The sequence below is a fragment of the Bacteroidales bacterium genome (assembly GCA_035299085.1).
Classification (GTDB): domain Bacteria; phylum Bacteroidota; class Bacteroidia; order Bacteroidales; family UBA10428; genus UBA5072.
Window position 1 is genome coordinate 1 of record DATGXG010000025.1, and the last position, 57,671, is coordinate 57,671.

A 57,671-nucleotide genomic window follows, 5' to 3' on the forward strand; every position below is an offset into this window, starting at 1 on the left:
AAAGGCAGTAAGGATAACTATTGGGAAGGCAAAGCTTAAAATCACACGCCTGTATTTCCAGAACTCTTTCCAAGATACCTGCCAGGCGGCTTCGTAGAGCAGGGGAGGCAGGAAAATGAAAAAGATGAGTTGCGGATCAATGGTGATTTTTGAGAAACTGCTGATAAATCCAAGAGCAGTGCCTCCGAGAACCAGCATGATTGGCGACGGCACTTTCAGCCGGTTTGCAGCAATTACAAGTGCCAGGATGATGAGGATAAGAAGTATGTATTGAAAGAATGCCGCTTGCATTTTGCAGGTTTTATGAATAACAACTTTAACGAATTATTTGCGATCTTCCGGTCTTATATTATTAATAACTGCATGAAATTTAGTACATTTCGACTTTATTTTATCCCAAATCTTAAACCTTAAAACCAAAACTATGAAATCTTTCAGGCCGGCTCTGGCTCTTTTGGCTTTTTTGTCCATTCAGTTAAACAGTCACACACAACAAATTGATACCGTTATCCTGGTTAAAAGTCTTAATACCGGGGGTGAAGCTGTAATGTTTTTTGATGATTTCTTCGACTTAAATAACCAATATATTGCCTATAGCAAAACTTCTAATGACTTTGTATCGGATACCCTGGTATTATATGATTTGAAGCATGATGCTGTTAAATATAAGACAAAACGAAACCAACCTGATTATGATCTGAAGTTCATTAATGAAAACCGATTTATTTATTTCAATTCGGATGATACAATCCGTTCAATCAGTAATTTTAATTCACCGGCTGAACACATACTCTATGTTCAGCCAAAGTATACCGGACATCTCTGCGACTTTGCATTTTCAAAAGATAATAAGATGCTGGTAACGTTAAGCTATACAAGTGTGAATTTTAAAAGACTTATCAAATGGTTCGACTACAATGTTCTTTCAGATAGTATTGATGTTATTGACAGCACATACATTAATGATATTGACCTGGAAGCTGATATTGCTATTTCTGACGATAAAAAATACGTCGCCCTGAATGGAGTATATCATGGTGATTCAGTTACTATAGTCAACCTTGAAACGAAAGAGGTAAATGTAATTAATACTTCACCTAACGGAGGAACTTATTCGCCTGTGTTCTTCAGGCAGAATGATAAGCTGAAAGTTGCAGTCGGAGGTGCTTATTTAAGCGGCAGTATTGAAATAATCGATGTGGAAACATTATCGCTTGAAAAATCTGTGCCTTTATTTGATCATTATGTTTACTCAGTAGCCGTAGATTCTTCGGAACAATACCTTGCATGCGGAGGATATGACAGAACACTGGGAATTTATAGTATTAAGGATCTGGCATTTGATACTTTGTTTACAGCCGGAACCGGAATGATCGATCAGATTAAGTTCAGCTCCGACAATAAATTTGTTTTAGTATCCGAGGAAATGACTGGCTTATTAGATATTTATGAAATTATCGATAGTTCGCAATTTACAGCGATTGCAAATCCTGAACCGGATGATGTGATAATATATCCGGTTCCGGTGAAAGACAGGCTGATTCTTAAGAATTCAGCAGGAATAAATCGCTTTTTACTCTACTCGGTTAAAGGGGAATTAATTAAAAGCGAACCCGTAACGGATGGAGAAATCGATTTTACTGATGTGCCATCGGGCCTTTACCTGATAAGCTTCTATAACAACAACAGTGAAGTGTCACATAAGAAAATAATCAGGGAATAGATGGTTTACTTATACCTGGTAGTTTCTTCTGATTGGTCTTGCCCGGGATGAATATCAGATTAAAGGGACTTTCTCAGGAGAAGATCCGTTTGCACCTCATTTCCGAGCCTGAAGATATGTTTGGCGAATTCAAAAAAACCGTTCTTCAGATAAAATTTCTGTGCGCGGAAATTCTTTTCCCAAACGCCAAGCCACATGTAATCCAGCTTTTTCTTGCAGGCAATTTCAAAAGCTTTTTCATAAAGAAGCTGCCCCACATTTTTACCATGCAGTTCCTTTAAAACATAAATCCTTTCAATTTCAACAGCCCTGTCGTCATTGATTTCAGTCTGTGCCGGCCCGTAATTTATTTTTAAATAACCCACAACCTTTTCATCCTGAAAAGCGAACCAGAATTCCGAATTCTTATCCTGAAGTTCCGAAATCAGCTTTTCCGTTGCAAAACTTTCATCCAGGTATTTCTGCATATTTGCCGGAGTATTGAATTCCGAGAAAGTCTCAAAAAATGTTTTCCGCGCTATTTGCTGTAACGGTTCAATATCCGCTTTTGAAATTTTTCTTATATAAAAGCCAGGCATCCTGAAACTGTGTATGGGAATACTTTTCCCGCTAAGATACTATTTTGAACTTTTATTTTATGATATTCACTTTAGTAGTATAATTCCATTTATCGCTTTGTACATTAATCAAATAAATCCCTTCAGAAAGGAATCCAAGGTCAAATAAGTTACCATTGAATGTATGATTAACAATGCTTCGGCCCGAAATATCAATTACATGGATTATACAGGAAGTGAACTCTTCAAATTCTAAGAAATAAATGTCGCTGAATTTTTTTACTACCGGTAAATTACCGGCGGAATTTATTTCTGAATTGGAATTTTCAATAAGTCTTGTAATGGTTATCGAATCGACCACGGCTCTTGTTTCAGCACCAATATCGGCCGCACACGCATTCGCCTCCAATTGAATATTTACAGAATCTGAATTTTCGGAATCAATAACCTGTTTGTGTGAAGGACTATTCAGTAATTCATTATCACTAATTAAAATCGAATCAGGATTCAATGCGGTAGATATACTAATTGCCACGGTGTCGGAAATATGGAATTGAATAATTGGCTTTTTTATTGCCGGCAAATAGATATCATCAATTTTAAGATGAACGATTTTCGATTTTATTCCTAAATTAATGCGGAAATCATAGGAGCCCATGATGTCGAATGAATCGACAAACACTTTTACCATTATCAGGTCGTCATCATTAACCGGGTTAACTTTCGTTTTTAAAGTGGCAGTGGCTGAAGTGCAGTCCGTAAAACCCTGACCTGCGTCCAGTACCAATTTTTGATCTTCAAACAAAGCCGAGGCTGATCCGGCTTCAACAATAACGGGTGTTGACAGTTCCCAGGCTGTGGAATCACTGAAATCATCCCTAAAAATTATTTCCTGGGAACGGGATTTTAAACAGCAACAAACTGCGATTGCAAGAATTAGGAAGTTTTTCATCGGGTTTTATTTTAGGGTGTTTTTTGGGTACAAAACCGAATGATTATTCTTGAAATTTAATCAAAATACCTATAATGTATTATAAATTATAAGAATTTTTCCGCAGCAACAGCAATTAATACAATAGCTATAAGGAACAGGTATGAATACGGGCTGGCGAAATTGAGCGTCCATCCCATCATATTATTTCTTTTGGGAACCAATATGCGCGGATCGTATTTATTGAAATAGAATAATCCCCACTTGTAATTTTCCGGATCCTTTTTCATCCGGTCTTTCTGCTGGTCTTCGATAGTCATAGAGAATAATAAAAAAAACTGAGTGAAGATATAAATTTCTGGCACATGCTGTAATTCTGTTTGTCACATTGGTCCTATATGTCCCATAGGTCCCATTCAGAAAATTAAACAACCTACTGGCATGGGACCCATAGGACCTATGGGACGGATAGGACGAGATGATGGGAACTGAGTTAACTGTGGTTAAATGGCAGTTGTTTAGTCTTTGGACCGTAGAATTCGGTTTTTCCTGTATGAGTTCTTAATAGCAATCTTCCCATTCTCAAAGGTAAACAGATCACATCCGGTTACCTCAATGATTTTTCCGTCCTGACTGGTTCCTGAAAAAGTCCATTCAGTGAACCCCCGGTTACCGGATATGAAGTGATGAGGGTTGTCCCACCGTGCATCCGGGAAAGATGCAAACACAGTTTCAAAAGCTTTCCTGACGTTTTCCTGTCCTGTAAATTTCTCCCCATCAACGTCAGGCCCGGCAGAGGCTTCAAAAATACAGTCTTCAGTCATGTGCGACATGATAGCCTTGAGATCATGCGCATTGAATGCATCAGCAAAAGATTGAAGGAAATTTTCTGTAATCATAGTATCTGATTGGGCCATGACTTTAACAGGTACGAATAACAAACAAATCAGAAGCGTTTTCATTGCAATAGTTTAGCTAATAATCCAATCACGATTTATTTGTTCATTTTGTTTTAATACAACAATTATTTCAACCTTCCAACCACTAACACCGGGTTGTCGTCTTCTTTTAGTTGATCATTCAGCGTTGAAATCCGGTCTTTAAGTATTTTATCTGGCTCACTGTAAGTTAATGTACTGTCAATAAGTTTCTTCAGGTAAACAGGAGGATAACATACATAACCCATATTGTTTGAAGTAAAGAGGTAATTATCCCATGGATCCCGGTTCTCCTTTATGTTAAAATAGTCATTGTTAAAACCTGATATTTCAGCCACAGAATGATCTTTCCTGTCGATCCAGTATTTGGTCAGCTTATCTGCATTCATGCTGAAGGTTTCACCATCGTCATTCAAATCAATTCGCGCATGCACTTTATTGGCAATGATGAACGAGGAAGTCATGCCTGACAGGTACACAAAATTGCCCGTTTCATTATTGATGAAAGTGAACCGGTCTTCTACGTTAAACAGGCAATCCGGTTCAGTTTTCACATCCGTTACTTTATAAAGAGTGTCAAACTCTTTCGGCATATAATAAATGAAGTCAGGCAGTTTGAAAATGCTTGTTTCCAAACCAATTCCCTTTGCAGCCGGGGGCGCTATTCCATTCAGAATTATTCCTGAAGTCGACAGGTAATACATATTGTATTCCTTATTCATACGGGGAACAATGAGTAAGGTGGTATCATTAACCACATCAATCCGGGAAATGATATTTTCAATTCCTGTTAAAAATCGTGCAGATAATATTCCTGTGTTCAGATCGTAAGCGCTTATGTGCTTTTGATCGCCCCTGTGGTTGATATAAAGGATATTGTTTAAGTCATCCAGGGCAAATGCATCAACCCGAAGAAATTCCCCGGGGCCTTTCCCGGCTTTGGCCAGGATTCGCACAAATTTTCCGGAATCCGTGAACTGGACTATTTTATCATTGTCTATTGAAACAATGTAATGATCGCCTACAAGATATTGTATATTATTACCAAGTAATGTTTCATCCGTAGTTTCAAGTCTTACGGTGCGTATATCAGTAAGCATTTCGCTTAAATTGATAACCCGCGACTCAGTTGTCTTTTCAAGGTTATATTCAGGTATAGATTTCCTTTGAGTACAGGAGTATACCAATAACAGGGAACAAATAAGATAATTATTTATTTTCATATCAAATTAACTGATTATGCAGAAATGTAAGCAATAAATGCTAAAACTGATCATTCTCTTATTCAACTTTTTTAACATGCGGTTTCCGGGAAGTATGAAAACGAAGATCATCTTACAATATTTATTAAATTACAGTGCTTTAATTCATGCAATCCAAAATTTTGCCATAATGAAATTTCTTTGTTCATTAACCCTTTTACTATTCTTAAGCCTCTCTTGTAAACATCTTCCGAATACTGATGAGGAAAAATATCCTGTTGAAATTAAAGTCAATGTATCACAATTGAACCATGATTCACTGAATCTGTCAGAGATAGCAGATGAAATTGAATATATACCGTTGGAAACATCCGACAGTGCTCTGTTGCAGGATATAATAGTGGTGACATCCGTAAATAATTCTTTTTTTCTGGAACAGGCAAAATACAGGTTTGACAATAACGGGAATTTTATTAATCGTGTTTACCAGCTTGGGCATGGCCCAAAGGAATGTCTTCCAAAAAATTTTGCTGTTAATAAAGCAGATAGTTGTATCTATATTTATGGTTATGATGAAACCATTAAGGTATATAGTAATTCAGGTTCTTTAAGAAGAACTATAAACTGTCCTTTTGAAAAGTCGGGATCAAAACCACGCTATAGTCTTAGTTTCTTTAATAATTACCTGTTTATTCCAAGTCAACAATTTCCACAGGTTAAAAATATTTATTCATGTTATAATTTGAACAATGATTCGCTGATTGTATTGTGCAAAAATTATCGGAGTTATAATAAAAATCAGATGGATAGATATCCTTCCATCATTCTCATGGATGATCTTTACCAGGTAACAGATTCGACCCTTCTTTATAAAGAAAACTTTTCTGACACCATTTTTTCTGTTGATAAGCAGTTTAAGCAGCAGGCAAAATACAAAATAAATCTTGGTAATGAGAAGCTTGAATGGGAAGCCTGGCGAGATACAAGAATGTTTATTGTAAGTGATAATCCTCCGACCGGATATTTGGTACAGGCATTTTTTGAAACAAAAACCTTTTTGATATTTGAAATCACTTCCCTGACTGATACCGGCATTCTTGTTGTTTATAACAAAGAAAACAACTCAACTAAGCTGTATCCGTGCAATGGAGAAAGAAATATCCACACTCAACGAATGATGGTGGTCTATCTCAGAAATGACCTGGATGGAATATTACCCATTCCGTTTAAAAGAGTTTTCAATTGCAGTGAAGGTTATTTCTATGCGGCTATCAATGCCATGGATTTTCAGAAAGCCTGGTCATCAGCTTCTGAGCAAACTAAAACTTCAAGTGAATATTTGAGAAAAATGCATCCCGTTTTAAGCCAAATTAATGAAAACAGTAACCCGGTGATTTTGAAGATTCATATGCGTTAGTTTTGTAGGGACGATAGGGACAATAGGGACGATAGGGACAGGAAACCAAACCATCTGAAACCACCTGAAACTATATGAAACAATTTGGAACTACCTTGGAACTACTTTAAACCACATGAAACCACATGAAACTATTTTTTGAACCTCAAAAACACCGGCTGGAACACTATCAAAGCCAACACCGAAAACAGCAATCCGCCAATCGTTCCGGCTGCAAAGGCAAACCAGAAAACCTGGTGCTGACCTCCCCAGATAAAAGGAATCAACCCGAATATGGTCGAAAGCACCGTATAAATTACAGGAAGGATTTTCTGATTGTAGGCTTTTATATATAGCTTCAAACCGGGTTGATTTCTGTTCTTCAGGTTATTGAAGTCGTTAATTATAAAAAGTCCCGAATTCACTACAATTCCCGCTAATAAAATAAATGAGGCAAATCCTCCCTGGTCAAAATTAAACCCGAAAGCATAAAATGTGAGAAATACCCCGATAAAGGAAACCGGGATCAGCGCCATGATGGCAAGCGGCTGTAAAAGTGATTCGAGGAGAATGGCGCAGATCAGGTAAATAATAGCCAAAACCAGCAGGATTAAATAATACTGCTCCGGTTCGTTCTGCCACCAGAAATTGTAAGTATAGTCACTTACCTTATATCCCAGCGGCAACATGGTGGCAGTTTCTTTAATGTTTCTCTCAAGCACCCGCCTGGCTAATTCACCTGGCCCTATGAACTCATAGGCAACCGATAACCTATACTGCTGGTTCACCCTGAAAATATCATTGCCCATCCGTTGTTTCGAGATACTTCCGATTGAATTCAGTTTCGAGAATTTATTGCCGGAGGTAATGGGACCGTTTTTAATCCACCAGGTATTGTACCTGTCGAAATCCCTTGAAGTGAGGATCACCGGAACCAATTCATCTCCATTGTAAACCGCGTTGACGGGCTGGTTGTAAAGCTTCTCCTTCAGAAAATCATAGTAACTCCGTATAGTCATGTTGTTCAGTGAAAGCTGCATGGGATTGAACGACATGTAATACTCATTCAGGGCTTTTGTATTCCAGTAAGAATTATCCCCTGTGATCTCAATCTGGCCTACACGCTGATTCTTTTTAAGCCGTGCCTGCAAATCGGTTGCAATGGCATACAGTTGATCATAATTAAAACCTTCGAGTACGATCCTGTTTGAGAGAAAACCCGAATACAGTGCGTTGCTGAATCCTTCTCCCACGCCAAAAATACCCCAGTCCACTCCTCCCAGGCCAATAGCCTTTGAAGTCAGCGCTTCTTTTAAATAAAACGGAAATGCCCCGTTTTCAAATTCTTTGTTGAATTGTATCCGGATGGAGGCATCGTTGTAATTATGAATTGACGATTCAAATAATTCTACTTCCTTATACCTGCTGATGTAATTTTCCATTTTAAGCATGGCTTCATTCAACTGGTGAATGGTACATCCTTCGGGCATGCTTCCGTTAACATATAATGTGGTGCGCTGTGGTTCAGCGTAGAATGAGCCTTTTACAAGATGCCCGGTAAATAAGCGGAGGGAACCTCCTAAAATCTTTTCCGATGCCGGCTTTATTTTCTTCTGGAACCAGGTACTGCCCAGTGTAATATTGTAAAAATGCGCTGCTTTTGTTTTTTTGTCAATTTTTTCAGGCAACCATTGAACAGGAATACCAAAACCGGCAATCAGCAGTATGATGAGCGCCCACCTGTATTTCCTCATCATCATAATGGAATTACCATAGAGGGTTCCAAAACGGACAATCCTTCTTTTATTGGCTGTCCGGAACCGGCTGAACCTGTTTTTCAGTTTAATTTTTTCCATCAGCGAAGGAATGAACCATAACGCAATTGCCATTGAAACGGTAAGGTTGATGATCATTACCCAGGCAAAGTCGGTTAAATTGATCCGATCCCTTTCTTTCAGGAAGAATATAACACATAATGAACCAATGGTAGTGAGCGTTGCGGCCAGTATGGCAATGAAAACGGATTTATTTCTGTGATACCTGAAATGGTCGATCATGACTATTGAATTGGTTATGATCATTCCAAATGATACGCTGATACCGGCAAGCGAATATAGATGGATCTCAAGATGCAATAAATAATAAAATATTACTGCTACAGCTAGGTTGACAACCATGCTGAATAATATCAGCAGCAGGTAAGTCCATTGCCGGCTTAACGCCAGCACAAAAAGCATAAGCACAAGCAAAGATGCAATGGACCTGAATGCAATGGTGCGCAGTTCTTTTGCAAGGAAAGTGGTTGAGTCGTTTGAAAGCATTATCGAGTAACCCGGGGGAAGTGTTTCCTTCAATTTTGTAATTCCGGTTTTAACCCGTTGGCTGATTTTTAAGGTGTTTGCACCATCCTGGGCGTAAATAACAAGAAATACGGCATTCAACCCGTTAATCCGGTAATACCGGTCTGGCAACTGTTCCCTGTATGTTACAGTGGCTATATCTCCAAGCCGAATGATTCGTCCGCCTGTTTTTAAAACCGGAATGTCATTCCATGCATCGGCGGTATAACCCGAATTGGTTAAGATAACTCGTATTTCGTTTCCGTCTTGTTTGCCGGAATCTTCATTGAGTCCCAGCATATCCTGCCTGAACCAGTCGTTGATAGCCGATGCAACGGCTGAAGTTGGAACATTGAGTACTCTTAACTGATCCGGGTTATAGGTAACCACATATTCAAAACGCGTAGCGCCATATACATTCACGTCATTCACTCCCTTAATGGAAGCGATTTTGGGAACCAGGTTCCTTTCGGCGTATTTCTGGATATAAAAAGGACTGGCACTGGCATTCAGGGTATATGTAAGGATTGAGGAAATTTTCTTTCCGCCAAACCCAACGGATAATTGCGGATACGAAACCTGTCCGGGCAATTCCCTGTAAACCCTGCGTATTAATGTAGCCACTTCAAAACGAACGGCATCAAGGGATACATTCTTCTTAAAGGCCAGGTCAATAGTCCCGCTTCCTTTGGAAGTAACCGATGATATTTCCTTCAACCCTTTTATGCCACTGAAAACCCCTTCAAGCTTTGATGTTACTTCCTGTTCAATAATCCTTGCCGAGGCTTCGGGCCATGAATACGAAACGGTTATCGCTTCCTCGGACCTGGTAGGGTTCAGTTGCACATTCAGCATCGGGACCAGAGTGATTCCGATGAGCGTGAGGACGAGGGACCAGATTAGAACAGAAAAAGAGGATAGTTTCATGTGGTTTCAGGTTGTTTCAAGGTTGTTCCATTTTGTTTCAAGGTTGTTTCAAGGTTGTTTCAAGGTTGTTTCAAGGTTGTTTCAAGGTTGTTCCAATTTGTTCCAATTTGTTCCAATTTGAACCACTTTGGAACCATTTTGGAACTATCTTTGAACCACTTGGAACCACTATGGAACTAAAGTTCAACCAGCATAAGAACCGGGTTATCCTCCTCCTTCACCTTAGCAGCCAGGTCAATCAATGCTTTCCGGTTTTTATCGTTACCTGTTGCATTCAGAAATGCATCGGATTCCACAAGTGCCTTTAATTTAACCGCAGGAATAGCCATAAAAAGTGTATTATCATTTACATTACCCTGTGGCCAGAAATCAGGACCTCCATCCCAGTCGTTAATAAAGCCTGAAGCATTGCTACTGTCATTTACAAGATATTCTCCTGTATTCTTTTCAATATCATATAAAATATTCTGTTGGTTCTCTCCGCCGAATCTGAAAGAACTGACAAACACTTTTCCCTGGTTCTCAATGGAACACGCATAGTAATACTGATCTTTGATGTTTTCGAATTCAGCCATGGATGCGGGGTTTTCAGGTCGCTTTTCAATAGGCAACTGATATTTGCCCAAATTAATCAGGTAGGATGGCACTATTTTCCCTTTCGTAATCGTGTACACCGTATCGTTATGCATACACTTGAAATAACAACGGTTCTTATACCAGTAAAACGGGTTGAATCCATCAAAGGTCATCATGGTATAAGTTCCGGTGTTATTTGTCCATTTATAGGGATTCTGAACTACGGATATTGTATCGTTTTTACTGTTTGTCAACCTGAAGAAATAATCCTCATAACCCATAGAACACAGGTCATAAGCGAGCATGGTGTCATTCTGAAAGGCATACCCGAAAACCATGCGTGCATCAACTGATTTGACAAACCGACCGTTCAGATCAAAATAAATCATCTTATTATTTCCAAGAGTTTTTACAGCAACAAGGTTCTCGTTGTTCAATACCGAGGCACTCATCATCATATTGATTTCATTGGGACCCTTGCCGGGAGTGCCGATTTTACGAATAAACTTACCGGTATAATCAAATTCGAGGATTTCATCCCTGCCCGGATATAGTATGTAATCATTTGTGAACATAAAATCCGTACTACCGGGTAATAAACAGGTACTGTCAGTCTGAAGCGGAATATACTTCACCGATTTGGCAATTTCCGAAAGCTTAATAAGCTTTTCATTACTCAGTGCTTTTTCAAAATCCACCGTAAAAAACCCGTGTTCTTTTGGTGTCGGTGGGGTAGGGTTTTTACAGGATGAAATCATCACAAGTAAATACAGTAAGAAGAACAAATTTGGTTTCATAGATTTATTTAGTTTCAAGGTTGTTTCAAGGTTGTTTCAAGGTTGTTTCAAGGTTATTTCAAGGTTATTTCAAGGTTGTTCCAGGTTGGAACCTCATTGGAACCATTTGGAACCACATTGGAACCATTTGGAACCACATTGGAACCACACTCTTTCATTCCTTCATTCCTTCATTCCTTCACTCCTTCATTTTCTCAAATAATAATACCCCAACGGCACCATAAAAAGACTCACAATCGTTCCTACAATCATGCCTCCGATTATGGTTAATGCCATGGGTCGCTGCAAATCTGCCCCCATGCCGCCGAAAAACAGGAGTGGCAACAAGGCAAGAATTGCAGTCAGGGCCGTCATTACAATAGGCTTAAGCCTCCGTTGTCCCCCTACCATTAATGCCTTAAGCAAGGGATAGCCTTCATTCATGAGCTGGTTGAAGGTATCCACTTTCAGAATGGAGTCATTGATGACAACACCGCTCATTACTACAATCCCGATCATTGACATCAGGTTGATCCCATCACCGAATAATTTAAGGAACAGGAAAGCCCCGAAGAGGTCAACCGGAATCTCCATCAAAACAATGAGCGGAAGGGTCAGGGATTCAAATTGGGATGCCAGGATAAAATACAGTAAGGCTAATGAAATGATGAAAATCACGGTCAGCTGCTTTATCAGATTCCTGTTCGAAAAGTAGGATCCTGAAAATCCCGCCTCAAAATGCCCATCCTTAGATAATTGATTGATGATTGATTTTTGTGTTTTACGGATTTCCTTTGACGGCACATTCATGGCCACCGGGTAATATTCCCCTTCCTGTCCCGCAACGATTGTTTTTAAATCGTTGCCGGTTGTCTGGGATATCAGGCTCTTTAATGGTATCTCAATCTTTTTATTATTCATCACTGAAAGACCATCAATGATCCGATGTATATCCTGTTGTTTGTCGCCTATAATTACCGGTATGAAATTCTGGTTATCGGCAACCAGCAGAACCTGGTTCTCACTGAACGACCGTTTCAGGGCGCTGAAAACCTGGCCATAGGAAACTTCATACAATGCCATTCGTGCCGGATCGGTTTTAAGAACCATCTGTTCCTGCCATACTATATTGTTAATGTTGTAACCCGGGAAGGCTTCCTGCAGGCTGCTTACCGTATTATTCAGCCGTGTATTGGCCATGGGACCGAAATCTGCCGTGAATCTTAACCTGACTTCAAGCGGAGCCTGGTTCTCACCGAAAAGCTGGTCGAAAATATTCCCGGCATCTTCAAAGTTGAAGGATGCCATCCGGTAATTCTCTTTTAAAAATCCCGAAATCGACTTAAAGATCGAATCCAGCGCATCGGACCGGGTTGCTTTTATATAAACCAGTGCTTCCGATGCAGCTTCGGGACTGTTATGATCGAGAAGAAATTGTTGTTCGCCTATGATGCACGTGTTGTGAGCCATTTTATTTTCAATGCCGGCCAGGAGCTGATTTACCCTCCTGTAATTTTCATCAATATTGATCCGGTCGTTCCAGTCGATTCGCAATATGGTCTCATCTTTTACAATGGCGGGAAGTTTGGTTTTCTGAAGGCTGACAAACAGGAATCCCGCTAATACAAGCATCCCGATGACACTGCCTGTGCTGAACACCTGGTGCCGCATCACAAACTTGAATCCTTTTTCATATAGCCTGCCGTAATCAAGGTCATTTACTTTTTTCAGGAATCCTGTCATTTCACCCGTTTTGCCATCCTTGAACATGATCTTGTAATAAACCGGCAGGATCGTGATTCCGATAAAAAGAGATACAAACTGGCTTATGGTGATGGCAATGGCCTGGTCATAAAACAGCGCTCCTGTTATGCCGCTGATAAATATCAAAGGGATGTATACGGCACAGGTGGTAAGCACGGCACTTAACATAGGCCGGATGACCTCGTTGGTGCCCCGTATGCATGATTCATCCAATGTGCTTCCCCGTTCCCTGTGTTGGGAAATATTATCAATAACCACAATCGAATTATCTGTCATTACGCTGATGCCCAGTACAAGTCCGGCCAGTGAAATTACATTTAATGTCAGGCCTGCCAGGTGAAAGAAAAGCAATGAAATGATCAGTGCAGCCGGCAACGTAACGCCCACGAGCCATGGCGATCTTACATTTTTAAGGAACAGGAACATTACAATGAAAGCCAGGAAAGCTCCGAAATACAGGCTTTGTCCCAGGTTCCGCATCGAGAAATCCAGCAGCTGTGTTTGGTCACGGCTTATATTGAAATTGATATCCGGGTAATCCGTTCTCAATATGGATATCAGTTTTTTTACTTCCTTTTTAAGATCATTCATGCGGGCATCCGACTGCTTTATAATAGCCATTGTAATGGCATTGTCTCCGTCGGATATAACCTCCCCTTTTCTTTTCCGGGGCTGTTCCTTCACTTCGGCGATATCCTTAACCTGTATTAACCTGTCCTTGTTTTTCAGGTAAATGTTGGCGATATCCTCTTTGGTTCTGAGTTCATTTCCGAATCGTACATTGTACTGGTATTGCCCGTCGCGTATCAGAAGATTTCCTGAAGTGATATTGTTTTCGTTGAGTGCATTTTCAATATCGGCATAGCTGATTTCAAGTCCATCCAGTTTTGATTTATCGGGTATGATGAGTATTTCGGAAAAAACCTGGCCGCTGATATCGGCAATGGCCACCTGGGGTAATTGTTCAATGCGCTTCCGAATCACCTGGTCGGCAAAGTTGCTGAGCCGGTAAAATTCGGTTAAGTCTGATTTAGTTGAATTACCCTTATCAACGGGTTTCGACTTATTTTTCAGCGTTAGATCCAGGTAGAAAACAGGGATGTCGGTGGCGCTTGCTTTGATCACACGTGGCCGTTCAATACCGGCCGGCATAGAGGCCATCACCCTGTCAATTTTTTCATTTACCTCGATAAAAGCATAATCAATATTGCTGCCATAGTCAAAATCCAACCGGATTACCGAGCTGCCGTCGCGTGTTTCACTTTTCAGATCAGCCAGGTGGGCAACCTGCATCAACTGGATCCTGAAACTGCTGACCACTGCATTTTCAAGTTCGCGGGCTGAGAGATTGGCCGCGTTAATCTGAACCGTAATCTTCGGAATATCCACATCAGGCATCAGCGAAACCGGCAATCTCAGCAATGCCACCACACCAAGTGCCAGCAAAGCCAGGAATGTCATGGTGACGGAGATGGGTTTGTTTAACAAAAATCTAACCATGGAAGAGTGTTTCAGGTTGTTTCAGATTGTTCCAATGTGGTTCCATATTGTTCCATATTGTTCCAAAGTGGTTCCAAAATGGTTCCAAAGTAGTTCCAAGTTGTTCCAAAATGGTTCCAAAGTAGTTCCAAGTTGGTATTCATTTTATTACTTGTTTTTTTACTTTGATTTGTATTTTGTACCCTTGTATTCTGACTGTTTAATATAAGACATCATATTGCTGATTTTGCTACTTAATTGAATAAGTCTTTTTCTTAAATCCTTCAATTGGTCTTCCGTGATGTAAGAATTGTCAAATGCCCTGTAAAGCTGAGATCTTGATTCTCCAGCTGATCCTTTGGAAATTGACAAGAACTGAGAAAACTCTTTGTTACCTCCTCTTTCAAATCCTTCGGCAATATTGTCCATTATTGATCCACTAGAGCCTTTTATTTGATTAATAAGGGTGAAATCATTCCTAAAGGCATTTGAATGAATAATCATATTAATCTCTTTGCATAGAAATCGGGATAATTGCCAAATTTCCAAATCTTCAAAACGGTTAATCGTTGACATAGAATTCTAATTTAGTTGAACAATTTGAAACAACTTTGAAACAACTTTGGAACTACCTTGAAACAATTTGAAACCATAAAACAACATGTAACTACTTAACCTCCACACAGGATTCATGCGCCAAATTCAGATTCCCTGAAACAATAACAGTATCCCCCGGCTCAAGCGTTGCGCCTTTATCGGCGTTGGGAATTACGGAATAGGAATCGCTGTTTTCGGCGGTGGTTTCCACGTATGTCCAGTAGGCTTTACCTCCGATTATCCTGAACAACACATGCTGGTTATCGCGCAGTACAACGGCAGCTTTGGGAACGACAAGCTGGTTTGAAATTGCATTTTCAACAAGCACACGGACATTCATCCCGTCAAGCAGGGATGAGGATTGATCCACAATGGCCTTTACCTGGATCATTCCGTTCTCATCTACAATCGGGTTAATTTCAGTTATCCTGCCTTTAAATACCTTGTTCTCCATTGAAAAGGGCATTATTTTAACCTCTTTGCCCCTTGAAATATCCTGTAATTCCGATTCCAGGACAGGGAATTCCACTTCGAAGGATGAATTGTCGATGAGTGTGCAGAATTCGGTTCCGCCGCCAACCTGTTCGTATAATTTATATTTGATACTGGCAATGATCCCGGGGTAGGGGGCTTTCAATTCTTTCGAAGCATATTCCAGTTTAGCGGATTCGAGTTGACTTTTTGCCGATGTATAACCCGATTGAATGCAGGCCATATTGTATACCTTTTTGGGTATGGATGCGCTGTCGTCAAGCGAGTAATTCTGTCCGATCAGCACATTCTGCAATTCGTACCTTGCTTTCTCAAAATTTGCTTTTGCCTGTTGCAACTGCTGTACCGACCGCTCTTTGTTCAATACGGCAATAACCTGTCCCGGGTTCACATGATCCCCGTTTGACACATTAAGCTGCAACAGTTCATCACCGCTGTTGAATTTCAACATGCTTTTTTTCTTTGCCTTCAGCTTCCCGTTACTCACCAGTTCCTTCCTGAAATCTGATTTTTTGAGAATGATGATATCGACGGGATTTTTTTCTGAAACAAATTGTTTCTTTTCAATTTGCTGGTCAACTGAATTCTTATCGGTCGAACAGGCATAAATGACTATAACTGTAGAGATAAAAGCGAGAATCCTCATGGTTGTTTTATTAATTCAGGAATTGTAAAGCTGTAAATGGGTTGTTCTTCTGTTGTTGACAACATGTATATTGTTTTTTCATCTTCACTTACACAAAAATATCCCCAGTGATCCAGTTTGAATTTCCTTATCGGATTGCCATTCCAGTCAAATTGCTCAACAAAAATATATCCCGGTCCTTTTCTTAATTCTTCCGAAACATCAACAGGTGTTCTTCCACTGTATAAAAAATACACATAATTTTTATTTGCTGATAATCCCCAGTAGTACGTAGTGTTTTCAGGGCCTAAGGGATTACTTTTTAGATCGGCACTGGTATTCTGCTCACTGAATTTAACTATCCTGCTTTTCTTATTTTCTATATCTATAAATACGATCCGTTTAAAATATTTGTAAGCAAATACAATTCTCTTTTTTTGAGAATTTAAACCAAAATCACCGATGAAAGAAGTCCACTCATTCAGGTCCTTTGAAAACGACAGGTTAAGAAAAGGATTGGTAATAACCGAATCATGCAAGGCCTTTAATTCAATTATGCTTCTCTTTCCCTTACTGAATGTTGAAATGAAAAAAGTACTATCATTCAGGCTGCAAATTTGTCGCTCAAAGGTCGAAATAGGGATGCTAAAAGAAAGCGGAAATATCTCTAAGGAATGATTTAAGGCAAGCATATGGCTTTTTCTCCATTCCTGGATATAGCAATATACATCAGGATTATTAGCCTTAATTATCAGGGGAAACTGCAACTCATCCGGACCCTCTCCAAATCTGCCGAACGATTTGATTAAATTGAAACCGGGAAGGGAATAGGCCATAAACATATTATCGCCATTCCTGTTTTTTACTATGAGAATACTGTCTGTGGCAAGCATTTCGGGTTCCTTAACCTCGAAAATATTGTCAACGGGATGATTGATACCTGCAAGTTCAATCGTTTGTCCGAAAACCTCATTGTCCAATTCAAATTCTCCTTCCGCTAAAGAGTCAGCTTTATTTACAGCAGTTTCAGATTGATCGGAAGACAATGAAGAATCTTTTACCTTTTTGCCACATCCCAAAAGAATTGTAACTAACAATAAAAATAAAATGGCTTTCATACTATCTGATCGTCTTTAACTATTTGAAACTATTTGAAACTATTTGAAACAACCCTGGAACTATTTGGAACCACTTTGGAACCACTAACAACCTTGAACTATCATCTCTTCATTCTTTCATTTTTCATTCTTTCATTTCTTCATTCTTTCATTCATTCGATCATTAATTCAGATTAGGATTTAATTTTTAAAAAAAATAGTACGGGGTTACTGTTTTCATTTATGCCCGGTATCTTATCCATAATATACATACTGTTCATACTGAAAAAGAATTGACCATTATTCAAGTCCATGGGCAATGGATTGATTGGCTGTTGTGAACCAAACCAATCATCATGAAATCCATATTCAAGGTTAAATCCATCCAATTTTTTAAAGTCGTAACAAAATTTACGTAGAGTGCTGTCCATTAAATAATCCGCAACAAGAAACCGGTTTGTCCGATATATATCCATCAGGGATATGTTTCTGATCCGCATAGATTCCTTGATCCATTCCCTGAAAGGTAAGTTTTGGGGTAGTGTCTCATTACTCACCTTCAAAACAGCAGAAAAATCAAGTTTTAAAGAAGGTAAAAACTTTCTGCCTTTAATTTCATAAAGGGTGTCTCTAAGGAATGGTTCGGGATACCTGACAGGATAGTAGATATACCGGGCCTTTGCCAGGTCAGAAATTACGGGAGTGTTTTGGGAGGTTAAAAGTACTTTGGTATCCGATTTATATTGATGTAATAGAATGCTATCCTGCTTTTGCTTATTGTGATAAAAGAATAACGAAATTTTTTCTTCAATATCATAGTTCATTTCATGATTCAAAAGCCAAACAGTATCATTTAGTAAATAAATATTGTCAATATGGGAATTAATTCTTGTAGGATAATATTCAATTAAATTTCCGTCAAGGTCATATTCAAGGATGTCTTTTTCAGAAACAGCAATAATATTATGATTTAAGCTATCATAAGCAATAGCTGTGACTAAGTGATATTCTCCGGGTCCGTTGCCGGTTGTTCCAATCTGTCTGATAAACCGGCCTGCTTTATCAAATTTTAAAATTCTGCTGGTTAAAAATGCACCATAACGGATATCCAGGATATAGATTGCCTCCTTTGTTTTTATTACCTGGGTAATATAGGATATCAAACATGAATCATTCGTTTCAAGAATAATCATTTCATCCTTTTCAAATACTTCAGATAAATTAACTACTCTTGTTTTCGAGGCCTGTGTATCAATCACCGGAAGAGAATTATCCTGTCTGCCGCATCCGGCAATCAGAATCAAAAAAACTAATATTAAAAACTTATTCATGTATATTTTATTGAACTATTTGAAACTATGGTTCGACAGGCTCACCAACCATGGTTCGACAGGCTCACCAACCATGGTTCGACAGGCTCACCAACCATCTGAAACCATCTGAAACAACCTGAAACAACCTTGGAACTATTTCAGACCCTTCATTTTTTCATTTTTTCATTCCTTCATTTTTCATTCCTTCATTCCTTCATTCCTTCATTCCTTTATTCCTTCATTCTTTCAATTATTAATTCAGATTAGGTTTTTATTTTCAGGAAGAATAATACAGGGTTACTCTCTTCATTTATACCCGGTATCACGTCTTTTATAGAAATACTATTCATGCTGTAATAAAACCGGCCATTATACAGATCCATCGGTTTTGGATTAAAGAACTGCCCTGTGCCAAATAAATCATCATGAAATCCAAATTCCATGTTAAACCCATCCTGTTTCGTAAAATCATAACAGAATTTGTATGAAGTACTATCCAGGGTATAATCCGCAAACAGAAAATTGTGAGTTCTGTATATATCATTCAAGGTAATGTTCCTTAACCTGATGCATCCTTTTTTCCATTCATTAAAGGATAGATTGCTGGCTACTGTCCCATTGCTTACCTTCAATACTGATGAAAAATCAAGTTTTAATGCCGGCAATAACCTTTTGCCTTTGATCTCATAAAGAGTGTCTCTCAGAAATGGCTCAGGAGAAAGTACAGGAAAATAAATGTATGTCGATTCCTTTAACTGTGAAATAATTTGAGTATTGGAAGAAATCTGAAGGACATCTGTCCTTGATTTATAGCGATTCAAAATAATACTGTCCTTCTTTTCTGAATGATAATAGAAATATATTATTTTTCTTTCGTCAGGTGTATTATAATAATCGTGATTGAAAAGCCAAATGGTATCATTGATTACGTAAATATTTTCAATCTGAGATTTTATTCCTGTCGGGTATGATTGGATAAAACTGCCATCGAGTTTATATTCGAGGATGTCTTTTTCAGAAACAGCAATAAGTTTTTGGTTAATACTATCCAAAGTAATTGCTGATAAGAAGTGATATTCTTCCGGTCCGTTGCCCATTCTGCCAATCCATCTGATAAACCGGCCGGTTCTGTCGAACATTCCAATTCTGCTGACATTCCAGTTATTGTCAAGAACATAAATTGCATCCTTTGTTTTTATTACCTGTGAAATATTCGTTAATAGACATGAATCACTCGTTTCAAGAATAATCATTTCATCCTTTTCAAATATTTCGGATAAATTAACAACTCTTGGTTTCGAAGCCTGCGTATCAATTACCGGAAGCGAAGTATCCTGTCTACCGCATCCGGCAATCAGAATCAAAAAAATCAATGTGAGAAATTTATTCATGTATCAATGATTGTGATGAGATTTTTTAAGATTCAGAAAAAACATAACGGGATTACTGTTTTCGTTAACGTCTTGCCATTTATCGGCAACTGAAACTCCACTTAAAGCATAATAGAATTCGCCTTTTCTTAAATTCAGGGGAACAGGTGTTATAAGCTGATTATGTTGACCCGGCATTAGAAGATCATCGGTAAAACCGCTTCTTATAATATCTCCTTTCTTTTCATTAAAACTATAAATAAGCAAATAAGGCATTACCTTCTGGTAATTGACAAAAAGAAAGTCATCTGTCCTGTATGCTTCATTTATATGTAAAAAATCTTGAAAAACAGGTGAACCATTGTTTTCAATTTTCCAATCCTCATTCTTTTCAATCGAATTGATTTTTAACCGGATTGTAGGAATTAAATTATTTTCTTTTAGTTTAAAAATTGTATCATGTAACGGCACATCCTTATCGATTACAGGGAAATATAAATATTTACCCGACTGTACATCTGAAAGTATTATTGTATTCTGTACTATATTGAGTTTTTCACTTTTATTGACAAAGAGTATTAGGCTATCCTGCTTTTTCAAATTCTGATCATAAATGTCCATTGAATATTGAATCAACGATCCGGTTTTAAATTTTATTCCAAAAACCAGAAGTGAATTATCGATCCATGCTAAATCCTCAATTATTTCAGGCGTTTTGAAAGAAAATTTATTAATCAGTGTTCCATCAAAGTTGTAAACAATAATTCCATTATCAGATCCGGCAATTAACCTGTTATTAAGTGTGTCCACGGTAAGATCCCTTAATTGGCTATATTCTCCCGGACCGTGCCCGATACGGCCAATGCGTCCAATATACTTTCCGTCAGTATTGAATTTCAATATTTCATTATCTATATCATGTGATGATAGAATGAATAAATTATCTTTTACTTTAATAACCTGGCGGATATTGCTGATCAAGCAGGAATCATTTGTTTCGAGAATAACCATTCCCTCTTTTTGAAACATCTGAGATAGTTTCATTTCACCCGGCTTCGTCTCCTCCGTATCAATCACCAAAAGCGAATCATCCTGTCTCCTGCTGCATCCGGCAATCAGAATCAAAAAAATTAATGTGAAAAAATTATTCATTTATTTTATCAAACAATTTGGAACTATTCATTTGGAACCACCTTGGAACCACCTTGGAACCACTTTGGTACTATCTCAGACCTTCATTCCTTCATTCCTTCATTCTTTCATTCTTCATTCCTCCTATTCTTCAAACTTCTTTCAAACCTCTTCCTTAAACTTCTTTCAAACTTCTTCCTCAAACTACAATCCCAACTCCTCCTCCAACGCCCTCACCAGCGTCTTATCCTTCTCAAAATCATACAGCGTCAGCTGCCGAACCGTGTAATAATACTTCCAGAACAGCCTCAGTGCATCCAGGTAATTCAGGTTGGCGGCGTCCTGGCGTTCGAGCGCCAGTGCCACGCTATTGACATCCGATTTGCCGATTACGAAACGTTGCTTTGTAATTTTATAGGCCAGTTGTGCTGCTTCCCTTGTTTCACGGGCTGTAATCACCACATCGCGTTGCATATTAAAGTCGCTGACGGCAAGCATTACCGTTTGCCTGAAGTCGGTTTCAGCCTGCTCTGCCGACAATTTAACCGCTTCAAAACTGTTCTTTGCCATGTTGTACTGGCCGCGTCTTTTACCCCAGTCGATAATGGGAATGGATACGCCTACCATTGCCCGTTGCTGGTCCATCGGATTTTTGTATGCCTCCGGCAATTTTGAATTCTGCTGATCAAGGCCGTAACTGGCCACAAGGGATGCGCTCATGAGTCCTTCCCGTTTAACCTGTTCCATGTTACCTGCCGATTCAAGGACCTGCTGGTTGTAATCGAGAAGGTAAGGGTTGTTGGATTTGGCTTCAGTGAATGCTTTTTCAAAATCAACCGAGAATTCAGGAAGCAGGTCGGGTATCTGCAACTGCATGGTATTATTCTCCTGCAACCTGAGGAATGAAAACAGGCTGAACCGTGCGGCATTCAGCTGTTTGTTGGCTGAAGCAAGCTGGTTCCTGGCGTTAAGGGCATTTACCTTCAGCGTTAACACATCTTCCTGGGAGAGGGTGGCGATTTCGAGCCGTTTTTGTCCGATCCTGTAAAGCGTATCTGCGTTTGCGACATTTACAGACGCCATTTCTACCCGGTTCTGTGCCGTGAGCAAAGCAAAGAAATATTCGGTTATAATTCCTGAAATGACTTCAGCGGATTCGATATACTCTTTTTGTGCTTTTTCGTATTTCAGTGGTTCAATTTTGCGTTTCCATTTGAACGAATTAAAACCGAGAAGAGGCTGGTAAAGTCCGATCCGTAACGGTACAGTGGAAAACTGCGTGTATTCGTCATCCCCGAAATTCTGTAGCCGGCCGATTTCAGTATCCACATACAGGGAGCCGCCGGTAAAGGGAATATTCTGGCTTACGGAGGCATTGGCATACGAATACAAGTTTTGCTGCTGGCGGTATTCGTCGCGGTCGAGCACCGAATTATACCGTTTTGTGAGCTGCCGGTTATAATCCAGCAAGGTTGTGCTTAATGTAAGAGAAGGCTTTTTCTGTGCCAGGTAAGACCGGTAATCCCAATAGCTGGCCAGGTAAAGATTCCGGTACCGGAAAGCAGACAGTGAGCTGTCGTTGGCAATGCGGACAGCGTCCCGGAGCGTTAAAACAGTCTGTCCTGACACATAAAACGGAAACAACAGGACAACAAGGAAGCAAAACTTAACAGGGTTCATATTGTGAGTGTATATGCGACATTCAAAGGAATCTCCCCTCAGGCCGGTCCATCACCCTCACTAAACAACTTCACCTTAAACTATGATGCAAGATAGGGATTTTGTTTCAAAGTTGTTTCAGATGGTTTCAAAGTTGTTTCAAGTTGTTTCAAAGTTGTTTCAAGCGGTTGGTGAGCCTGTATTATTTAATGCGGTCAAGGATTTCTTTACCGGAATCAAAATATTCAGAAATTATTTTCTCACATACGTTGTTTCCATTTTCTCCATTGGTGAAGATTATAATTCCTTTCCGGGACTCCGGCAAAAGGAAAACTTTGGTGTTTTGCCCGCGGTTACTGCCGGAATGGTATAATAAATAACCTCCATTGCTCAGGTTTTTAATCATAAACCAACCTAAACCAACCTCAATTCCATTTGATGTCAGGGCTTGTTTTTGAATCATTTCCTTTTGTACCTCAGGGGACAAATAATTTCCTTTAAGTATGGCAATGGCGAATTTTGCATAATCTTCAACGGTTGTCAGAACCAGGTTTGAAGCATTCGCCGAATACCACCTTTCTTTTTCATAAGGTTTCCCCTCTGCATCGTATCTGTCGGCATAGAGAGTGGTATCCATTGTATCGTCCCAGTAAAACCGGGTGTCATTCATGCCCAGCGGTTTAAATAATATGGAATCCACTAATCTTTCAATAGGAATATTGAATTTGTTTTCCAATGCTTTTCGTAGATATTCGAAACCTTCACCGGAATATTTCCATTGCGTTCCCGGTTCAAAGGCAAAGGATAATTTTCCGCCGGGTTCATGACCTCTCCAGTTAGGTAATCCTGATTGGTGACTCAATACATGGCGTGTTGTCAGTTTTCTGTTTAAGGAATCGTTTGCCACATCGGGGTCAGTCCAATAATGATACAGCGGTTCATCCAGGTTCCATTGGCCGTTGCTGACTAATTTCAATGTGGTCATGGATAGCAACGGTTTGGTTAATGAAGCTATATTAAATAGCGTATTGAGCGGTGCGGGAGAATGATACTCAATACTTCCAATCATAATAGTCTGCCGGATTGTCCCATCTTCAATAATGCAGATACCCACTGTCGGCACATTTTCATTTTTCATCCAGGTTAAAATGGAATCATTGTTTGGAATGGGCAAATGCGTTGTGGAACATGCGGTAAATGTTACAAGGAGAATTATTATACCTGCGATTGAGGCAATTATATATTTTGAGTATACTTTCATTTTCATTGTCTTTATTAAAAAGACGAGGATTAGGAATAAATGATGCATGAAGAGGGGGAGACTGGGAGAAGGGGAGAGTGGAAGATGGGGAATTGGGTAGTGAAAACCTGACAGCGTCGCAGACCTGTCAGCGTTGAACGGCATGACCATAAATACTGTCAAGCCGGTCTGATGCAAGATAGGAAAATTTGTTACATATTTTTACTCTAAAAGTAACCTTAGCGAACAACAATTAAAACAAATCCTTTGCAGCTATTAACCGTTGTTTCTTCATGGCGATTAGATGTCTAGGTAGCACAAGGAATTATGCGAACAAACATTAACAAACACTCTTCCAGCAAAGATTTATAACTGCGGTTAGTACCTGCTATTATTTAATTTTTTATGTATTAATGATATTGTTGTCATAATATCTAATGCTTCATCTTCGGTTATTATCCAAATAACTTTAGGTGTGTGTGCTGTTGAATTCCTAAACATGCCAAACACTCCTTTTATTAAGTTCGAAAATCCTTTTTGTTCACTTTTTTCTGTCTCTGTTTGTAAAGAATTAATTTTGATCAATGGATTTGTTATTGATAAAGCTTTTTCCATAAGTTCAGCTCCATCAAGAGTTAGATTTGTTCTTTTTCTAATCTCTTCTGCTATACTTTTAACTGCTTCAAATACAGAATGAAAATAGTTTTCTGTTATTAATTCTGAGTTACAATATTCAAATATTTTAGGGTGGATATTTCTATTTTCAAGTTTTGTTATAAATTTATTCACACGCTGCTCCGCTTCTGATATAGTCCTTGATACTGAAACTGGGTTGAACACTCCACTCTCATTCAAATGTAATCCAATAAATGAAAGTCTTTTGTTCAACTCTGCTCGAGTAGTCTCAAACTTTTCATTTTGCCCTACGAAACGTGAAGGCCTAATAGATAGGTTTATAAATTTTAGAATACTATTTGAGTTGTGATTTTGGTTTTGATAGTTAGCAAAACTATTGTAAAGACGTTTCCATTTTGTGTTTGTTGGGTCAATGTCTGTAAGTCCAGCCTCAGGAATAAATTTTGATAGTTCTGTTCCGGTTAAACCCTGTCCAGTGTCAGCCAAAATTTTTGCTAAGGCTTCTAAAGTCCCGCTATCAATAGAATTAAAAATCTTTTTTGCCAAATTATTTTGAATTTGTAAGTTGTTTCTTGAGCTATACCAGATAGACACTAGCACGTCTTATTGGCTATTATTCTTAATTATATTTTCCATTAACATTAAAATTCGGGTAATAAACTTATCTCCTTTATCAGATAATGAATACAAATCTTTTTGTAATTGACGGCTTGCTTCAAAATCTTGTTTAATTAATCCTTTTTCATGAAGTTTATCAACTGTAGTCTTAGATGTAATAAAGCTTTTGTCAAAAGCTTTAGAAATTTTGGTAATACTAACAACTTTGTCTATTGTTTTTAGGTAATCAAGAACCTGAAATTCATAAAGAGTAATTTCTTTTAAATTTGAATCTTCAATTAGTTTCAATTTTGCTCTTATCTCTTCACTTGAAATAGAAATCTCACATCTTATATCAAATATTCCCTCTTCGATACATTCAGGACATCTCATTTTAAATTTCTTTAATGTATCTAACATTGAGTAAGGAAATTCATGACCCTTAGGACATTTAATCACTTGAGTTTTATTAAAATATTCTGTAATTAAGATATTCATATTGAACCTTGGGTGAGAAAAATACGTAAGAAGTTTTTCATTATAGGCTCTTTGGAAATTTAACCCATGCCTTTTGCACAAACCGTAATCAAAGGAGAAAATAATCGACAATCTACTATTTTTATCATAAACATTATTATATGTCGTAATAAATCCATTTAGTTCAAGATTATCAAGTAAGTTTGAAATATCTTTATTTACAGTAAAATGATTAGTTGGCTTTCCTTTAATTTTACTCCTATTTAATGAAGAAGCATTTATCTTTTGTTTTTCAACTATTTTATTTAATAATTCAAACTGATGTTCATTTGAAATCTTATCATCAAATGGTTTTGTCACAAAATGATTGGCAAGGAAATATTTCAGTGTAACATCAGAGTAATAGCGTTGAGCTGCATTTTCAATTGCTTCTCTACTTATTTTAGCATCATGAATCAAACAAGACTCATAGCAATATGATAAAATAAAACCGATTTTACGAGGATTGTTGAAAGATACACTAAAAAGCAAACTAAAAAGTTCGGTTTCATTCATAGTAAAAAATGATTCCCAATTATTATCAGGAAAGAAAATATTCAGTCTTCTTTTTAATAGCCTTTTTGTATAATCAAGGGCCAATGTTTCCATTTTAGAAATGTCAACTTCTTTTTCAAAAGTATAAAATGCATCAAAAAACTCTAATGATATTTCATCAATTTTGGAATTATCAAGTTTGCCATAGTAGAATCTATGAGGATAAACTGCTATTTTAAACTTTACAAAATCCTCTGAATTATTATTCAATGGAGCAATAAAGTAATCCATAAAGATTTTTTGAGCATTTTCATCAATTTCAGAATAATCATCTAAGAATATATAAAGATGATTTATTTCAAGAATTGTTTTTATTCGCATTAAATTATCAATCAGACACTTTTTAATATCCAAATAATTAATAAGACTTGATTCAAATTCTGTTTTTACTGAATGATTATTCTTTTTTTCGGATGAAACATCTAATTTAGGGCTCTCTGAAAGTGAAAAGCCTCCTTGTAATGTTTTTCCTCGACTATCTTCATTTGTTTGCTTAAAAGTAGTAACTAGCGAGCCGTCAACTTTCTTTATAACATCTTTAATTGAATTCTCTATTTCATTAAGCTCAATTGTTATCCTTTGTAATTGTTCATTATCAAATCCTAAAATTCTATTTAAAACAGTACTACCTATAAAATCATTTAGACGCATCTTTGTTTCTAAAATTATTTCTTTAATCAAATTACTATAAAGCAGATATTTTTGAAGCTCTGAACTTATACCATCTGCGCCTTCTGGAAGGTCTGGCGAAGAATTTTCATATAAAGTTCTAACATCTATATATATCGAAATGCATTTTTTATTAGAAATTAAATCTTTTTGTGATTTTTGAAAGATTGTAGATTTACCCGTACCTTTTCTCCCAACTAGAATGGTTGTTCGTGGTAAATTTAATTTGTTTAAAATCCCATCCTTAGGCAATAAATCTGTATAGATATCATCTATAGTTTTGTCTTCTACAAAATCTTCAATTCTTGTCTTTCTAACTAATTTTAGTGATTCGGCAAGTTTCAAAAATTGATTTTTCTCTGTCATAATTCATTTATATTTATTAAATATATTAGATTTTAAAATAATCACTAAAAATCGCCGATATATGCTGCTTCCGTTTAATCGCGTACCTATTATTGATACTAAGTGAGCTAACAATAACACTCGTATTACCTATCAATTGCGTATGACCTCATCATGTGCTTAAAACTTCTTTATTTTTTCGTAAGGGGTAAAATAGATTTTAGTAATTTTTCAAATCCATTTAAAGAAAGTTCCTCTTGATTATCATTTTTATCTTCATAAATATCATAATGATTTCCAAAGTATTTTTCAACTAATTTTGATTTTATCTCTCTTTTCTGATCATCTGTATGCATCTCTATAAATGGAGTCAATGATGCTAACTCTAGTTCTAGTTTTCGATTTATAGTTTCAAGTTTCCTGTGTTTGCTTGATTCCCTAGCAGCATATGTTGCGGGATAAGAAAGTGCAGCGGCTGCAATTATTCGAATAATGGACTTTATCCAATCATAGTTTGCTGAACTGACATCCCAAATTGCATAGATCAACAATCCAGACAAAATTGTCATAAATACAATCGCTAATATTCGCCAAAAATTAGCTTGAGTTCTATGTTGATTTGCAATATTTTGATAATTTCCTGTAACACCTACATTACCAATTACATTAACTAATTTTTTTGCTTCTTCTAGTTTTATTCTAATGTTTTCTACCATATTCGTGGTATCCTTGTCAATTTTTTGAATTTTTAATTCAACCTTGCTTTTTAAATCTTCTCTATCTTGTGCAATTTCCTTTTTAAATACATCTCGATCAGTATTTATTTCTGTTCTATAGCTTTTCCGATCATTCTCAAAATTTTGATTGGCTGTGTTTTTTATATTTTCATAATTAGTTTGGAAAGTACTTATTAAATTATTAATCTCATTTGTTTTCGAAGTTAGTATTTCAGAAATTTTATTTATCTCATTTTGTTTGCTTAATAGATTGTCCTGAATAATTTTTAATTCCTCTTTTAGCTTTATATTTTCATTTTCTACTTCAGACAGCTTTGATTTTACTATACTCTCAAAACTTAAAATACTTTTAGTGAAATTAAATTCACTTTTTGAGAATGGTAATGGCACATTTCTAATTCTAGTCAACGCTGAAATAAAATTATTTTCAGCATTATTTAAGTGTCCAATATTATTGTTGCCCAAGAAAGTATTAATTTGATTCAAACCATTCTGCATTTCAGATGAAATATTATTCAATTCTGAAATCTGTAAAAGGACAGGGATTGTAATTTTTAATCTGTCGTTGATGAATTTTACAGCCGATTGAAAGAAGTTTAATTTTTCCAATTCAATTTTTGACTTTACCTCATCTTGAGATAATCTTTCTGTTAATTGCCCAATTAATGTGAAAATTGGATGGTTTTCAAATTCTGATAGTATCATAGTAGGAGGTTTTATTAGTTTATGTTTAGTGTTTTTGTGTATGAGCCGTTGCGTTGTCAGTACTCCTTTGTGATCAAGTAAGTTTAAATGACCCAGGTAAACACATATGCGTAATAAGCAATAGCATATACATTTTGTCGCACATCATTAATTTTTTTACTTATTTTTTAGTTTAATTACTTCCATATTATTAAGGAATTCTTCCGTGTCTAGAAAATAGTTAGGAAATGCACTTTGTAATTCATTTATAGATTCTGTTGAAACTAGTACAACTTGAAAATTAGTTTTACCTGCATTTTCTCTTTCAAGTATTGTATATTCTTGATTAGCTTGTGCGAATCCTTCTAAAGGATAGCTACTAATATTTACCAATCTATTTTCAATATCTAATTTTAACAAATGATAGACATCTTTTGTACTTCTTCTTTCGATTATATGCTTTGCTGCAACATCAAAAGCACTAAGATTCGGTTCCACATTAATATAATTGTACTCATATACCGTTTTAATGAATGTGCTCTTATTCCAGCAATATCTTGCATTGTTGTCAATTGCATCTGGGGGAATCTTTTCAGTTTAGCGATAATTGAAGGACTCCTTTTTAAGCGCTGTACTACAGTTGCATTTTTATTAATTTTATTTACTTCTGAAAGAACAATATTGAAGAACTCATTTATTACTTTACCGTGAATAGTACGCCAATATGTTAAAGTATTTTCAGCTGATTCTATTTCCTCTTTTGAATGGCTTTCTTGCTCCTTAAGGATTTTACCAGCTCTTTTAATTTGAGTGCGTGTCACTATTATATTTCTTTTAATAGTGTAGTACAGACGCATTTAATTGGATGAAAAGTTCGCCTACATGTGTATAGGGACTTATTAAATGATAGTTTCCATTTCTGGTTTATTAATTTCCGGATATTACAATGCCTATCAGTCACATGATTCCCTCTATCATTTACCTGAATATCCTTCTTCGAATGGACTGGTGGTGTTGTAATTGGCATTGAAAGGTAGTAAAAAAACAGGTTCATTAGTGAAATTTTTAAATGAAAAATTTTTTTAATGGATATAAACAGGCCATAAAGGGGACTGAAAAGCGCCCTTTAGGCCTTACTTTAACACCCTCGGATAAAGTACTGGGTACTATTTAATACCGACAGGAGGTAAAAAGTAACCCTCGGTTGAAAAATATTTTTATAGTTTCCTATTTGGGTAATACACTTTTTCTATATTTGTAACCTATAGGTTACAATTAAAAACTAAAACTCACTTACCCATGACAACACCAACCATTGATCAACTCGATTCAAGGCGTTACAGCCTTTTTCTTTACATCACGGTTTGCTGGACGATTTGGTTCGGCATATTTGTGTTTAATGAACTGATAACGGATAGAAGTTTCGTTATGGACCTGATCCAGGGAATTATCGGTTCAGTATCCTTCTTTTTTTTGGTTCTTGTTTTTATTAATTATTGGAGGCTATCCAGTAAGATCAGAAACAGCCGGTTGAATGAAGCGGTAAACAATGAGTTATATGAGGTGAATAAATTCAAATCCCTGGCCAGGGGATTCTGGAGCCTTTTAATTTGTTTGGCTCTGTTCCTGGGATTGTCTTACTTCTTTACTATCTCTGCAAAACTGGTATGCATAGTTACTATTTATGCCGGGGTATTATCCACTCTGATTTCTGCTTTGATCTATAACAGGGAAGGCCATGACGACGGTATTGACCAATAGGATCAAAGAGTTCCGGACAAACCACAATATAACCCAGGAAGAACTTGCGGTGCAGGTGAAAGTCACGCGGAAAACCATCAATACAATCGAAAACGGAAGGTTTGTGCCGTCGGTTATTCTGGCCATAAAGGTGGCGAAGTATTTTGGTGTTCCGGTGGAGGAAGTGTTTTTGGTATCGGAAGAATTTGTTTGATTGGTTTCAAGGTTGTTTCAAAGTGGTTCCAAAGTTGTTTCAAAGTTGTTTCATGTTGTTTTGCATAGAGGGTGAATAAATCGTTGTGATTTATATAATCTCTCGCCCTTTCAGGGCTGATTTATGTAAAAATCACAATTACACAGGGTTCCACCCTGTACTGGAGTCTGTCGCCCTTTCAGGGCTATTTGTGAAACGAGTCACCCTGAAAGGGTGATATATACCAGCACAGGGTGGAAACCCTGTGTTAAATGAACCTATTTTACCCATCAGCCCTGAAAGGGCGCAAGATTAAGCAAAAAGTGAAACGACCTGGTTATTGACAGTTACAGTCTGAGTCTTAGGAATCCACCCAGGTAAAAAGAGCCACCAATCCTTTGCGATAAAACAATTTTATTATTTCGTTCAGACGAAGTCGGAGACTTCGCCTAGCTTTTTTGAAATACCAATAAATAAATTAACCGCAAAGAACACGAAGAGCGCGAAGAACACAAAGGGCTTAAAATGTTGTTTGAGCAGAAGGCAACTATGTTGCATCGCCCTCAAACCGAAGGTTTGAGCCTTTGTGTTCTTTGCGTAATACCGCAGGTATTCTTAAAAACATGTTGGAGCGTAGCACTGCGTATGCAGAACCACCTATGCAATTCATAGCTAACTAATCCTTTGCGATAAAATATTTTTTGATTTCGTTCAGACGAAGTCGGAGACTTCGCCCAGCGTCTTTAGGAAAATACCAAAGTACTAATATCTTATTGCAGAAATTTTTATAATAATAGGATTACCAGCTGCGTCAAAATTCTCCATTAATGTATTTAATCGGGCATGAGCCTCTTTGTCACGTATAGTGTCTTTTGCCGTTTCAAGACTCTTCATATAATCATAAAAATCAAATGCATTTACCCAGGAATACATTTCGCCTGAAATTAGTTCTATATATGAAGGCCAAAAGGGCATTCCGCCGTCAATGTCATTTATAAAGCCGAAACCGTTCTCGCCGTTTAAGAGCGTCAATGTGCATTTTTGCTTATTATATAAGGCTGCAACATTTTGATCATGCAAAATCATTATTTTACCAAACACTTTCACTAATGATTCTTTACCATAATTAAAAGGATAATGATTGTTAAAATTGAAATTCAGAAAAAGAAAAGAATCTGATTCCATTACATCAAACAGGGTAATATATTTTAAGCTGGCTTTTGAATATTCCTGCAATGTATTGTCAAAGGTTTTATATGGCATTTTATAATCACCAAGGTCTATTCTGAAATAGGGTATCGAATTCAGCGTACTGTCAATGAGATAAATTGTATCATTTACACCGTCCTTGAAAAGAAAATGACTTTTTGCCGGTACTAATTTTCCTCTTTCTGCCCCGGAATAGAAATGTTCCCGCTTTATATATGAAATCCTGTTTGATGTACTATCTATTAAAATACCCCTGTCATCAAAGTAATACAGCCTTACTTTTTCCTTTCCTGTCCGGATATTTATAATTGAGCAATACACATTTCCAAATATCGCTGTGGCATCATAATCTGCAACATCCGGGATAGAAAATGATTTTATGTACCTACCATTTGTTCCATAAACCTGGATATTTTTATTTGGTGATAAAAAGATCCACTTGTTCTCAGGATCAACTGAAACAAGTCCGACCGATGCATATTCTCCCGGACCATTCCCTTTTCTTCCTATATCATTAAAGGTAATTTCCGTATTTATCATACACTTTACAAAAATCATATCCGTAAATGATTAAGGTATCGTTTAACTCGAATAGGCCTCGTATTTCTCCCAGAAGTCCGCCACCTTCTGTTTTCAGAGGAATGTATTCAATTCTATCAGCAATTGAGGATAGAGGTATATCCTTAATGTTATGTATGTTTTTTACGAGATCGATTGTCAGCAAATTATCCTGGTGTGGGTTTGGATTGCAGGCAAGGATTGTCAGGGTCAGGAGGATGGGTAGGAGACGCACGGGTTATTTAGTTTGAAATGAAATCGTTTGAAAACGTTTGAAATCGTTTGAAAAAGAGTTTGATATTATTTCATGTGGTTTCATTTGGTTCCAAAATGGTTCAAATAGTTCCAAGGTTTATTTCAAAGTTGTTTCACAATTGTTTATTTAAACTTTATTAAGAAAACTACCGGATTACTGCTTTCACTTATATTATCAATTTTCCCTTCAATCTCATAACCTTCCTTAAAAAAGTAAAATATTCCGTTTTTCAAATCAACCGGTCTTAGCACTACTCGGCCTGTTCCATAAAGATCATCAATAAAACCGTTGATCATGTTATAAGTTATTTTATTTTCCAAGTCATGACATAAGTAATAGTGGTTGTTATTATAGAAATAATTGGCAAAAACATATTTACTGGTCCGGTAGATTTTTGATATCTCAATATTTGTGGCTTCAAGGTTTAAAAGTAACTTGTTTTCTAAAGCCAGGCGCTTTGAAAAATCTAACCTTAAAATGGGTATTAATTTAGATTTCTCAAATTTGTATAATGTGTCTCTAAGAAATTTCTCATGACATATAATTGGATAATAAAAGAAAGTGTCAGTTTTAAGAAACGAAAAATCCGCAGAGTGATTTATTTTATCTACCAGATTATTGGAAAGGATGACATTTTTTATTATTTGAGTGCTGTCTATAATTTGAAGATCACTATTGTATTTGAATAATCTGGTGTAATTTAAGAATTTACCGTCACTTAAACGGATACCTGTTTCGCGATATAAAGCCCACAAAGATTCATTCTGGAAATTCAAATATATTATATCCACATTCACATTGTTCCTTTGAATTGGAAGAGATTTTATGAGTTTTCCATTGTAATCAAACCTCAATATTGCTGAATACGTAGATAAATAAATAGTTTCAGAAATTGTATCAATTGTAACTGCATTAATAAGTTGATATTCTGCCGGACCATGCCCAATTTTCCCTATTTGCCTTAAATAATCACCTGAACAATTAAAAAGGATAACCTTTTGCCAATTATAAAACAATAAATAATCTCTTGTCTTAATCAGTTGGTAGTTCCCGTCAATCAGGCTGGAATCTGCTGTTTCTAATTTTATTAAACCCTGTTTATCAAAAAGGCTGGATAGATAAAGTTCGTGAGTTTTATCAGCATCTATTTCTATTGTATGAAGCGCAGTATTTTTTTCATACTGACACGAAAGGATACCAAAAAAAGCAAATACAATAATAATTGCTTTCATATAAAATGATCTCTATTTCTTAAGGGGTATGATCATTAAAACAGGATTTTCTTCGACATCTATACTAGCTAATTTATTTGAATCAACGCAAGCAATACAAACAGCAACAAGAGTTTGAGCATGGGATGTTTATATTTTAGTTTTCATTTGGCGATAGCAAACCACTCAAATCAAATTCATATATCTCATTTTCCCTCGTTATTAAAACAGCATAGAGTTTTTTGTTGTCCGATGATACAGTGAATGCAGTGATGGAACGATCCAGTTTGCAATCTGCAACAGGATTGCCTTGCCAATCGAATACCAGGATCTCTGTTTTTATATTTTCGAGATTTTGCATAACCTGTGTTTCTGTAAGATTAAGCCGGATCACATAGATGAATTCGTTGGTCGCATAAGGGTAAGGGAAGAATTATACCGGGTTTTCTTCGGGCCTGCCTGTGTCATATTCATTTCTGGCGATATCGTTTAAAGTAATTGTTCTGAACAATTCTCCTGGGACGTCGTATATTTTAAATTTATTGAAGTAATTATAAAAAACAGCTATTTTTTCACCACCTGGTTTTGATACATCGTATTTTCTGTATGCCTGGAATTTTTCGACATTACTATTGAAAACCAAACCATCCTCCGGGTATTGCCCGAATTTTTTGTTTATCCTGTTTGAATTCATACTGATCAGGTTGTGTTCGCAGGAGGCATCCGTGGGTAAATTATCAATCATATAAAGGGTATCATTAAGCCTCTGTAACCTGTTAAGGGGCGATTCCAGAACCGGCAGGGTTATTTCCTGCCCGATGCTTAATTTATCGTTCTGAAACGTCAACCTTTTCAGTTTTCCCCTGTCAGTCACTTCCAAATACCGACCTGTAGTGACCAGGTAATTCTCATCTATATTCTGAAACTCATCCGGGCCATTTCCTATTGTTCCATAACTGTCAAGGTATTCAAGACCAGGTAAACGGAATGCTTTAAACAGAAAATCATTGGTGTGGTCATATAGTATTAATTTATCATCCCAAATACAAAGACGGGTTGGATTTAATAACCGGCAGGAAGTGTAAACTACAGAACCTTTTAATTCTATTGCTTTTGGGAAGGAGGTTATTGTTAATGTTTTTGTTTGATCTGTTTTAGTGCAGCTCATGAAACAGAGCGTCAGCAGTGTAATGATTTTTAAGTTCATGTTATTTGATTTGGTTTGAATTGGTTTCAGATTGTTGGTGAGCCTGTCGAATCATGGTTTCATATTGTCTTAAGGGGTTGAATTAAATGCAGGCAGGGACAGGTCGCGACCTTTCCGTATGTGAGGTTATTATTTTATTTCTGTTCTAGAATGGTTCATATTTTTAATTCAACCAAAATGGGATTGTCATCATCAGATGAAGAATCAGCCATTGATTTTATAAAGTTGAAATAAGCAGATGTATCATATTGGGGATAATCCCTCAAAAATTCTCCGATCTTTTCTTCTATTTTATAAGGGTAAATATAAACAAGCAAGCAATCATCGCTAACTGTAAGGGAGAAGGTTTGAAGGAAATTAAGATCTGTAAAGGTTATGTCATTTACAATTTTGCTTCCTGCACCTGCCGGAAATGTTTTGCAAATGCTCGTGGCCAGATCATAATTACATAAGTAAATCTTTTCCTTGCTTAAATAGGGAAAAGCTATATGTTCTTTATATGATGTTATGCCGTCAAAACAAACACTATTGCCGTAATGATTATCGGCTGCATCGCCGAATATCCTAAGCAGGGATTCATATTTACCATACCCTAATGAGCCCGGGATATTTGTTAGTTTCTTGTTTTCAAAATGACCGTTTTCACTATTCAGAATTACAATATCATTAGTATATGCCATTTGATAGACAACTATTTCATTTGATATCTTAGTAAACTGCACATTCCTGCAGAGACGGTTTGTCAAATCCGGTTTTAAAAATTCACTGATAATATTTCCTTTGTAACCGGCGAATGTAAGTACAGTATTTTTACCTGATGTTTTATAAAGTATTCCATTGTTTGTACAAATAAATTGATTTGCAATAAAACTCAGATCATACTGCCCTGTATATTCACCCTTTAGATTATAAGTAAATATTTTCTTATAGGATAAAATGTAAACAGTATATCCATGAACATCAAAATCCAGGATTTGATTATACTCTTCAGGTCCGTTACCCACATTATCAATTCTGCCTGTTGCTTTGCCAGATTGATCGAAGAAAAAAACTGATTTGTAATTACTTAAAACATAAAAATTTCGATCTCTCTTAATTATTTTCACAATATTCCCCAAATGATAGCTGGTATCAAGCTTAATCAGGTTTCGATAAGTAAAAATTGAACTGAGTTTTGCAGGTCCGCTAATTCTATTTTCGTTTGCATCGATATTTAATAGAAAATGCTTTTCAGTACCGGAGCATGACCATCCGGTTAACACAGTCATTATAACGAAAAGAAAATTCTTCACCGCAAACTGCAATATGAAACGACCTTGAAACTACATAGAACTATTTTGGAACAATGGTTCGACAGGCTCACCAACCGAATGGTTCGACAGGCTCACCAACCGATGAAACCACATGAAACAATGTGAAACCACCTTGAAACAACATTAAAGTCCTGAATCACATTCCCAAAAACATCTTACCAGCAAGGACTTATGTAAATGTAATTAAAAAACGAATAAAAGTTATTTAACCGCAAAGGAATAATTAGTATAAACAGAATTTTCATTTTTACTCATGTTGCCAGGTAAGCCTGCCAGCCACAGCGTGGCGATATCTTTGTAGTAATAGCCATGTTTTGGAATTCATGAGCCACGTTAGTGGCGACATCTTAAGATTTCGCCACTAACGTGGCTCTGTGTTTTCGTGAAGCGTTATTACTACAAAGATATCGCCACTAATGTGGCTCTGAGTTTGCGGGAAACATTATTACTACAAAGATATCGCCACTAACGTGGCTATAGCTTAAACCTCCGGTTTAAGCCTCTGTAAACCAATATGTAATATATAGCAACTTGAGTTATTAGTATAATTTGCTTAAGAAACCTGCGGTTTAACTCAATGGCCGCATCGGGCCGTAAACCGAAGCCTTACGGTTACTCAAACCGAAGGTTTGAGACTTTGCGTTCTTTGCGTTCTTTGCGGTTTACTGAAGGACTTTTATTGAGGTAAAATAAATTTTTGCGGTTATATTTTTAATTTTTGAGTGCTTTTGGCCATGGTGTGCCTGTGCGGGCATATTGCTTCGTCGCTTTAGATCTTTTTATAATCAGAAATATTGTCTGGCTCCTCGCAATGACGGCTAAGAGATTTGCTATATTTATCCCCCTAAACTTTTATACCTCTCACTATGACCCCTGACAAATCAAAGGAAGTTTTTGCAGAAATTGCATTGGTTAATGACCGGTTACATTTCAAAGGTACCGTTGACGGCAATGAACCCGTGTCTATCGATTATGTACCGCCGCTTGGAGATAACCTGGGTTACACTTCTCTTGAATTATTATTGCTTAGTCTTTCATCCTGCCTGGGTACCGCAGTGCTGACTTTCCTGAGAAAGAAAAGAAAAACCATTACGGGATTATCCATAAAATCTCATGGCATACGGCACCAGGAACACCCGACAGGATTTAAAACAATCGAGCTGCACATCGAATTGCATTCACCCGATACGTCAGATGAGGAACTGGCCGGTGTGATTAAAATGGGGGAGGATACGTATTGCCCGGTGTTTGCTATGGTTAAGGGGAATGTGGAAATTAGGTATACGAGGGTAATTGTGTGATAAAAAAATAACGCAAAGGATTTTTTTACTATTAATATCATTTTGTTTTATCAGTACTTCTAATGAAATTACTATAAAGAAACCTACGGTTTGACGCAAAGGCCGCAAAGGGCCGTAAACCGAAGGTTTACGGTTCCTCAAACCGTAGGTTTAAGGTCTTTGCGGACTCTGATAACTTAAATGCGGCGATACTATAAGCAGTACTTCACTAAAGCTTGGACTTCAACCGAAGTGAAATAAATCTTTGCGGTTAAGTTTTTTTGACAATTCTTTCGTCCTTTTGACCATGGTGTGCCTACGCGCTCCTATTAATGACGACTTTTCATAATTCGTTGTATACTAATGAATAACCCTGAAAGGGTTCAATTTGAATAACCGCGGGTGAAACCCGTGGTACGGTGCACGATGACAAACACAACTCTGAAAGAGTTGAATAATGCATAATTGAGATTGAACCCTTTCAGGGTTCTTGTCTGCTGACATCATAATCCACGGGTTTCACCCGCGGTTATTCAGATCTCGCTACTTCGTAGCTATCCGTGAAAGCCCCTGGTTGTCATTTCGTGCAACTCCTCCCAATGACGGAGGTTTTCCTGTTTCCATTTGCTTCTTAATTAAATATTTGGTAAATTTCATAAGACCTTACCCGAATTTTCCTAACCTTTATATCCAAACCTTATGAAAACCAAAATTTTATTGGCCTTTTCATTAATCCTTCTTTTATGTAATACTTGTAGTAAAGATGATAAACCTTCCCTGGAAGAACTTATAGCCATTGAAGCTCTGGATGAGGACCAGGCTGCATTCTGGGACAATCAGCCAAGTGTCAATCTTACCACTTCAGAGGTTATTCTGCCAAACGGATTAAGCCTGGACGATTACCTGCTACAAATGGCCCCGGATTTTTATTATGACTGGAATAAGAAAAGCACGGAAGCTACCAACGAACTCGGTCCACAGGACAGCAAAAACCTGCTCATAGCCAAATTAAGCCAGATTGCCATTTATCTTACCACCCGCAGTAATTTTGTTTATACCGGCAGTAATGAGTCTCAGCCTGATCAGAACGGACTTGCCTATTCTTTTGGATCGAGAGATCACACCGTCCGGAAAAAACCACCTTTTGGTGATTGTACATATGAAATATATGGCCTCGATTGTTCAGGTATGATTTACCAGCTGTTCCTGCAGTCAGGTGTAACCAGTGGCCTCTATTCGTCAGCTGAAATACAAAGACAGCCAGCCACATTGCAAAAGGCAATCAAAACAGCCTTTCCTGAATTAAAAAAGATTAAAGTAGAAGATCTTGGGAAAATTGAAACATCAAAAGTTGAAAGTGGTGATATCATTTACTGGCTCGATAGCAAGGGGGTGGCTTTTCATATAGGCATGATCCTCAAAAACAGTACGGGAAATTTATTGGTGGCGCAGTCTAACGGCCGTGCCTCTGTGGATTGTGAAGATAATTACGGCCCTAACAGGGGACCAAGGTTTGTAAATGTAAATTCAGCTGTTTTACCTCCGAAAACCGGCTTTGGCAGTGATTACAGAATTGTAAGGATTAATGCAGAGATCTCAGGCAAATGGGATCTGGTTATACGCTGTCAGAATGCCTCCTATGATTTCCTGACTGTAAATCTTGAATTTCCCACAAAAAACTCAAACAACTTTCAATTGAGCAAAACAGCAGTGTATCCGGGTGATGGTGTATCCTATGATCTGGACTTTTCTTTTACTTATGATAATGTTACCAATATATTAACCTGTATGTTCTCAACGAATGCTTCCGTTTATCCTGATTTTTACAGGTTTGACAGTTTTTCGGTTAAACTTGAAAGAGATGATACCGGGTATTTTGCTGCGACACTGGGTGATCATTATAATAGTGGTTGTGCTTATGATGTAAGACTCATCAATAAGGAAGTAAGTTCCGTAAAAAGTGCTTTGCTTTCCGGGATGCGTTTAAATTAAAATGACGGCAATGAACATGGCACAGCGTATCGCCTTTCTCCTGCAAGGAGAGGGCAGGGGGTGAGGTGTTAAGGGGGCGGTTTGATTAAGGCCTGCCTTTGGTCTGGGTGTGCCTGTGCTTGCAGATTGCTTCGTCGCTTTTCTTTTTGGTATAATCAATGATTGATCTGGCTCCTCGCAATGACGGCCGCCTCAAACAGCGCCGGAATATCACTTGTGTTGTGATCGGCACCTTCAAATACATTAAAATGCCAGTTCAGATTCGTAAATGAAATACCAGTTAAATTGCCATTTAAAATATCTGCCCACTTAATCACCTGTTTCATGTCGTTTGATCCGTAACTCAGGTAAAAATCAACCTGACTTTTCATTTCACTGTCCATCTTTACATAATTCTCCTTCTGTATTAAGTCCATTATAGGAGTTGGACTTGAAGCAATGTAACAGTTAAAATATTCCGGTTTGTTCAGCATGGCGTATATCGCAAAACTTCCGCCAAACGAATGACCAAATAAAATCCGCTTTTTGCAGGTATAATCTTTTTCGATTGCCGGAATCAATTCTGATGCCAGGAATTCAAGAAAATTATTCGCTCCTTTTACATACAGCAAATCCCGCCTTCTGTCGGTGTTTACTATTCCAACTGCAATCAGGTTTGTCAGGCAATTACCGTTCTTTTCCATCCATTTCTGAACCCGATAGGCTGAGAATTCTCCATCTGTCATGTAAAGAACTTTCACCGGATCATGACCTGACATATTGGTAGGTTTGATCACTATTATGTTTCGTGTTTCTTTCAGTATTTCAGAATTGAATTGAAGGGTATCCGTTATGAAAGCCTGAGTCTGTGGGAAAAGCAATACAGGGCACAGGCTGAAAATCAGAAGGAGATATGATCTCATTGTTAAAGTTTTTGTCGGGTAGAGCTAAATTATATAATTTAAATTAGTCTGACTAGAGATGCTCTAATCGAAAACGAATTGTCTGGCCTCCGGCAATTACACAAAAAAACTATTTAACCGCAAAGGAATAGGTTACCTTAATAGAATTTTCCTATTTGTGCTTCTAAATTAATTTAGTATAAGAAACCTGCGGTTATATCTATTTATAATTTTTGAGTGCTTTTGGCCAGGGTGTGCCTGTGCAGGCAGATTGCTTCGTCGCGTTACATTCTGCAATAATCAGAGTATTTCATGCTCCTCGCAATGACGGCAATGAACATGGCACAGCGTATCGCCCATCTCCTGCAAGGAGAGGGGAGGAGGTGAGGGGTAAAATAATTGAAGCATGATGACATATAAAGTAAGTAATTTGAATTATATTTCGATATACTCCAATACCACTATCATGAAAAACATTGCTGTTGTTTTTATCCTTACATTGATTCTTTCAGCCTGCAAAACAAATAGCGTTTCAAACCAAACGGATGTCCGTGATCTTTCCTGGTTCCTTGAAAGGCTGATCAACACTGATCATATGCCGGAACTTGAGGATTCCCACACTGCCATGGCTTCCACCTGGGATACGACCGGTTCAAATAACGACGGATACTATTACAAAGGGTTAAAAGATACGGTTTATGTGATTCTTGATAAAGACGGCCCGGGATGCATTCACCGTATTTTTACAGGCCGTTCATACCTTGAAATCCAGGGAACCCGGTTACAGCTGTTTGTGGATGGATCATCCGAACCGGTCTTCGATGTGCCTGTGAGCGACCTGTTCGACCCGGCAAGAAGTCCATTCCCTTACCCTCTGGCCTCCAACAAAACGTATCCCGGTATTTTATTCCCCTTTCCCTATGAGAAACACATCAAAGTTCAGCTTTATAATCCGCTCGCTGAAAACTGGGGCAATTACTGGCAGGTTACCTATACCACCTATGCAGAAAACACTCCGGTAAAAAGCATCCACTATCCTTTTACAGACGCGGAAAACAGGCTGATTAAAAAAGTATGCGATGCATGGCTTTATGCCGAACGCAATGCGCCGACACCTCCTGCAAACTGGACCATTGACCGGAAGCTGACTATTAAGGCCGGTTCTGAAGACAGCATCAACCTCGAAGGATGCGGAATCGTGAAGCAGTTCGTCATCAATGGCAGTCCCAATATCCCCGAATCATGGCGAAACACCCGGTTTATTGTGTATTGGGATGGAACCGGCCATAAAAGCATTGATGTCCCCCTCGGCTATTTCTTCGGAAATGCTGATTATGCCTCCCTGTTTCAGTATCATTCACTTGTAACCGGAATAACACCCGACGGAGCCTATTCCCTGTTTCCCATGCCTTTTGCAAACGGCGGCAAGATGGTATTCCGCAATGAAAACAAAACCGATGTCGAACTCACTATAAAGCTGGATATCGAAAAGAAAGATTCGCTTGCTTCCAATTTCGGCCGGTTTCATGCCACGTTCAGTGAAGTAAAGCCATACGGTAACGGCTATGACAGTCTGCCCCGGTTTGGCAAAAGTGTCAAACCTTTTTTCATTACACTGGATAAAAATTCGGGTCCCGGAAAATATGTCGGCACCCAGCTGCATGTGGCATGGCCTGTAAAGATTCAATGGTGGGGTGAGGGCGACTGGCTGATATGGACGGATGAAGAAGGATTTCCGCCTTCATACCACGGAACCGGAACGGAGGAGTATTTCAATTCGGGCTGGTGTTTCTTCGACAGGAAGGCTATTTCAGGATTTGTTAAAATGCAGCCCGGCAACGTGGACGTATATTCTTACCATTTCAACGATGCCTTCCAGTTTCAGCATCACATCCGCACATCGGTTGAAATATGGTGGTGGCAGCCGGAAATTATCAAAAGCATCTGGGGTGCCACGGCGTTCTGGTATGCCAATCCACCACAGGATGCAGGATCCATGCAGGGACTTGTTGGTCCGAGGCTTATCCATAAAGGAAATGTGAAGGGGGAAACGGGTGTGTGGGAAGACGAAGGAGTAAGGAGTAAGGAGTAAGGAATAGGATAGGGATTAAAAACCGAGCCCCCGGGGTTCGGATCCCGGGGGCTCACCATATAACGGAACAATGGGTGTTGGAGCATCAAACAGGATGCAACGGGTTGTTTTTATCGCTTTTGCAGATTTGCATCCCGGGGGTTAAGTTGGATAACTTAACGTTCCATATGCTTAATACCTTGAAAAGCCAAAAAGTAACCCTCGGGTAGAAAATATTTTTCAAATTATTTTGAAATATTAGCAGTTAAATTGGAACTCAATAAAATACAGAGAAATGTCAGATGAAAAAATTACACCGGCTATCGCCACAAAATGGTTGAATAAAAAGGAATGGGCAGGAGGACTTGAAATATCGGTTCATAAATCGGTGGATGCCCTTGAGTTTTATCATCAGTATGCCAGGAACAGGAAAGCGTGGGATAAGGCTTTTGCATGGCTGAAAGACACTGATCTGGAAACCATTGCTCCCGGAAAGTACAAAATAGATGGAGATAACGTTTATGCTTCAGTGGCTGAAGCGCCAACGAAAAATCCTGATGATGCCAAATGGGAAGCGCATAAAAAATATGCCGATATCCAGTATGTAATCTCCGGAGTGGAAGAAATGGGCATTGCACCTATTTCAAGAGCTGTAGCCATCGAACCGTTTAATGAATCAACCGACCTGGGATTCTATGAAATTCCGGAAGCCGACTGCAGGTATTACACGGCTGATTCGGAAGCCTTTTTTATTTTCTTTCCGCAGGATGCGCACAGGCCATGTATCCGTGTTAGCGGTTATGATGTGAATAAGAAGGTTGTAATTAAAGTATTGGTTTGAAAGCTTCGCTGTTTAAAGAAGAAGTTTGGTGTTTCCTGGCACTGGGCGTTTCGGAATTAGCGTTTAGACGAAGTCGGAGACTTCGCCTAGCATAGGGACTTCGCCTAGCATAGGTTTGAAGAAGAGTTTGAAAGAAGTTTAAGAATAGTTTTATTCAAACGATTTCATTTCAAACGATTTCATTTCAAATGATTTCATTTCAAATGATTTCCATTCAAACGATCTTGTTCAAACAATTTCAAACTACTGCTTTTCAAGCATCGGATTCAGATACTGGATCTTCTGTTTAAGCTCGAAATCATAGAGGGTGAGTATGCGTAAGCGGTAGTAAGATTCCCAGTAATTCTGGATGGAATAAATGTAATCGCGCTTGGCCGATTCTCTTTCAGAAAGGGCAATGTTCAGGTCGGTTATACTGATCTCACCGCTTTGAAACCGTTTCAGCGCAATCAGGTACCCGTTTTCAGCCACTTTATCTGCTTCCTTTGCGGTGGCCAGCTGATCTTTCAGTAAACTGAACTGCTCAACCTGCACAATAATACTGCGTTCGAAATCTTCCCTGTCTCTTTCCACGTCGTAAATGACAAGCTCACGCTGTGATTCGGCAAGCTTAACGGTTGAGGCCGATCTTCCCCAGTCGAGTATCGGAATGCTCATGGATAGCTTGAGCGACCTTCCTCCTTCGGGATTTTCATATATTCCCTGGTAATCATAGGCAACGTTGGAAACCCCTACACTTCCTGAAAGTGTTGCACTCAGTCCTGTGCTTCTTTTAGCTTTTACAAGCTGACTGTTGGCCTCAATAACCCGGCGCTGAAATAACGGCGTCTCCTTCCTGTTTTCCTTGGCTTCAAGCAGCGCTTTTTCAGGATCAATCTCGAACAACAACATATCCAGCGGAATTGTCAACTCTATTTTCTGGTTCTGGTCGAGATTTACGTAGGATTTCAGTTCAAAATCCGCGTTGTTCAGTTCCATGGTGGAGTTGCTGAGTGCCTTGCGGGCGTTCAGCACCGAAAGTTGGATCCGAGCATAGTCGTTTTCGGAAATCTTACCCAGCTGTTGTTTTGTTTGGGCAATCTTTAAATTGTCTTCGCTGTTTTTAAGATTGTTCGTGGCCAGGTTGAAATTGGTTTGTATGCGCAGGTATTTGAAAAACCGGCGGGTGGCTTCGAGGGATATTTCTTCAATCGACTGGTTAAATTGTTTCTGTGCTTCTTCATGAACCAGCGGTTCTGTTTTACGCTGCCATTTCATGTAATTGTAGGCGAAAATCGGCTGGTAAATGCCTATTTCATAAGGCGCTCCTGAAAATTTCACCTGGTGGTTGATAAAATCCTGGTTCCTGTACAAATCGGTACCGGCCCATATGTAAGTACCCGTCTGGGCTATGGCCTGGTTAAGCGACAACTGCATGTTGGCATTGATCTGTGATTGAAAAACGAAATCAATGCTACCGTCATCGAGCGTTACCGCATCAGGCCTGTGGAAATAATTGGGAAGATTGCCGCTGAGAACAAGTTGAGGCCTGAAGCTTGTCTTGAAATTTTTCCAGCGCCAGTAATAATTTACGTTTGTATTCTGTACATTCTTAACTGAAGCCGACTGGTTGACGGCCAGGTCAACTACATTCCGAAGGCTCAGTGTAATCCTTAAGGAGTCACTTTTCTGGCCTGAAGCAACTGAAACGGTCAGGAGAAGGGTAGTGAAAACACTGCAAAACCTGTTCATCTTTTACAGCTCGTTAAAATCAATTTCTTTTCTGTGCCTGAAGGGTGCTACATCAGATATGATGACGCGATCTCCGGGTTTAAGGCCTGAAAGGACCTCAATGTAATCGCTTCCTGTCAGACCCGTTTCAACGCGGGTTTTAATGGCCTTATTGCCCCTTACCACATAAACGTCCTGTTGCTTGTTTTTATTGAATGCCGGTCCTTTCTCAATCCGCAGCACGCTGTCTTTCTGATGGGTTACAATCATCAGGTCAACTTCCATGTTGGGTATCAGTTTTTTGAAATTGCTGTAATCGAGAAATACATCGAAATTTATTTTCTTATCGGTCAATACAGGTGATACGCTGCCAATTTTACCCTTCAGCCGGGCATTTTCAACAATGGCGAAAACTTCGCCCCCTGTTTTCAAGTCATCAACAAATTTATTATCAACGGAGCACCTGATTTTATAATTCGAAAGGTCGGACATTCTTACAAGCAACTTATCCTTCTCCACCTTTTCGCCTTCATTACCACTTATGCTTAACAGGATGCCGGTTGAAGAAGCTTTAATATTCATCTGTTGAAGCAGGTCAAGCTTTGTCTGCAAATCCTTACGCCGCATTTCGATCTGCAGCAGAAGCCCGTTTTCATCCGCTTCAAGCTGTTTCAAACGAATCGAATTCTTTTCCTGTGTTGTTTTCAGGTCTTTTTCTGCCAGCACCAGTTCCTGTTTGGTTTGCTCGAATAAGGCAGGCGAAATTCCTCCCACTTTCAACAGTTGCTCCTGGTCGGCTATCTCTGTTTTGAGCGAAGTGATCTTCAGGTTTTTCACTTCCACATTGTAATCCAGATCTACCCTTACGCTTCGGGCATTCAGCCTGTTCTTCTGCAGGTCGTTTTCCATAATCCCCAGCTGATCTTTCAGCGATTCGATCTCCTGCTGAATGTTTTTGGTATCCAGTGCCATGATCATATCTCCCTTTGAAACATGGCTGCCCGGAGCAAGGTAAATCTTCGAAATGATGCTTGCCGAAGGACTCAGCAACAATACCTCATTTTTCGGATTAACGATTCCTGAAGCAGGTACGGAAGTGAAGACAGGACCATAATCTACAATTGATGTTTTATATTGACCCGGAGAAATCGACGAAGGGATCAGAAACCGGTAAACGAGATAAAAAGCGAGAAAGATAAAAACAAGAAGAAGGACAATCAATGCTGATCTTTTTTTGCTCATGGTGATAAATTAAATACAGGCGGTTGTCAAACCGGATTAGATGGGCTCACAAAAATAACATTTCAGTCGATTTTTTCAAATAAAATGCCGGTGTTCTGAATCAGCCATCTATACCAAATCGCCTACTATTTTCTTTCCATGGAATTCCCGGGCGGGAATAATCCTGCTTAGTTCATTGATATTCTCAAAAGTAACTTTTCCGGCTACCACTACAGCAACCTTTTCACGGGCTATCTCCACGAGCTTTTTTAATGTGCCGGCTCCTTCGGCCGCCGTTTCAGCGCCTCCTGAGGTGAGCACTCTGGTGATCAGTCCTGAACAACATAATTTGGTAAATTCACTTTCAATATCAGCGGTTACATCAATGGCTTTATGAAAAGTTACCTGCATATCGCCGGCCTTTTTAAGTAATTCCGACAGGGTATTCAGATCCACTTCATTCTTTGAATTGAGAATTCCTATGGCTATGCCGTCGACACCGGCGTCACGGAAGGCTTCAATATCATAGGACATGTTTTCAATTTCCCTGGGACTATATACAAAATCGCCGCCCCTGGGTCTGATCATGGCTACAATGGGAATGCGCATGTATTTTTTACACATTTTTATTGTTCCTATCGACGGAGTTGTTCCGCCAACCGCAAGGTTTTCACATAATTCGATCCGTCCGGCCCCTGCTTTTTCTGCCCCGTATGCCTGGATGAATCCTTCAACACATGCTTCCTTTATTATCGAAATGGAATGGGATGTATTCATAGTACAGTTTCACAACAATTAAGCACTCCGAAATTAATCGATTTCACCCAATGTGGTAAGTTTACCAAAATATTCAAGGAAATCGGCTACAAGGAAATTGCTTCCCGTAATCATTACCAGGTCATCGCGACCGGCCTCCTGTTTCGCCTTTTCAAAGGCTTCTTTTACCGTGCTAAAACTTTTTCCTATTAGACCTGATTTTTCTGCAAGCTTCGCCAGATCTGTTTCATTCATAGTCCTGGGAACGGATAACCGGGTAAAATAATACTCGGCTCCAACGGGTAAATAATTCAGAATACCCAGAATATCCTTATCATTCACAAAGCCCAGCAACAGGTGGAGTTTTTTGTATGGTGTTTCTTTCACTTGCTGCATCACAACCCTGATGCCTTCGGTGTTGTGTGCCGTATCACAGATCACCAGGGGATTCGCCGAAATGATCTGCCATCTTCCGGACAGGCCTGTGTTTTTTACCACATTGCGGATACCCGCATATACATGTTCTTTTGAAACCGGAAGTTCCCTGCTGATCTGATCTATCGCCGTAAGCACGGTTACCGTGTTTTTCCGCTGGTAATGACCCATGAGCGCGGACTTGAGGTTTGGGTAAATTACATCACCATTGTGGTGTATATTGAATACCTGGTAGCCGTCGGTTGTACGCATACTGTAATCGATACCATAGGTCTGGTCGGCCACCACCATAGGCGCCTCAAGTCTTTCAGAAAAACCGCTGAATACCGGAATTGTCTCGGGCTGTGTTTCCCCGATCACAACCGGTGTGTGTTTCTTAATGATTCCTGCTTTTTCGGCTGCTATTTTCTCCAGCGTATCGCCAAGGATTTCAGTATGATCCTTTCCGATATTGGTAATTATTGAAACCAGGGGTTGTATGATGTTGGTGGCATCAAGTCTTCCCCCGAGTCCAACTTCAATTACAGCCACATCCACGTGATTCTGCAGAAAATATTCAAAAGCCATGAACACCGAAATCTCAAAAAAAGACGGATCGAACGTTTCAAAATACGACTTGTGGTTTGAAATAAATTCGGCAACAAAGTGTTTTGTGATCATTTTACCGTTCACCCGGATCCTTTCCCTGAAATCAACCAGGTGGGGCGATGTATATAATCCGACCCTCATCCCTGCTTCCTGCAGAATCGAAGCGAGCATATGAGAAACGGATCCCTTTCCGTTGGTGCCTGCAATATGAATGGTCCTGAACTTCCTGTGCGGATGACCGAAGTATTCATCGAGCATCAGCGTGTTATCCAATCCTGTCCGGTAAGCTAGCTTCCCGATACGCTGGTACATCGGAAGCTGGTTCATTATATAAGAAAGCGTGCTGTCGTAATTCATCAGGTCACCATTTTTCACTGTGTATCCGTGATTCATTGTACCGGCCGGGGTGAATTTTCTTTTCACCCGGATATCCGACCGATATGATTGAAAAACCTTTGATATGTGCCGGAAGTTCAAATATTTTCTGAATTGCTTCCATCCGTTGTTGCCTGGGGTAAATCCCCACCCACACGGCACCCAGTCCCATAGCATGTGCAGCCAGTAAAATATTCTGTGTGGCAGCCGAGCAATCCACAGGTCCATAGCCCGTATCGTGCTGCAAATTTTCGTCCCAGCATACCAGGATGGCGACAGATGCGTTTGATAACATAGATGCATTGGGGTGAACCTGTATAATGTTGTCAATCACCCCACGGTCGCGAAAAACAATAAAATGCCAGGGTTGTTTATTTACGGCTGAAGGTGCATACATCGCGCATTCCAGGAGCTTATTCACCTGGTCGTCCGTTACCGGTTCTGATGTGTATTTTCGGATACTGCGGCGTGTGAGAATGGCTTCCAGTGCATCCATATGTGAGTGTTGATAATTATTAATAAAGCAATACGGTGAAGTTGTGAAAAAAAGATAGTTTAAGGTCACAAATTTAAAAAAAAGATGCAGGATGGTGGATAGCAAAAGCTCGTCATTGCGAGCACCGGTTCATACAGTGCGAAGCAATCTGCCGGAACAGGCAGGGCGATGCAAAGACAATCTTATAGATGGTGGTTGTTGTCGAAGCTCTTCCTGTGCGGGCAGATTGCTTCGTCGCGTCACATCTTTCAATAATCAAAAATATTTCTGGCTCCTCGCAATGACGGTGCTAACAGACTAAAGACTAACAGACTACTATGGCTCTAAAAAAGAAAAAAGTTTTCGTTCTTGATACGAATGTGTTGTTGCATGATTACAAATGCATTTACAATTTCCAGGAAAACAATGTCATCATTCCCATTACGGTTCTTGAGGAACTCGATAAGTTCAAAAAGGGGAATGACATTATCAATTACCATGCAAGGGAGTTTACCCGTGAACTCGACAAGCTGTCGGGCGACAATCTTTTCAACGGCGGTGTTGCGCTGGGAAAGGGACTCGGAAAGCTGAGCATTGAAACCGGCAAGCCTTTTTCCACTGCCGTTCAGATGTCATTTCCTGAGAATACCCCCGATCACCGGATTTTAGCCATTGCCGAGCATGTATACAGGAATAATCCCGATAAGTGCGTGGTATTTATCAGCAAGGATATCAACCTGCGCATGAAAGCCAAATCAATAGGCATTATGGCGCAGGATTATGAGAATGACAAGGTCAGGAATATCGATGAGATTTACAGGAGTGTGAGCACAATGGACAACCTGGATGACCAGCTGATCATGAAAATGTATGAAAGCACTGAAGGGATCCCGGTTAATGATTTCAAACTTCCTGTTGTCCCCACGGCCAACCAGTATTTTATTTTTAAGGGCAACTCATCGAGCGCACTGGCTCACTTCAACCCGAAAACAGGACTGATGAACCGGGTTGTAAAGCAGAAAACGTATGGCATCGAGCCGCGCAACGCTGAACAGACGTTCGCCCTCGACGCGTTGCTTAATGAGGAAATACAGCTTGTCTCACTCACCGGTAAAGCCGGAACGGGCAAAACACTGCTTGCCCTGGCAGCGGCTTTGCAGCAACGCCAGGAATACACCCAGATCTTCCTTGCCAGGCCGATTGTCCCTCTTGCCAACCGTGATATCGGTTTTCTTCCGGGAGACATTAAAGAGAAAATTGGTCCTTACATGCTCCCGTTATTCGATAACCTGGATGTGATCAAAAACAAGTTTGCCCAGACCAGCAAGGAATTTCAGAAAATAGAGGAAATGCTGAAGACGGAGAAGCTGATTATTACACCATTGGCTTACATCAGGGGGAGAAGCCTTTCAAGGATCTTCTTCATCGTCGACGAAGCACAGAACCTTACCCCCCATGAGATAAAAACAATTATCACCCGCGCGGGAGAAGGAACAAAGATGGTTTTCACGGGTGATATCGAGCAGATCGATTCACCTTACCTGGATGAGAAATCGAACGGGCTCAGCTATCTTACAGATAAATTGCTGGGACAGGAATTATTTGCCCATGTGAACCTGGTTAAGGGTGAACGCAGTTACCTGGCCGAACTGGCAAGCCACCTGCTATAGCCCATTTTTTTGGAGCAAGTGTTAAAATGAATTACATTTGCAGACTTTAATACAGCGATTTATTAATGAAGCATTTGAAAGTGTTGCATGTTGTCAGGCATGCCAAGTCTTCCTGGGATTATGACGGAACAGCGGATATTGACCGGACGCTGAAATCGAAAGGCATACGGAGCGCATATGAGATCGCCAGGAAATTGAAGTTATCGAACCTTATACCCGAAAGAATCATTTCAAGTCCGGCCAACAGGGCTCTTCATACGGCTGTAATATTTGCCAGGGTTTTTGAATATCCCCTGACTGAGTTGAAAGTTAATGCCATGTTATACGAGTCTTCTGCTTCCAAAATCCAGGATATGATACGGTCTCTCGATGATGATTGCAGGTCGGTGATGATCTTCGGCCATAATCCCGATCTGACCGATCTGGTGAATGCTTTTGTCAAAACACCGTTGGAACTTCCCACTGCAGGAGCCGTATCGCTGAAATTCAATGTATCAGCCTGGGCTGAAATTGATCGTAACAAGCTGGAAAAATCAATAATAAATTTTCCCAGCAAAGATGAATAACGTGCGTATCTGAATTCTATCACTATGAAGAAAACCCCTATGCTGATCCATCGTGAAATCAGCTGGCTTTCATTCAACGAAAGGGTGTTGCAGGAAGCTCAGAGTCAGGATGTACCTTTGATTGAACGGATCAAATTCCTCGGTATATTTTCGAATAACCTCGATGAGTTTTTCAAAGTCCGTGTTGCCACTATCAAAAGGATGATCGATTATCAGCAGGGCAGCAAAAAGATTGAAGGCGAAAAACCCAAGAAGCTGATGAGCATGATCCAGAAGAAAGTGCTTCAGCTTCAGAACAAGTTTGAATATACTTTTCAGAATATTCTCACCGAGCTTGAGCGGAACGGCATCCTGATGATCAATGAACTTGAGCTTAACCCGCTTCAGGCAGAATTCGTAAGCCGCTACTTTGATGAAAATGTTTTCCCGGTTCTTTCGCCCATATTGCTCAGCAATGTGGAGAAATTCCCTTATCTGAAGGACAAATCGATATACCTTATTGTTCACCTGAGCAGCAGCGAGCCCGGAGTGAAATCGGATTACGCCCTTATTGAAATTCCCACGAATGTACTTCCCCGGTTTATCGTTCTTCCGAGTGAAAATGAAAAGAAATTCGTGATCCTGCTTGAAGATGTGATCCGGTATTCGCTTGATGATGTGTTTGCCCTGTTCCGGTTTGATCACTTCGAATCGTGGATCGTGAAACTTACCCGAGATGCCGAGCTGGATATGGACAATGATATTTCGAAGAGTTTCCTTGAAGTGATTTCAAAAGGCATCGACAGCCGCAAGACCGGTCAGCCGGTACGGTTTGTTTTTGATAACGCCATATCGCGTGATTTGCTTGAATACCTTGTAAAGCGGCTGAACCTGGATGAAGACAACAACCTCATTCCCGGCGGAAGGTATCACAATTTCAAGGATTTCATGAGATTTCCCAATATCGGTGGCCCTGAGCTGATGTATAAGAAGGATCATCCGCTTCAGCATCCGTTTATCAAAATGCACAAAAGCATCCTGGATGTGATGGCTGTTAAGGACTTTCTACTTCATGTTCCTTACCAGGATTTCAACATCTTTGTGAGGCTTTTGCAGGAAGCATCCATTGATCCAAGGGTTACCGAACTGCATATGACGGTTTACAGGGTATCAAAGAATTCGAAAGTCATTAACGCCCTGATTAACGCGGCGCGCAATGGTAAAAAAGTAACCGTTATAATCGAATTGCAGGCACGCTTTGACGAGGAGGCCAATATTTACTGGTCGCGCAAACTCGAGGAGGTAGGAGCCAAAGTAACATTCGGTTTCCCGGGATTGAAAATCCATGCCAAATTACTCAACATCACCCGTCGTGAGGGCCATAAGCATGTCAATTACGCCTGTATAAGCACGGGGAATTTCCATGAGGGAAATGCCCAGGTATATTCCGATCTTTTCCTGTTCACAGCCAATCCGAAAATCACTTCGGATGTGAAAAGGGTATTTGATTTCTTTGAAAATTCATATAAGAACTTTACCTATAAGCACCTTATCAAATCGCCGTTGCACCTGCGCCGCAAGATGTACCAGCTTATTGATAATGAAATAAAGAACGCCAGGGCAGGGAAAAAAGCCTATATTACTCTTAAGCTGAACAGCCTTGTGGATAATGAAATCATTTACAAACTGTATAAGGCTAACAACGCCGGTGTAAAAATCAGGCTTATCGTCAGGGGCACATGCTCGCTGACACCCGGAATTCCGGGACTCAGCGAAAACGTAGAGGCTATAAGCATCGTTGATAAATACCTTGAGCATTCACGGGTGTTAATATTCTGTAACGGGGGAAATGAATTGTATTACATCACTTCGGCGGACTGGATGACAAGGAACCTCGACAGACGCGTTGAAGTCGCCTGTCCTATATTTGACAAGGATGTGCAGCGTGAAATACGCGAAATTATTGAATTACAGCTCAAAGATAATGTCAAGGCCCGTGTCATCAATGCGGTTCAGGACAACCAGTATGTGAGCGTCAATGGTGATGAAAAAGTGAGGTCACAGGCTGAAACCTACAAGTATTACCAGCGGAAGCTGCAAAAGTTATAATGTAAACAAAACGAGATGGATTATAAAGCAATTTGTGAGGCAACCATTGAGATAGCGGTAGAAGCCGGGCAATATATTCAGGGCCGGCTGAACAGCATTCCGCTTAAGGAGGTTGAGGTTAAGGGAATGAATAATTTTGTGACTGATGTAGACAAATCAGCCGAAGCCCTGATCATTTCAAAGCTTAATCTTCTCGTTAAGGATGCCGGTTTTATTGCCGAGGAAGGAACGAATAAAACAAAGGGCGAACACTATAACTGGATCATCGATCCGCTTGACGGCACAACGAATTTCATTCACGGATCACCTCCGATAGCGGTAAGCATTGCACTTTCTGAAGACGGTGTACCTGTGATCGGCGTTGTATATGAAATTTTCATGCGGGAAACCTTTTATGCATGGAAAGGCAGCAAGGCCTACCTGAACGGAAGAGAAATCCATGTTTCAGATAATCATAAACTTAAGGATTCACTTATTGCTGTTGGTTTTCCTTATCATGATGAGAACCAGCTTAAGCGGTTTATGAATTCACTCGAATACTTTTTCACCCATACTCACGGTGTGAGAAGGCTGGGTTCGGCTGCAACCGACCTGGTATATGTGGCATGCGGACGATACGACGGATTTTTTGAATACAACCTTAGTCCCTGGGATGTGGCGGCCGGTGCGCTGATTGTTCAACAGGCGGGCGGAAAAGTAAGCGATTTCAAAGGAGGAGACAATTACGTTTTCGGAAGGCAGATTGTAGCCGGAAACGGCGGTAATCACGGCGAGTTCCTGGCTGATATTTCGCGGCTAATGAAGGAATAAAAATTTAATGGCATCAATTCTCTATTTTCCGCTGTTTGGCCTTGCATGGCTCATATCACTTATTCCTTTCAGGGTTTTATACCTGTTTTCCGATTTGCTTTACCTCATCATGTATTATATATTCCCTTACCGGAAAAAAGTGGTGTTTCATAATCTCAGGACGTCATTCCCTGAGAAGTCCGATGAAGAGATAACCCGCATAGCCAAGGCATTTTACAGGCATTTCAGCGATTTTTTGGTTGAGATCATAAAAGTGATCAGCCTTCCGCAAAAGAGACTCGACAAACGCGTGGTATGGAAAAACACAGAGCTTTTTGAGGAGCTTGCCGCAAAGAAAAAGAGCATAGCGCTTGTATCGCCTCATTATGGTAACTGGGAAATGCAAAATAATGTTCCGGACAAGATGCCACACCACCGTTGCATGATCATTTACCGGCCGCTTAAAAGCAAGCTTACAGGCCGCATATCAGCGTATACACGGGAAAAATTCGGAGCTATTATGATTCCGATGGAGAATATTTTCAGGGAAGCCATGAAAACAAAAGCCGAAGGAAAGTTATTCTCAATCTGGTTCCTTGCCGATCAGCGTCCTCCAAGAAACAGCCGATTCTGGACTATTTTTCTGAACCATGAAACTGCTTTTTTCGAAGGCGTTGAAAAAATGTCAAGAAAACTTGAACTGGCTGTTGTGTTTATGAATATAATCAAAACAGGAAGGGGCCGGTATGAAGTTCACCTTGAAAAATTATTTGATAATGCCGCTGCAACCGCTGAAAATGAGGTAACATTGACCTGTGTAAGCAAAATTGAAGAAATGATTAAAAAAGCACCCGAATACTGGCTTTGGTCGCATAAGCGATTCAAGCACAGCAGGCCCGAAGGAACAAATCTGGTAGCGAGATGACCAACCTGGCTGTAGTTATTTTAAACTGGAACGGGGAACATTATCTCAGGAAGTTTCTGCCTTCTGTAATCAGCAATTCTGATGTGGGCGAAACCGAAATCATTGTAGCTGATAATGGTTCCACGGATAACTCAATTTCCTGTCTGCGGAATGAATTTCCCGGGGTCAGAATTATTGAACTGAAAGAAAATTATGGTTTCGCTCGGGGTTACTGCAAAGCCCTTGAGCAAATATTCGCAAACTATTACCTGCTTTTAAACTCCGATGTGGAAGTTACTCCCGGATGGCTTGTTCCCTTGCTGGCCGCCATGGAAGAGGATCCGGGACGGGGTGCCTGTATGCCCAAAATATTATCCTACAGTCAGCCTGAATATTTTGAATATGCCGGCGCTTCGGGAGGATTCATCGACCGGCTCGGCTATCCTTTCTGCCGCGGCAGAATACTTAGTGTGCTTGAGAAAGATGAAGGTCAGTACAATGATACGCGGAACATCTTCTGGGCATCCGGTGCCTGTATGATGGTAAGGGCTTCGGCTTATGAAAAAGCCGGAGGTCTTGACGGCGAATTTTTTGCCCATATGGAAGAAATTGACCTCTGCTGGCGTTTGCACAGGACGGGCCATACCATTAGTGTTGTACCGGCATCCGTTGTATTTCATGTAGGAGGCGGAACCCTGCCGAATAACACGCCCAGGAAGCTTTATCTTAACTACAGAAACAACCTTTTCCTGCTGTTCAAAAACCTGCCCCTGGTTCAGCTTATTCCTGTAGTGCTGATCAGGATGGTGCTTGACGGAATGTCGGCACTTGTATACCTTTTACAGGGATCCGGTAAATTCTTTGCAGCTGTATTACGCGCCCATGGCGCCTTTTACCGTAGCATACCCCTTTTAATAACTATGAGGAGGAGGATGGGCGGGACAATGAAGACCAGGATGTTCAGGGAAATCTATCCCGGTAGTATCCTGTTTCATTTCTTTGTAAAAAGGAAAAGGAAGTTCGGTCAGTTGGACTGGTGATTGGCAAAAATGCCGTCAAGCGATGCTCTCACGACAAGCATCATCGAAAGGTCCATTATACCCGGTATGAAGTGCATGGAGAACTGAACCTTTCCTGATATATTCGATGTTGTCTTCTGATAAAAGAAATCCGTTCTTCCGTAGAAATCCGATTTATAAAATCCGTCGCCTGAAGTAATAACCTGGCTGTCGCCTGCATACAATGTGCCTTTAAATCCGAACCCCCTGTAATTTGCATCCAAAACGGCCAGGAAGCCTACCGGGAAACTGAAATCGTACACATCCCTTATCCGGTCGTACGAAGCCAGTATACCTGCACTTAATGAAAGGGTATCCAAAGGTAGTTTATTTGCCAGGCTGAGACCCGGCAAAATGGTTATTGCCCCGTTATCCCGTATGTGTTCTCCGGTGCCGTTGAGTGTATGGGCAAAATGGGTCATGACAAAATGATGCTGGTAAAGGAACAGGTTCTTTGCCAGGTAACCTGAAAAACCCAGCAGGAATGATTCATTCCTTGTATACGATTGCCTTCCGTTCCAATCGATCCACACGTTGTGTCTGAAACCGTTATTGCTGTTATATTCAAGCAAAATCCCCTCAACATTCGGCCTGTAATAGGGAATTGTATCACTCATCAGTGCATAAGGCATGGATAATTTATTTATTCTCGGGAACGCACCCAGCCATAAGTTCCAGTGCTCATTGCGGCCGTTGTAATAGGCTGTAAAATCGGGAGCAATCCATTCACCCTTGCTTCCGAATTCATACAGGTAATCCAGTCCCGTCATGATGCGGTTACCTGAGTTGAATGAGTACCCGATTTCCGCAGAGATGCGGGTTCCAAAAATGGTCTGATCGTTTACAAAATCGTTGAAATATTCCCTGTTATCGAAAAAACCAAAAAAGCCGGCCCTGTAAACAAATTGCTGCGACAGCAGGTTAAGAGGCACCAGGAGGGCAACCAGTAATAAAAGTTTCGGCATGAGTTTCATAGAATACAGGAAATGAACCGGATCAAAAGTACTAATAAATTTTTTTCTGCATAGAGGGTTACTTTTTGACTTCTCACGGTATTAAGTAATATCAAAACTAAACCTAGTCAGAAAGTACCCTTATGAAGAAAGCAATACCAGCAGATTTGTATAATTGGAATAATAAGAAGATTCTGATTGTTGAAGATGATTATGTGAACTACCTGTTTTTTCATGAAATGTTATCCGGTGCTTATGCGTGTCTGATTCGCGCTGTTTCGGTGCAGGAGGCATTTGATATTCTTTCATCCGGAACCCGGTTTAACCTGATGATCATTAACAGCTGCATTCCGGGTAATGAAGATTGTCATGCCATGAAAAAGGTAAAGCATCACTGGCCTGAACTGCCTGTGATTGCACTATCGGCGTGTGACGGCGAAGAAAACAAGAGTCGCTGCCA

General features: G+C 39.4%; 49 protein-coding genes and 1 pseudogene (1 of these 50 running past the window's edge). 15 read left to right on the forward strand and 35 right to left on the reverse strand.

Translation table 11 applies throughout. From position 1 onward, the window contains the following. Nucleotides 1-291: cation:proton antiporter (locus tag VK179_07675; GenBank protein ID HLO58605.1), on the reverse strand; the 291-nt coding region annotated here is incomplete at its 3' end. A gap of 133 nt (nt 292-424) precedes the next feature. Between VK179_07675 and VK179_07680 the strand changes: the two genes are divergently transcribed. Next, entirely contained in the window at nt 425-1,723 is a 1,299-nt protein-coding gene (locus tag VK179_07680) for a T9SS type A sorting domain-containing protein (protein ID HLO58606.1), read from the forward strand. A 59-nt stretch (nt 1,724-1,782) separates the two neighbouring features. On the opposite strand, the gene VK179_07685 is transcribed toward VK179_07680, so the two are convergent. From VK179_07685 to VK179_07705, 5 genes are all read right to left on the reverse strand, one after another. Further along, on the reverse strand, nt 1,783-2,301 hold the full coding sequence (locus tag VK179_07685; GenBank protein HLO58607.1) for a GNAT family N-acetyltransferase: 519 nt from the start codon (nt 2,299-2,301) through the stop codon (nt 1,783-1,785). Between the two features lie 52 nt (nt 2,302-2,353). Continuing rightward, nucleotides 2,354-3,232, reverse strand: a complete 879-nt coding sequence (locus tag VK179_07690) for a T9SS type A sorting domain-containing protein (protein ID HLO58608.1) — start codon at nt 3,230-3,232, stop codon at nt 2,354-2,356. Between the two features lie 86 nt (nt 3,233-3,318). Beyond that, nucleotides 3,319-3,531 carry a DUF5808 domain-containing protein gene (locus tag VK179_07695; GenBank protein ID HLO58609.1) on the reverse strand — a complete coding sequence of 71 codons (213 nt, stop codon included), beginning with the start codon at nt 3,529-3,531 and terminating at the stop codon, nt 3,319-3,321. A 198-nt stretch (nt 3,532-3,729) separates the two neighbouring features. Next, entirely contained in the window at nt 3,730-4,173 is a 444-nt protein-coding gene (locus tag VK179_07700; protein ID HLO58610.1) for a nuclear transport factor 2 family protein, read from the reverse strand. Between the two features lie 62 nt (nt 4,174-4,235). Further along, a complete protein-coding gene (locus VK179_07705) occupies nt 4,236-5,372 on the reverse strand; it encodes a 6-bladed beta-propeller (protein ID HLO58611.1) in 1,137 nt (378 codons plus the stop codon). 169 nt (nt 5,373-5,541) lie between these two features. Between VK179_07705 and VK179_07710 the strand changes: the two genes are divergently transcribed. After that, nucleotides 5,542-6,768 carry a 6-bladed beta-propeller gene (locus tag VK179_07710; protein HLO58612.1) on the forward strand — a complete coding sequence of 409 codons (1,227 nt, stop codon included), beginning with the start codon at nt 5,542-5,544 and terminating at the stop codon, nt 6,766-6,768. A 131-nt stretch (nt 6,769-6,899) separates the two neighbouring features. Here the strand turns inward: VK179_07710 and VK179_07715 are convergent, their stop codons facing one another. From VK179_07715 to VK179_07790, 16 genes are all read right to left on the reverse strand, one after another. Continuing rightward, the gene (locus tag VK179_07715) at nt 6,900-10,013 is read right to left on the reverse strand and encodes an efflux RND transporter permease subunit (GenBank protein ID HLO58613.1); all 3,114 of its coding nucleotides are present in this window, start codon (nt 10,011-10,013) and stop codon (nt 6,900-6,902) included. 176 nt (nt 10,014-10,189) lie between these two features. After that, nucleotides 10,190-11,386, reverse strand: coding sequence for a 6-bladed beta-propeller (locus VK179_07720; protein HLO58614.1), 1,197 nt, complete (start codon nt 11,384-11,386; stop codon nt 10,190-10,192). Between the two features lie 186 nt (nt 11,387-11,572). Continuing rightward, nucleotides 11,573-14,629: an efflux RND transporter permease subunit gene (locus tag VK179_07725; protein ID HLO58615.1), complete on the reverse strand. Its 3,057-nt coding sequence runs from the start codon at nt 14,627-14,629 to the stop codon at nt 11,573-11,575. Between the two features lie 159 nt (nt 14,630-14,788). After that, nucleotides 14,789-15,184, reverse strand: a complete 396-nt coding sequence (locus VK179_07730; GenBank protein ID HLO58616.1) for a four helix bundle protein — start codon at nt 15,182-15,184, stop codon at nt 14,789-14,791. Nucleotides 15,185-15,275: 91 nt separating this feature from the next. Continuing rightward, entirely contained in the window at nt 15,276-16,343 is a 1,068-nt protein-coding gene (locus VK179_07735) for an efflux RND transporter periplasmic adaptor subunit (GenBank protein HLO58617.1), read from the reverse strand. Then, nucleotides 16,340-17,440 (reverse strand): BF3164 family lipoprotein, encoded by a 1,101-nt coding sequence (locus VK179_07740; protein ID HLO58618.1) that lies wholly within the window; start codon nt 17,438-17,440, stop codon nt 16,340-16,342. The genes VK179_07735 and VK179_07740 overlap by 4 nt, the downstream gene beginning before the upstream one ends. Nucleotides 17,441-17,613: 173 nt before the next feature. Next, nucleotides 17,614-18,750 carry a 6-bladed beta-propeller gene (locus VK179_07745; protein HLO58619.1) on the reverse strand — a complete coding sequence of 379 codons (1,137 nt, stop codon included), beginning with the start codon at nt 18,748-18,750 and terminating at the stop codon, nt 17,614-17,616. Between the two features lie 245 nt (nt 18,751-18,995). Continuing rightward, nucleotides 18,996-20,123: a 6-bladed beta-propeller gene (locus VK179_07750; protein ID HLO58620.1), complete on the reverse strand. Its 1,128-nt coding sequence runs from the start codon at nt 20,121-20,123 to the stop codon at nt 18,996-18,998. Between the two features lie 3 nt (nt 20,124-20,126). Further along, nucleotides 20,127-21,254 (reverse strand): 6-bladed beta-propeller, encoded by a 1,128-nt coding sequence (locus VK179_07755; protein ID HLO58621.1) that lies wholly within the window; start codon nt 21,252-21,254, stop codon nt 20,127-20,129. Between the two features lie 183 nt (nt 21,255-21,437). Further along, on the reverse strand, nt 21,438-22,913 hold the full coding sequence (locus tag VK179_07760; protein HLO58622.1) for a TolC family protein: 1,476 nt from the start codon (nt 22,911-22,913) through the stop codon (nt 21,438-21,440). Nucleotides 22,914-23,094: 181 nt separating this feature from the next. After that, entirely contained in the window at nt 23,095-24,153 is a 1,059-nt protein-coding gene (locus tag VK179_07765; protein HLO58623.1) for a serine hydrolase domain-containing protein, read from the reverse strand. A 357-nt stretch (nt 24,154-24,510) separates the two neighbouring features. Next, nucleotides 24,511-25,314, reverse strand: a complete 804-nt coding sequence (locus VK179_07770; protein ID HLO58624.1) for a TIGR02391 family protein — start codon at nt 25,312-25,314, stop codon at nt 24,511-24,513. 57 nt (nt 25,315-25,371) lie between these two features. Beyond that, nucleotides 25,372-27,471 (reverse strand): hypothetical protein, encoded by a 2,100-nt coding sequence (locus tag VK179_07775; protein ID HLO58625.1) that lies wholly within the window; start codon nt 27,469-27,471, stop codon nt 25,372-25,374. Between the two features lie 170 nt (nt 27,472-27,641). Then, a complete protein-coding gene (locus VK179_07780; GenBank protein ID HLO58626.1) occupies nt 27,642-28,892 on the reverse strand; it encodes a hypothetical protein in 1,251 nt (416 codons plus the stop codon). Between the two features lie 156 nt (nt 28,893-29,048). Continuing rightward, nucleotides 29,049-29,369 (reverse strand): hypothetical protein, encoded by a 321-nt coding sequence (locus VK179_07785; protein ID HLO58627.1) that lies wholly within the window; start codon nt 29,367-29,369, stop codon nt 29,049-29,051. After that, on the reverse strand, nt 29,324-29,728 hold the full coding sequence (locus tag VK179_07790) for a hypothetical protein (protein ID HLO58628.1): 405 nt from the start codon (nt 29,726-29,728) through the stop codon (nt 29,324-29,326). Before VK179_07790 ends, VK179_07785 begins: the two co-directional genes overlap by 46 nt. Before the next feature lie 442 nt (nt 29,729-30,170). Between VK179_07790 and VK179_07795 the strand changes: the two genes are divergently transcribed. Beyond that, nucleotides 30,171-30,632: a hypothetical protein gene (locus tag VK179_07795; GenBank protein ID HLO58629.1), complete on the forward strand. Its 462-nt coding sequence runs from the start codon at nt 30,171-30,173 to the stop codon at nt 30,630-30,632. After that, a complete protein-coding gene (locus VK179_07800; protein ID HLO58630.1) occupies nt 30,610-30,825 on the forward strand; it encodes a helix-turn-helix transcriptional regulator in 216 nt (71 codons plus the stop codon). The genes VK179_07795 and VK179_07800 overlap by 23 nt, the downstream gene beginning before the upstream one ends. A 741-nt stretch (nt 30,826-31,566) precedes the next feature. Here the strand turns inward: VK179_07800 and VK179_07805 are convergent. The 6 genes and pseudogenes from VK179_07805 to VK179_07830 form a co-directional block, all read right to left on the reverse strand. Next, nucleotides 31,567-32,553, reverse strand: a complete 987-nt coding sequence (locus VK179_07805) for a 6-bladed beta-propeller (GenBank protein HLO58631.1) — start codon at nt 32,551-32,553, stop codon at nt 31,567-31,569. Further along, nucleotides 32,528-32,806, reverse strand: coding sequence for a 6-bladed beta-propeller (locus tag VK179_07810; GenBank protein ID HLO58632.1), 279 nt, complete (start codon nt 32,804-32,806; stop codon nt 32,528-32,530). Before VK179_07810 ends, VK179_07805 begins: the two co-directional genes overlap by 26 nt. Before the next feature lie 143 nt (nt 32,807-32,949). Continuing rightward, nucleotides 32,950-34,059, reverse strand: coding sequence for a 6-bladed beta-propeller (locus tag VK179_07815; protein ID HLO58633.1), 1,110 nt, complete (start codon nt 34,057-34,059; stop codon nt 32,950-32,952). A gap of 136 nt (nt 34,060-34,195) precedes the next feature. Continuing rightward, nucleotides 34,196-34,441 (reverse strand): annotated as a pseudogene (locus VK179_07820) (BF3164 family lipoprotein). Nucleotides 34,442-34,471: 30 nt separating this feature from the next. After that, nucleotides 34,472-35,245, reverse strand: a complete 774-nt coding sequence (locus tag VK179_07825) for a BF3164 family lipoprotein (GenBank protein ID HLO58634.1) — start codon at nt 35,243-35,245, stop codon at nt 34,472-34,474. Between the two features lie 155 nt (nt 35,246-35,400). After that, nucleotides 35,401-36,513 (reverse strand): 6-bladed beta-propeller, encoded by a 1,113-nt coding sequence (locus VK179_07830; GenBank protein ID HLO58635.1) that lies wholly within the window; start codon nt 36,511-36,513, stop codon nt 35,401-35,403. Between the two features lie 911 nt (nt 36,514-37,424). Here VK179_07830 and VK179_07835 point away from each other — a divergent pair. Together VK179_07835 and VK179_07840 are read left to right on the forward strand one after the other, a co-directional pair. Further along, on the forward strand, nt 37,425-37,859 hold the full coding sequence (locus VK179_07835) for an OsmC family protein (protein ID HLO58636.1): 435 nt from the start codon (nt 37,425-37,427) through the stop codon (nt 37,857-37,859). Between the two features lie 678 nt (nt 37,860-38,537). Then, nucleotides 38,538-39,830, forward strand: coding sequence for an NlpC/P60 family protein (locus VK179_07840; GenBank protein ID HLO58637.1), 1,293 nt, complete (start codon nt 38,538-38,540; stop codon nt 39,828-39,830). A gap of 155 nt (nt 39,831-39,985) precedes the next feature. Here VK179_07840 and VK179_07845 read toward each other — a convergent pair whose 3' ends face one another. Continuing rightward, a complete protein-coding gene (locus tag VK179_07845; protein HLO58638.1) occupies nt 39,986-40,732 on the reverse strand; it encodes an alpha/beta hydrolase-fold protein in 747 nt (248 codons plus the stop codon). Between the two features lie 385 nt (nt 40,733-41,117). On the opposite strand from VK179_07845, the gene VK179_07850 reads away from it, so the two are divergent. Both VK179_07850 and VK179_07855 read left to right on the forward strand, forming a co-directional pair. Next, nucleotides 41,118-42,803 carry a DUF2961 domain-containing protein gene (locus VK179_07850; protein HLO58639.1) on the forward strand — a complete coding sequence of 562 codons (1,686 nt, stop codon included), beginning with the start codon at nt 41,118-41,120 and terminating at the stop codon, nt 42,801-42,803. 274 nt (nt 42,804-43,077) lie between these two features. Then, nucleotides 43,078-43,623: a YhcH/YjgK/YiaL family protein gene (locus VK179_07855; GenBank protein HLO58640.1), complete on the forward strand. Its 546-nt coding sequence runs from the start codon at nt 43,078-43,080 to the stop codon at nt 43,621-43,623. 243 nt (nt 43,624-43,866) lie between these two features. On the opposite strand, the gene VK179_07860 is transcribed toward VK179_07855, so the two are convergent. From VK179_07860 to VK179_07880, 5 genes are all read right to left on the reverse strand, one after another. Beyond that, nucleotides 43,867-45,354 (reverse strand): TolC family protein, encoded by a 1,488-nt coding sequence (locus tag VK179_07860; GenBank protein HLO58641.1) that lies wholly within the window; start codon nt 45,352-45,354, stop codon nt 43,867-43,869. A 3-nt stretch (nt 45,355-45,357) separates the two neighbouring features. Continuing rightward, complete coding sequence (locus VK179_07865) at nt 45,358-46,575, reverse strand: efflux RND transporter periplasmic adaptor subunit (protein HLO58642.1); 1,218 nt, start codon at nt 46,573-46,575, stop codon at nt 45,358-45,360. Nucleotides 46,576-46,683: 108 nt separating this feature from the next. After that, nucleotides 46,684-47,331, reverse strand: a complete 648-nt coding sequence (locus VK179_07870; GenBank protein HLO58643.1) for a copper homeostasis protein CutC — start codon at nt 47,329-47,331, stop codon at nt 46,684-46,686. A gap of 33 nt (nt 47,332-47,364) precedes the next feature. Beyond that, the gene (locus VK179_07875; GenBank protein HLO58644.1) at nt 47,365-48,756 is read right to left on the reverse strand and encodes a folylpolyglutamate synthase/dihydrofolate synthase family protein; all 1,392 of its coding nucleotides are present in this window, start codon (nt 48,754-48,756) and stop codon (nt 47,365-47,367) included. Then, on the reverse strand, nt 48,695-49,204 hold the full coding sequence (locus tag VK179_07880; GenBank protein HLO58645.1) for a nitroreductase family protein: 510 nt from the start codon (nt 49,202-49,204) through the stop codon (nt 48,695-48,697). Before VK179_07880 ends, VK179_07875 begins: the two co-directional genes overlap by 62 nt. A gap of 317 nt (nt 49,205-49,521) precedes the next feature. Here VK179_07880 and VK179_07885 point away from each other — a divergent pair, with 317 nt between their 5' ends. From VK179_07885 to VK179_07910, 6 genes are all read left to right on the forward strand, one after another. After that, nucleotides 49,522-50,853: a PhoH family protein gene (locus tag VK179_07885; protein ID HLO58646.1), complete on the forward strand. Its 1,332-nt coding sequence runs from the start codon at nt 49,522-49,524 to the stop codon at nt 50,851-50,853. Nucleotides 50,854-50,918: 65 nt separating this feature from the next. Continuing rightward, nucleotides 50,919-51,419, forward strand: coding sequence for a histidine phosphatase family protein (locus tag VK179_07890; GenBank protein HLO58647.1), 501 nt, complete (start codon nt 50,919-50,921; stop codon nt 51,417-51,419). Between the two features lie 24 nt (nt 51,420-51,443). Continuing rightward, nucleotides 51,444-53,507: a polyphosphate kinase 1 gene (ppk1, locus tag VK179_07895; GenBank protein HLO58648.1), complete on the forward strand. Its 2,064-nt coding sequence runs from the start codon at nt 51,444-51,446 to the stop codon at nt 53,505-53,507. Between the two features lie 15 nt (nt 53,508-53,522). Beyond that, nucleotides 53,523-54,317 (forward strand): inositol monophosphatase family protein, encoded by a 795-nt coding sequence (locus VK179_07900; protein ID HLO58649.1) that lies wholly within the window; start codon nt 53,523-53,525, stop codon nt 54,315-54,317. A gap of 7 nt (nt 54,318-54,324) precedes the next feature. Continuing rightward, on the forward strand, nt 54,325-55,221 hold the full coding sequence (locus tag VK179_07905; protein HLO58650.1) for a lysophospholipid acyltransferase family protein: 897 nt from the start codon (nt 54,325-54,327) through the stop codon (nt 55,219-55,221). Then, entirely contained in the window at nt 55,218-56,240 is a 1,023-nt protein-coding gene (locus VK179_07910; protein HLO58651.1) for a glycosyltransferase family 2 protein, read from the forward strand. Before VK179_07905 ends, VK179_07910 begins: the two co-directional genes overlap by 4 nt. Here VK179_07910 and VK179_07915 read toward each other — a convergent pair. Continuing rightward, nucleotides 56,225-57,223 carry a hypothetical protein gene (locus tag VK179_07915; GenBank protein ID HLO58652.1) on the reverse strand — a complete coding sequence of 333 codons (999 nt, stop codon included), beginning with the start codon at nt 57,221-57,223 and terminating at the stop codon, nt 56,225-56,227. The two genes, VK179_07910 and VK179_07915, sit on opposite strands and share 16 nt — an antisense overlap. A 131-nt stretch (nt 57,224-57,354) precedes the next feature. Between VK179_07915 and VK179_07920 the strand changes: the two genes are divergently transcribed. Further along, nucleotides 57,355-57,671, forward strand: the 5' portion of a protein-coding gene (locus VK179_07920) for a response regulator (GenBank protein HLO58653.1). It continues 91 nt past the right edge of the window; 317 of the gene's 408 nt are visible here — the first part of the coding sequence; the start codon lies at nt 57,355-57,357; its stop codon lies off the right edge, out of view.

Excerpts from the sequence above, each read along its gene's own strand:
- VK179_07780 (HLO58626.1), bottom strand. The coding sequence starts at position 28,892 with ATGATACTATCAGAATTTGAAAACCATCCAATTTTCACATTAATTGGG.
- VK179_07690 (HLO58608.1), bottom strand. The coding sequence starts at position 3,232 with ATGAAAAACTTCCTAATTCTTGCAATCGCAGTTTGTTGCTGTTTAAAA.
- VK179_07805 (HLO58631.1), bottom strand. The coding sequence starts at position 32,553 with ATGATAAATACGGAAATTACCTTTAATGATATAGGAAGAAAAGGGAAT.
- VK179_07695 (HLO58609.1), bottom strand. The coding sequence starts at position 3,531 with ATGACTATCGAAGACCAGCAGAAAGACCGGATGAAAAAGGATCCGGAA.
- VK179_07835 (HLO58636.1), top strand. The coding sequence starts at position 37,425 with ATGACCCCTGACAAATCAAAGGAAGTTTTTGCAGAAATTGCATTGGTT.
- VK179_07855 (HLO58640.1), top strand. The coding sequence starts at position 43,078 with ATGTCAGATGAAAAAATTACACCGGCTATCGCCACAAAATGGTTGAAT.
- VK179_07735 (HLO58617.1), bottom strand. The coding sequence starts at position 16,343 with ATGAGGATTCTCGCTTTTATCTCTACAGTTATAGTCATTTATGCCTGT.
- VK179_07680 (HLO58606.1), top strand. The coding sequence starts at position 425 with ATGAAATCTTTCAGGCCGGCTCTGGCTCTTTTGGCTTTTTTGTCCATT.
- VK179_07815 (HLO58633.1), bottom strand. The coding sequence starts at position 34,059 with ATGAAAGCAATTATTATTGTATTTGCTTTTTTTGGTATCCTTTCGTGT.
- VK179_07720 (HLO58614.1), bottom strand. The coding sequence starts at position 11,386 with ATGAAACCAAATTTGTTCTTCTTACTGTATTTACTTGTGATGATTTCA.
- VK179_07760 (HLO58622.1), bottom strand. The coding sequence starts at position 22,913 with ATGAACCCTGTTAAGTTTTGCTTCCTTGTTGTCCTGTTGTTTCCGTTT.
- VK179_07685 (HLO58607.1), bottom strand. The coding sequence starts at position 2,301 with ATGCCTGGCTTTTATATAAGAAAAATTTCAAAAGCGGATATTGAACCG.
- VK179_07740 (HLO58618.1), bottom strand. The coding sequence starts at position 17,440 with ATGAAAGCCATTTTATTTTTATTGTTAGTTACAATTCTTTTGGGATGT.
- VK179_07790 (HLO58628.1), bottom strand. The coding sequence starts at position 29,728 with ATGCGTCTGTACTACACTATTAAAAGAAATATAATAGTGACACGCACT.
- VK179_07830 (HLO58635.1), bottom strand. The coding sequence starts at position 36,513 with ATGACTGTGTTAACCGGATGGTCATGCTCCGGTACTGAAAAGCATTTT.
- VK179_07725 (HLO58615.1), bottom strand. The coding sequence starts at position 14,629 with ATGGTTAGATTTTTGTTAAACAAACCCATCTCCGTCACCATGACATTC.
- VK179_07900 (HLO58649.1), top strand. The coding sequence starts at position 53,523 with ATGGATTATAAAGCAATTTGTGAGGCAACCATTGAGATAGCGGTAGAA.
- VK179_07700 (HLO58610.1), bottom strand. The coding sequence starts at position 4,173 with ATGAAAACGCTTCTGATTTGTTTGTTATTCGTACCTGTTAAAGTCATG.
- VK179_07705 (HLO58611.1), bottom strand. The coding sequence starts at position 5,372 with ATGAAAATAAATAATTATCTTATTTGTTCCCTGTTATTGGTATACTCC.
- VK179_07890 (HLO58647.1), top strand. The coding sequence starts at position 50,919 with ATGAAGCATTTGAAAGTGTTGCATGTTGTCAGGCATGCCAAGTCTTCC.
- VK179_07860 (HLO58641.1), bottom strand. The coding sequence starts at position 45,354 with ATGAACAGGTTTTGCAGTGTTTTCACTACCCTTCTCCTGACCGTTTCA.
- VK179_07715 (HLO58613.1), bottom strand. The coding sequence starts at position 10,013 with ATGAAACTATCCTCTTTTTCTGTTCTAATCTGGTCCCTCGTCCTCACG.
- VK179_07745 (HLO58619.1), bottom strand. The coding sequence starts at position 18,750 with ATGAATAAGTTTTTAATATTAGTTTTTTTGATTCTGATTGCCGGATGC.
- VK179_07865 (HLO58642.1), bottom strand. The coding sequence starts at position 46,575 with ATGAGCAAAAAAAGATCAGCATTGATTGTCCTTCTTCTTGTTTTTATC.
- VK179_07840 (HLO58637.1), top strand. The coding sequence starts at position 38,538 with ATGAAAACCAAAATTTTATTGGCCTTTTCATTAATCCTTCTTTTATGT.
- VK179_07845 (HLO58638.1), bottom strand. The coding sequence starts at position 40,732 with ATGAGATCATATCTCCTTCTGATTTTCAGCCTGTGCCCTGTATTGCTT.
- VK179_07825 (HLO58634.1), bottom strand. The coding sequence starts at position 35,245 with ATGAACTTAAAAATCATTACACTGCTGACGCTCTGTTTCATGAGCTGC.
- VK179_07795 (HLO58629.1), top strand. The coding sequence starts at position 30,171 with ATGACAACACCAACCATTGATCAACTCGATTCAAGGCGTTACAGCCTT.
- VK179_07870 (HLO58643.1), bottom strand. The coding sequence starts at position 47,331 with ATGAATACATCCCATTCCATTTCGATAATAAAGGAAGCATGTGTTGAA.
- VK179_07750 (HLO58620.1), bottom strand. The coding sequence starts at position 20,123 with ATGAATAAATTTCTCACATTGATTTTTTTGATTCTGATTGCCGGATGC.
- VK179_07775 (HLO58625.1), bottom strand. The coding sequence starts at position 27,471 with ATGACAGAGAAAAATCAATTTTTGAAACTTGCCGAATCACTAAAATTA.
- VK179_07710 (HLO58612.1), top strand. The coding sequence starts at position 5,542 with ATGAAATTTCTTTGTTCATTAACCCTTTTACTATTCTTAAGCCTCTCT.
- VK179_07730 (HLO58616.1), bottom strand. The coding sequence starts at position 15,184 with ATGTCAACGATTAACCGTTTTGAAGATTTGGAAATTTGGCAATTATCC.
- VK179_07755 (HLO58621.1), bottom strand. The coding sequence starts at position 21,254 with ATGAATAATTTTTTCACATTAATTTTTTTGATTCTGATTGCCGGATGC.
- VK179_07885 (HLO58646.1), top strand. The coding sequence starts at position 49,522 with ATGGCTCTAAAAAAGAAAAAAGTTTTCGTTCTTGATACGAATGTGTTG.
- VK179_07910 (HLO58651.1), top strand. The coding sequence starts at position 55,218 with ATGACCAACCTGGCTGTAGTTATTTTAAACTGGAACGGGGAACATTAT.
- VK179_07880 (HLO58645.1), bottom strand. The coding sequence starts at position 49,204 with ATGGATGCACTGGAAGCCATTCTCACACGCCGCAGTATCCGAAAATAC.
- VK179_07915 (HLO58652.1), bottom strand. The coding sequence starts at position 57,223 with ATGCCGAAACTTTTATTACTGGTTGCCCTCCTGGTGCCTCTTAACCTG.
- ppk1 (HLO58648.1), top strand. The coding sequence starts at position 51,444 with ATGAAGAAAACCCCTATGCTGATCCATCGTGAAATCAGCTGGCTTTCA.
- VK179_07800 (HLO58630.1), top strand. The coding sequence starts at position 30,610 with ATGACGACGGTATTGACCAATAGGATCAAAGAGTTCCGGACAAACCAC.
- VK179_07905 (HLO58650.1), top strand. The coding sequence starts at position 54,325 with ATGGCATCAATTCTCTATTTTCCGCTGTTTGGCCTTGCATGGCTCATA.
- VK179_07850 (HLO58639.1), top strand. The coding sequence starts at position 41,118 with ATGATGACATATAAAGTAAGTAATTTGAATTATATTTCGATATACTCC.
- VK179_07765 (HLO58623.1), bottom strand. The coding sequence starts at position 24,153 with ATGAAAGTATACTCAAAATATATAATTGCCTCAATCGCAGGTATAATA.